We start from the raw sequence: 57,671 nt of genomic DNA on the forward strand, positions 1-57,671 counted from the left end.
GCTGGAATGGCCGCCACCTGATCATCGGCTTCGCCGCCGGCGACATCCCGAAGATTCCCGCCAACCTGACGCTGCTGAAAGGCTGCTCGGTGGTCGGCGTGTTCTGGGGCAGCTTCACCCAACGCGAGCCTGAAACCAGTGCCCAGAACATGATGGAGCTGATGAAGCTCTACAGCGAGGGCAAGATTGATCCGAAGATCAGTGCGGTTTACGAATTTGAGGATTACGCAGAGGCTCTGGGGGCTCTGACTGGGCGCAAGGCGACTGGCAAGGTAGTGTTGAAAGTCGGCTCCTGAGTTTGGTTCTGAACAAAGCCTGCTAGCTCGGGGAGGTTGGCGGTTGGAGCCTCCTCCAAAAACCGCTACGAGCACATCCATGTGCGCTTGGCGTCGGCCATCCATGGCCGCCGACATTTTTGGGAGGAGGCTCCAACCGCCAACTTCTGACTTGATAGATATATCGTTGATATCGACGTCTGTAGGTCGGATTAGACGAAGTCGTAATCCGACAACCGACCCAATCTCAAAAGCTAACTTCCCCGTTATCAATCTCCGAAACCAACTCCGGTGTGAGGAAGGTATACCCGTCAGTCCGGGGCAACCAGGCATAGACCTCCTCGCCATCCCGAAGTGAATACCCAAGCTTCTGGATATCCACCTTGCGGTACTTGAAGGTTCCGGTTTTCTCGATGGCGTGGGTGATGCGCACAAACACCGGTACCGCATAGGCCGGAAGGTTGTCCCGGAGATAACTGAACAGTCGGTTCACGTCGAACGCCTGGCCGTTGCTCTGGGGCACGAGCGTCACCATGCCGGCCTTGCCGTTGGTGCCCGGAATCTCGACGCCGTAGACGATGGCTTCCTCGACCATCCCCGAGCCGTCGATGATGTTTTCCACTTCCGTCGTCGAGACGTTTTCGCCCTTCCAGCGGAAGGTATCGCCCATGCGGTCGACGAACTGCAGGTGGCCGCACCCGATTTCTTTAAGCACATCGCCGGTGTTGAACCAGGCGTCGCCCCTCTTGAACGCATTGCGCAGGATGGATTTTTCCGTGGCGTCTTTCTGGGTGTAACCCTCGAATGACCATTTCTTCGTGATCTCGCCAATTAGTAACCCGGGTTCGCCTTTGGTTACCTCCTGCATGAAGCCTTTGCCATTGCGGATTGGATCCCGGGTGCCCTCGTGGAATTTCACCAGCTTGTAGGGCGCCGTGGAGAAGCCCACGGTGTTGTCCATGTTGAAGAAGTTGCTGAAACCGATGTTGCCTTCGCTTGAGGCATAGAGTTCCGCCACGGTTTCGATGCCGAAGCGTTCCTTGAACTCTTTCCAGATGGAAGGCCTAAGGCCGTTGCCGATCATTTTGGTGAGGCTGTGGTTTCTGTCCTGCTCGCCTGGCGGTTGATTCAACAGGTAGCGGCATAGCTCGCCAACGTAGCCAAAGGTGGTGGCATGGTAGCGGCGAACGTCGTCCCAGAAGGCGCTGGCGGAGAATTTGCGGCGCAGGGCGATGGCGGAGCCGCCGGCCAGCACGGAGCCCCAGCAGACCAATAGCGCTGTGCCGTGGTAGAGCGGCAGGGTGCAGTAGAGGACATCCTCCGGTTTCATGGCCAGCGACATCAGGCCAAACCCGCCGTAGGCCTTGATGAATTTACGGTGTGAACCCGGGGCGGCCTTGGGCAGGCCGGTGGTGCCGGAGGTGAACAGGTAAATGGCGGTGTCGCCCATTCTTGGTGGATTGCTGACCACCGGGCTGTCGCTGTTGAAGGTGCTTACCTTTTCGGCCATGTTGGCGTAGCCGGCTGGTGCTTCGCCAAAGGCATTCAGAGTATTGGTGTCCGCGAGAAACTGAAACGGCTGCGGGTGATCGGGGGCCAGCTCTTCCTTGATACCGTCGAAAGACTCGACCAGTTCCTCACCTACCACTACCATTTTCGGTTCGATGAGTTTGATGCTGTGTGCCAGTACCTTTCCCTTCTGGGAGGTGTTGAGCATGGCGCAGGCAACGCCGAGCTTTGCGGCGCCGGCTACTACGGCCAGAAGTTCCGGGCGATTTTCAAGGAAGACCGCGATCGCATCGCCTTTGGCGAGCCCCTGGTCCTGCAGGTAGCGGGCGATTCGATTAGCCCAGCCATCGAGCTCGCTCCAGGTGATTGAGCGGTCCTCGAACAGGATGGCGGGCCGGTTTCCCATATTCCGGGCGTTGTTCTCGACAAGCGTGCCCAGAGTCAATTCCCGTTGTTCGTTCTTCAGGGAATAGTAGTACAGGCCCCGGGTAATCGACGGCAGGCGCCGAAGTACGCCGGGTAGGCTGCGGGCGATTTCCATTGCGGATACGTTGTCTTGGCTCATGATTCTTCCGTTCGTCCCTTTTAATGAGAGGACTGTGAGCCCGCAACAACGCATGCCCCGGGTTCAGTCCAGAAACAGATCCGGCATCAGGGGCTTGTCGCCTAATTCGTACCGGTAATGCTCGAAATCAGTAATTCCGTCCTGCCTGAGCAGGTCCTCGTCGATCAGGTTCTGGCCGGTCATGGTGTCGGGCGACCGGCCCAGGATGCTGACGGCGGCATCGGCCATAATGTCCGGCTTGCGACCCTGGGCCATCATCTGCGGGCCGCCCACTTCGAACTCGATGGCCGCGGTGGCGATCAGGGTCTTCGGCCAGAGCGTGTTCACCGCAACGCCGTACCGCCTGAATTCCTCCGCCATCCCCAGACTGAGCATGGTCATGGCGTATTTCGTGGTGGTGTAAGGGCCATACTGGGCAAACCACCGCGTGTTCAGGTTCAGAGGCGGCGACAGGCTCAGGATGTGGGCCTGGTCCGACTGCTTGAGCCAGGGCAGGGCGGCCTGGCTGCAGGCCATCACTGCACGGGCATTGACTTGGTGCATCAGGTCGTACCGGCTGACCTTCAGGTTCTCGACGCCGGTCAGCCGGATGGCGCCGGCGTTGTTCACAAGGGCGTCGATGCCACCAAAATGTTCACCTGCTTCATTAATGCGCTGGCGAATCTGCTTCTCATCCCGCACGTCCAGAACCAGGGGTAGTGCCTGGCCGCCGGCGTCGTGCACTTCCTCTGCCACGGTATGAATCGTTCCCGGCAGTTTTGGATGGGGCGTATCCGACTTGGCGGCAATTACCACGTTGGCGCCCTGGCGTGCACAGGCCAGGGCAATGGCACGGCCGATGCCCCGGCTGGCGCCGGTAATGAAAACGGTGCGTTCGCGTAAGCTGCTCATGCGTCGTTCTCCTGTTCGGCGGCCTCGTCGGCGGTGATTTCCACCAGCAACTGGCTGCGCTTCACCTGGTCCCCCTTGCTGGCATGGACTTCTCCGACGACGCCGGCTCGGTCGGCCTTTACCGGATGCTCCATTTTCATGGCTTCCAGTATTACCAGAGTATCGCCCTGACGAACGCTCTGGCCAGCCTCCACCAACACATCAATGATGGCGCCATCCATGGAGGCCTGGATACGACCACTGCCCGTACCCCCGGCGCCCCTTGCCGGCTGGTGGGTGATGTCCCGCACCGACCAGGATTGCCCGAACGCCTGCAAATATAGGCAATCGCCCTGGCGATGATATTGGCAAGTCTGACGAACCCCGTTGTCGATAATGCACAACCGGCCGTCCCGCTGGCTTTCGAGCAGCAGCGTGTGCCGGGTTTCGCCCATGTTGAACGTCAACCGGTTGCCGCTGCGGGTGACCAGTAACTCAACAATGGCGTCGCCGCTTTCCAGCTTGATCGGTGTCATGGTTGCTGGCGCATTGCTCCAGGCGCTCTGGCCCGAACTGCCATGGTCGAGCACACAGGCGGCCAGGGCGAGCTGGCGGATGTCCAGTTCTTGGGGTTGCAGGGATGGATCTTCGCTGAACGCCTGCTGCAGGAAGGCAGTGGTGGCCTCGCCGGCGCCGAAGGTGTCGTCGGCGATAATCCGGCTCAGGAAATGGCGGTTGGTGGTCACACCGAACACGGTGGTGTCCTCCAGGGCCCGGATCAGTCGGCGACGGGCTTCGTCGCGGTTCTGTCCCCAGGCTATGACCTTGGCGAGCATGGGGTCGTAGTGGGGGGTGATGGCATCACCCGAGCGTACGCCGGTATCGAATCGCAATCCTTCGCCCTCGGCCGGTTCAAAGGCGTACAGTGGGCCGGTCTGGGGGGTGAATCCGTGAGCAGGATCCTCCGCATAGAGCCGCACTTCAATGGCATGGCCATTCAGCTGGATTTCATCCTGGGCGAGTGGCAGCTCACGGCCTTCAGCAACGGTGAGCTGCCAGGCGACCAGGTCCTGGCCGGTGATCAACTCGGTGACCGGGTGCTCCACCTGCAGGCGTGTGTTCATCTCCAGGAAATAGAAGTTCCGGTGTTTGTCCACCAGGAACTCGACGGTGCCGGCACCTTCGTAACTGCAGGCCAGAGCGGCTTTGACCGCGGCCTCGCCCATGGCCTGGCGCAGTTCCGGTGTTACAAAGGGCGAAGGCGCTTCTTCAACCACTTTCTGATGCCGGCGCTGGACCGAGCAGTCCCGCTCACCCAGATAAACGGCGTTGCCGTGCCGATCGGCGAACACCTGGATTTCCACGTGCCGGGGCTCAATCACGGCTTTCTCGAGGATCAGTTCGTCGTCGCCGAAGGCCTGTCTGGATTCAGACCGGGCCCGCTTGATGTTGTCGGCCAGCTCGGATTCGCTTTCTACCAATCGCATACCGCGTCCACCGCCGCCGGCAGAGGCTTTGATCATAAGGGGATAGCCAATATCTTTGGCGGCTGCGATAAGTTCTTCGTCGCTGGCGTTGTTGCCTTCATAACCAGGCACCACGGGTACGCCGGCTTCCTGCATGGCGATCTTGGAGCGCCGTTTGCTGCCCATCAGTTCGATGGCCGATGCGGGGGGGCCAACGAACACCAGGCCGGCGTCTTTGCAGGCGTTGGCGAAGGCTGCGTTCTCGGAGAGGAAGCCGTAGCCGGGGTGGATGCAGTCAGCGCCGGTTTTGCGGGCGGCCTCGAGGATGGCGTCGCTGTTCAGGTAGGAAGCAGTTACCTGGGCCGGGCCAATGCAGACGGCTTCGTCGGCCAGTTCCACGTGCATGGCTTTGGCGTCGGCCTCGGAGTAGACGGCCACGGTGCGGTAACCCAGGGCTTTCGCAGTACGAATGACCCGAACTGCGATTTCGCCTCGGTTGGCTACTAATAGTTTCTTTAACATGTTCTTATTCTCTCCTTTGGAGTAGGCCGCGAGGCTGAGTGCCGTCTGGCTTCCAGAAAAACGCTACGAGCACCCCTTGCGGGGTCCGGCCAGCAATCGCAGATTGCTGTCGTTCGGCTGCTCATGAAGCTTCGCTTCATAAACGCTTGCCTCACCCATGTGCGCTTGGCGTCGGCCATCCATGGCCGCCGACATTTTCTGGAAGCCAGACGGCACTCACCCTCGCTCCGCATCAGTCCGATTCGCCTGCCCAGGCTGGCTTCCGTTTTTGCATGAAAGCCATAGTGCCCTCCGTGCCCTCGCTGCCCCGAATGGCTTCCGCGAATTTCTCAGCTGCGCTGTCGAGCAAGCCGCTCATCGGCTCATGACCAACCCGATGCAGCAACGCCTTGGTTTCAGCGGTGGCAACCGGTGCGCAATGGCGAACACGATCCAGAGCGCCAGCCAGCATCTCTTCCAGTTCATCGTCCGAAGCGGCCGTTTGGTGAACGATTCCAAGACGGCATGCCTCGTTTGCATCGATTCTCAAACCGAGTAGGGCCAGGCGCCGGGCCTGGGTGAGGCCGATGCGTTCAACCACGAACGGCGCAATCTGGGCGGGAATGACGCCGAGGGAGGTTTCCGGCATGCCGAATTTCGCGGTTGGCCCGGCGATGGCAACGTCGGAAACACAGGCCAGGCCGAATCCGCCGCCCATAACGGCACCCTCGGTGACTGCAACAACGACTTTCGACGATTCGTTGACCTGCTGGATCATCTGACCAAAGGCCCGGTTCAGCCGGTAGAAGGGATCGGCCTCGCCTTCGGCCGCCTTCTGGCCCCGGGCACCGGCCATGTCTTTGATGTCACCGCCGGCGCAAAAATGCCCACCAGCACCCCGGATGACGACGGCGCGGATGTGCAGGTCGTTTTCGATCTGGGTAAACACCGACGACAGTTCCGCCACCATCTCCAGGCTCATGGCGTTCCGAACGTCGGGCCGGTTGATGGTGATAGATAGAGTAGGGCCCTGTTTCTCCAGAAGGAGGGTTTCGCAATGTGGTAGCTGGTCCATATTTAACTCCACGTTAAAGGTTCGACGCTTCCGGGTTGGCCGGCTTTAAGAATTCGTAGGTCGGATTAGCCAAAGGCGTAATCCGACAGCCCAGCTCCGGGGCCGTCAGGCCGGTCATGCTTCCCAGGACCGTTGAGGGCCATGGATGGCCCGATTCGAGCCCTACACGGACGTACTTGCGGGCGTGTCTTGGGAAGCATGACCGGCCTGACGGCCATGCACCGTTCGTCAGTCGCGCTTCTTACCCGGAAGCGTCCCCATCATCTTGCAGATAATCCCGAGCATGATTTCATCGGCACCACCGCCGATGGACACCAGCCGAACATCCCGATGCGCCCGGGAAATCGGGTTATCCCACATGTAACCGTTCCCGCCCCAGTACTGCAGGCAGCTGTCTGTTACCTCACGGCCCAGACGCCCGGCCTTGAGCTTGGCCATGGACGCCAGCCGCGTCACATCCTTGCCTTCCACATGCAGCTCACAGGCCTGATAGGTGAGAGCCCGCAGGGCCTCGACCTCGGTTTGCAGTTCGGCAAGGCGGAAGTGAATCACTTGGTTATCAATCAACGGCTGTCCGAAGGTCTTGCGCTCGCGGCAATACTCGATCGTCTTGGTGATGCAGTTCTCCAGCGCCTTGATCACGTTGGCGGCACCCCAAAGACGCTCCTCCTGGAACTGCAGCATCTGCATCATGAAACCGGTGCCCTCGGCGCCAATGCGGTAGCGCTGGGGCACGCGTACGTCGTCGAAGAAAATTTGCGCGGTTTCGGATGAGCGCATGCCCAGCTTGTTCAGGTGCGGGCTGAAAGAGATGCCCGGTGTCTTCGTGGGCACCACGATCAGGGACTTGTTCTTGTGGGGCTTGTCGTCCGAGGTGTTAGCGAGCAAACAGATGAAGTCGGACTTGGGGCTGTTAGTGATCCACATCTTGGAGCCGTTGATGATGTAGTCGTCGCCGTCTTTCTTGGCAGTGGTTTTCATCCCCGCTACATCGGAACCGGCGCCAACCTCGCTGACGCCAATACAGCCCACCATGTCACCGGCAATGGCCGGAGCGAGGAAGCTGCGTTTCAGTTCATCGGAACCAAATCGAGCAATAGCCGGGGTACACATATCGGTCTGAACCCCAATGGCCAGCGGCACACCACCACAATGGGCCATGCCCAGTTCTTCCGCAGCCACCAGGTTGTAGCTGTAATCCAGCCCCATGCCGCCGTATTCTTCGGGCTTCTGGATGCCCAGGATTCCGAGGTTGCCGAGTTTTTTGAACAGCTCATGAATCGGGAACTCCCCGGCGGCTTCCCATTCGTCGCAGTGAGGATTGATTTCCTTCTCCACGAAATCGCGGACGGTTTTTCTGAGGGCTTCGTGTTCGGCTGTGAATTTCACGTTCTTGTTCTCCTGCTGGTAGAGAGTTCGTGCCTTCTTTGTTTTGGGGCACGTTCTTTAGCTTGGGTGGCGGCTGTGTGGGTCGGGTTTCAGAAAACCGCTACGAGCACATCCATGTGCGCTTGTTTCGGGCCATCCTTGGCCCTCTACATTTTCTGAAACCCGACCCACACAGCCGCTTACGTCTGCAAACTGGTTGCTGCCTGCTGGCAGTTTTGTTTTTGTAGGTCGGGTTAGCCGGAGGCGTAACCCGACAGATCGGCGGGGTGGCCTGGCTTTTTGTGTCGGATTACGCCTTCGGCTAATCCGACCTACATTTGTTTTCCCGCATACCTCTAAAAAGCTTGCTGTTTGTCAGCGTTAACTCTGAATTCCGAAGAACCGGTTGGGGCACCCTGTCCAAAAATGTCGGCGGCCAAGGATGCCCGACGCCAAGCGCACATGGGCGGAGCAAACGCTTTAGAAGCGAAGCTTCGCGTGCTGCGGAGCGACAGCAATCTATGATTGCTGGCTGGACCCGCTTGCGGGTGCTCGTAGCGGTTTTTGGACAGGGTTCCCCAAGCGGTTCCTCCCGCGAAACAAGCAATCCCAGAGGCGAGCCCCATCCAAGCCAGAAATCAAAGGCGGGCCACACCAAACGTATTAGGCCGCAACTGCCGAGCCTCGGCCTCGCGGCAAACATCGAAAACCAGGGCCAGAACCCGCCGCGTATCCCGCGGGTCGATCAGACCGTCATCCCACAATCTGGCCGTTCCAAACAGCGCTGTTGAGCCTTCCTCCAGTTTCTTAGCCGTCGCCTGCTCCAGAAAATCCAGTGTCTTCGGATCCGGCTCCATGCCGCCGCGGCGCTGCTTGTCTTCGGCCACAATGCGCATCACCTTGCCGGCCTGGGCCGGGCCCATGACTGCCGTTCGGCTGTTGGGCCAGGCGAAGATGAACCTCGGGTCCAGACCACGTCCGCACATGGCGTAGTTACCTGCACCATAGGAACCGCCGATGACAATTGCGACCTTTGGCACCCGACAATTAGCTACCGCCTGGATCATTTTTGAGCCGTGTTTGATGATGCCGTTCTGCTCCGAATGGGTGCCCACCATGAAACCGGTGGTGTTATGCAGGAACAGCAGGGGCGTTCCGGCCTGGTCGCAGAGCTGGATGAACTGGGCGGCCTTGGCAGAGCCGGCCGGGGTGATCGGGCCGTTGTTGCCGATAATGCCGACTGAATGACCTTCGATCCGGATGGTGCCGCAGACGGTCTGGTCGTCGAACTCGTTCTTGAAGTCCATGAACTTCGAGCCGTCGGCGATTCGGGCAAGGATTTCCCGAACGTCGTAGGGTTTTTTCGAATCTGCCGGAATCACGCCCAGAAGTTCATCAGCCGGGTAGAGCGGCTCCTCCCACTGAGGCTCTCCTTTCGGGGGCAGTTGCTCATTCCAGGGCAAGGCTTCGAGGATGTTTCTGGCCTGGCGGATGCCGTCGGCGTCGTCTTCGGCCAGGTACTCGGCCGTTCCTGCTACGGTGGCGTGCATCTCTGCTCCGCCAAGTTCCTCGTCGGTGGCAACTTCGCCGGTCGCCGCTTTCAGAAGCGGTGGGCCGGCCAGGAACATCTTGGCCTGCTCTCGCACCACGATCACGTAGTCGGACAGACCCGGCTGATAGGCGCCGCCGGCGGTCGCGTTGCCGTGGACAACGGTGACCTGAGGAATGCCGGCAGCGGACATCCGCGCCTGATTGGCAAAGCCCCGGGCGCCGAGAACGAAAATATCAGTGGCGTAGTTCAGGTTGGCGCCGCCGCTTTCGGACAGCGATACCACCGGAAGCTTGTTCTCCATAGCGATCTGCTGAAGCCGAAGTGTCTTGTCCAGGCCGGCTGGCGTAATGGTACCGCCCTTGATGGCGCTGTTGCTGGCAACGACGAGGCAGCGAATGCCGCTGACATAGCCAATACCAGCGATGATTCCGCCGCCGGCCATGCTGCCGTCCTTGTCATCGTGCATCTTGTAGCCGGCCAGGGAGCACAGCTCGAGGAAGGGCGTGCCGCGATCCAGCAAACGGTTGATGCGGTCCCGCGGGAGCAGCTTGCCCCGTTTGGTGAACTTCTCCCGGGCCGCTTCCGCCAGATCCAGCACCTTCTGCTCAACGTCCCGGAAGGTGGTGATGTGGGCGTCCATGGCTTCGGCATTGATGCGGAAGTCTTCAGACTGGGAGCTTATGGTGGATTCAAGTACCTGCATGTTGGCTCCTCAGTCGTCGCTCAGAACTTTCGGGGTAACGGCCCGGTGAAAGCCATTGTAGGGCTCGTTATTCTTGGCCTTCGGCAATGGCCAGACCCGGCCACCCTGGGATGCGCCACCATCAATCCGCAGGCAGTCCCCGCTGATAAACGCCGCCCCCGGACTGAGCAGGAAGCAGATGGCCGAGCTGACCTCGGATTCCGTACCCATCCGCTTGATTGGCACATTATCGCCAAGGCTGCGAATCCACTGCTTCATGTGCTCGGGGTAGTTGTCCATGCCGCTGGAGGCAATCCAGCCTGGAGCAACCGCATTCACCCGAACACCGGACGCGCCCCACTCAACGGCCGCGGTCTGGGTAAAGTTCACCATCCCGGCCCTGGCCGCCCCCGAATGCCCCATGCCAGGCATTCCGCCCCACATATCGGCGACGATATTGACGATGGCACCCCCGGTCTTCGAAAGAGCCTGCGTGTAGGCTTCCCGAGCCATCAGGAATCCGCCGGTAAGATTGGTGCGCACCACCGTCTCCCAGCCCTTCTGGTTGATCCCCGTCAGCGGTGCCTGAAACTGCCCGCCGGCATTGTTCACCAGCCCGTTCAGACCGCCGTGTTCGGCAATGATCGCTTTCACCGTGGCTTTGACTGATTCCTCCTCACGGATATCGCAGACATGGGCGGACGCAATGCCGCCGTCCTCAATGATCTCTGCTTTTACAGATTCCACTTTCTCGGCCTTACGGCCAACCAGGGCGACCCGTGCACCCAGGGCAGCAAGCTCATGGGCCGTACACCGGCCAATCCCGGAGCCGCCGCCGGTAACTATAAACACCTGGCCCTTGAACAGGTCCGGGTGAAAAACAGATTGATAGCTCATATCTCGAAAACCTTTCCCAATGTTCGGGCGCTCGGGCCGTTGGTCCCTCCCGGGACTGTGAGCAGCATGGATGCTGCGATCAAGCCTACAGGGACGTATTCACAGCGTGTCCCGGGAGGGGCTAACGGCCCGAGCGCGTGCTCCATTATTGATTAGTTGATGATCTTTGAAGGAACAGGCACCGGAAACTCCAATAGCTGCTGCGCAAACGCCTTCCCCTGGGGATCAATCCGCAGGCTGGCCACGCCGCCGCCACTAAGACTGTGCTCCAGCAGGAAATTTATGGCCTGCAAACCGCGCATGGCCCAGCGGGTGACCCGACCGGTTTCCGGGTTCAGGGTATGGGCCATCCAGTCCGCAACAGCCGCTTCCGTCAGTGCTGCCTCGATAAACGGCAAAAATTCCGGCTTGCGGGCGATCACGCCGATGTTGGTATGGTCCCCCTTGTCGCCACTCCGGGCCCAGGCAAGCTTCACCAGCGGTACCGTGGTATCCGTGGCGCCTGTCTCGTGTGTGAATGATTGGGGCTGGAGGTCGCTGTTATCGAAACCGCCGGTTGTCTCAACCTCAAGGGCCTGCCGCTCGCCACCCAGATCCACGGATACCTCGACTTCTGTTTTCGGCACCAGACAGGAATACAGCCGGATCTTCGGCCACACGGTTGGCCGCCCTCCGACAATCCCGGTAATCCCCGGTGCCATGCCCGTAGCCGCCTGGGCAATTTCCCGGGAGAAGAGCACCAGCGCCTCCTTCTTGGGATGTGCCGTGCTGATCTTGACCACCAGTTCCCTGCAATCCTCACCACGGCCATGGGCGCCATAAGTGGTTTCGGTACCCAAAAGCTCAATACTGGTCTCGCTGTAATCCGGCAGGCCACGCTCGCTGAACATGCGTGAGGTCTTGGCCAGAATGGCCTGGGCTACGGTCTGGGCTTTGGCCCTGGCGTTCATGCCTGCCAGAAGGAAAGTAACCGTGCACTTGAAGCCGTCCGGCCAGGTGCCAGATACCTTGTAGCTATCCGTGGGCGGAAGACCCCGGGCGCCCCGAACCTGTACCTGGTCCTTGCCCGTCTCCTCCAGCTCAACGCCCGTGAAATCGCAGGTAACATCCGGAAGCAGATAGGCTCTGGGATCGCCAATCTCATAGACCAGCTGTTCGGCCACCGTGCCCCGGCTCACCAGACCGCCGGTGTCCTCTGGCTTGGTGATAAAGAAGCTGCCGTCGGCACTGACTTCGGCGATAGGGAAGCCCATGTTGGCATAGCCACCGGCCACTTCTTCCCAGTCGGTGAAGTTGCCTCCCGTGGCCTGGGCACCGCATTCAAGCAGATGTCCGGCCAGGCTGCCCTGGGCGAGTTTGTCGTAATCCTGCCAGCTCCAGCCGAATTCATGGACCAGAGGTGCCAGCACCAGGGCGCTGTCGGCAACCCGGCCGGTAATAACAATGTCGGCGCCCTGTTCCAGAGCGGCAACCAGGCCGGGAGCCCCCAGGTAAGCGTTGAGGCTGACCATCATGGGGGGCATCGGCTGGCCGGAGGTCATCTCCGTGATGCCCATATCGGCCAGCTTTTTCTTTTTCATCAGCAGGTCATCGCCCAGAACCAGGGCGATCTTCATGTCCACGCCGGCCTTTTCGCAGAGAGCCTGGAGGGCGTCGCGACAGGCTACCGGATTCACGCCGCCGGCGTTGGCCAGTACGCGGATGCCTTTGCCCTTGATGTCGCCCAGCAAAGGGCCCATCACCGTTTGCACAAAATCCCGCGCATAGCCCTGGGACGGGTCCTTCATTTTCTGGCCTGCCATGATCGACATGGTGATCTCTGCCAGATAGTCGGCTACCAGATAGTCGATGTTGCCTTGATGAACCAGTTGCGCGGCGGCGGTTTCAGTGTCGCCCCAGAAGGCGGCGGAGCATCCGATGCGAACAGTTTTTGGGGATTCAGCCATGTTCCTGTGCCCTGTTTAAGCCCTGTCTATGGTTGCCGGTTCGATGCCTGCGGCAATCGCGGTTTTGTCCAACATGGAATTGACAATACCAAGCAAGCGCTTGGTTTGTAAACAGGCAAGTTTCAGGTAGAATTAAAGGCCTCTTATGCCAACCGGACAGTTTTAGTGAGCCAGACCAAGATCCTGCAGTCCCTGATCGCCGAAAACCTTGTGTCAGACCCCAATGGAGCCCGGGGCCGCCTGCTCACTGAGGCCGCCCGGCTGTTCCGGGAAAAAGGCTACGAGCGCACCACGGTTCGTGATCTGGCGGCTGCCGTCGGAATTCAGTCTGGCAGCCTGTTCCATCACTTCCGTACCAAAGAAGAGATCCTCAAAGCGGTCATGGTCGAAACCATCCGGCTGAACACCGCTCTCATGCAGGCGGCTCTGGAGGCTGCCGATACCAACAGGGAAAAACTGCGGGGCCTCGTTCGTGCCGAGCTGGAGTCAATCAATGGTCAGACTGGTGAGGCCATGGCGGTTCTGGTCTTCGAATGGCGGAGTCTGTCGGCCGACTCTCAGGTAGAAGTGCTGGAACTAAGGGATATCTACGAGAAACTCTGGCTGGATGTGCTGGAATCGCTGAAACGTGAGGGCGCCCTCCAGGCCGATCCTTTTGTCGTTCGGCGAATGCTGACCGGCGCCCTCAGCTGGACGGTAACCTGGTACAAACCTGAGCGGGGAGGGCTGACACTGGATGGCCTGACCGACCAGGTAATAGCAATGATGGCTCTGTAAACGGATTGGCGTTTTCAAAAGTCATTGTTTTATATCAACAATATCCTTAAAAATTCCCTTCCTTCCGGGCCATTGGCCCGATCGGCATAACAAAATCGGCATTCGAGCCATTTTTGTAGGACAGTTTTCACCGCATTCTTGCACCCGTTGACAAAAACCGAGTTCAGATCGGGCAAACAAAAACAACGTGATGCAGGGTGAAATATGATCTCCTCTCTGGCAAGGCTCAGACCGCGCCTTTTCGCGGCTCGCCTCAAGGCGCTCTCGCTGGCGGCGGTTGCCGCTCTTGCAGGCTGCTCGGCAAATCCCATCTACACCACCACAGGCGTTGTGCTCTCCAATTACTCGGAGGGCGAAGCTACGCCCTACGTATTGCAAATGTCCGACGCCCAAATGGCCTGCGCCCTGGGTGAGGGCATTGATCCGCTACTCTATTCCTTCTCACGGGTGACTGATGCACCTGACAGTACCGGCTCCTTGCTGATGCTCCTGGCAGGAAACTGCGCGGAGTACGAAGCCTGGGAAGCGGAACTCGCATACCTCAGAGCGGACTATGAGGGTGATGTTGAGGCGGCCAAGGATGCCAGGGAGGTGGCAAAACGCCTGAACGCACTCACCGCGAAGCGCCGATATGCATCTTTTCAGCGAGCAATGGCCGCTTATGAATTCGATCCCGGCGCTGAACCCCTTGAATGCCCGTTCCTGTTCACCGAGCAGGATGAAATCACCTTCCTGCTGGGCTTGCTGACCGGCATGCAGGCGATCGTGAACGATGCCAATTCCGGTGCCATGGCCGGGGTGCCGAAGAACATTGCCCCTCAGGCCGAGCGCGCCGCCACCTGCCTGGACAATGAAAAGTGGGGCGGTACGCCCAATGCCATCCGGGCGCTGGTCTGGCTGCTGCTGCCCGATACCCGTCCGGCGCTGGCGCCGGATCCGTGGCAGGTGCTGGAACACAGCAGGGAGCTGGGCGTTGAGAAAGGCATGCGGGTTCCGCATGCGCTTCAGGCAGTTGCCGCGGAAACTTTTGGCCGGCCGGAAAAACTCGAAGAAGCCATCGCCAGTTTCGCCGAGGCCGACGCAACGATGGAGGTCTGGGGCGAGTACCGTCTGGTGGATGAAGTTGCGGCGGGCGTGGTGCGCTTCTCTTCTGACAAGCACTGGACCGCCAACTACGGCTATCGGACCCCGCAATCCTTCTTCGGCAGGATGAGCCCTGAGCGGCAAACCGAAAACGTCGAAACCATGAATCTGGACGACCTGCTGTAAGGCGGGTTGCCGACATCCTCTGAAAACTGACAAACACAAGAATGACCCGGAGGTCGTTATGATCCGCAAATCCCTCACTGCCATGGCCCTTGTGGTTGCCGCTCCTCTGGCCTCGGCGCAGTCCGTTTCCATGTGTGTGTTCGATGTGATCGGCGCTAATGGAGACTTCTACAACTTCGTCAAAGACTATGCCCTGGAGATGAAAGGGCACGGCGTGGATTTCGAGCTGAAACCCTACACCGATGAGGGTGTGGCCATTGGTGATTTCAATGCCGGGCAATGCGATGCCGTGGCCGCCACGGACATCCGGATTCGTCCATTCAACAAATTCACGGGCAGTATAAGCGCCGTGGGAGCCCTTCCGACCTACGACAACCTGAAAACCCTGCTGGCCACTCTGGCGCAGCCCAAGGCAGCGCCGTTGATGAAGGATAACGGCTACGAAGTGCTCGGGATTATTCCGGTCGGTGCCGGTTATCTGTTTGTGAACGATCGCAGTATTGATACCGCCGGTGAGCTGGCGGGCAAGCGGATGGCGACTCTCGATTACCAGAAAGACGCCATTCACATGGTTAACTTCGTCAAGGCCACGGTGGTGCCTTCCGATATCACCAACTTCGCCGGCAAATTCAACAATGGTTCGGTGGATACCGCCTATGCGCCAGCCTTCGCTTATGAGGCCCTGGAACTTTATAAAGGTATCGGCGAGAGCGGCGGTGTGGTGGACTACCCGCTCGCACAGCTGACGCTTCAGATAGTTGCCCGTGATGATGTGCTCGCCGATGAAACCGCCCAGAAAGCCCGGGAAGTGGCCTGGAATATGTTTCCGCAGGCCATGGGCCTGATTGAAGGTCAGGAAGCGGCCATTCCTGAAGAAAAATGGGTGCGCATCCCGGAAAAAGACATCCGCGGCTATCAGGAAATGTTCCGGGAGAATCGCATCGAGATGCGCGATGGCCTGAACGGGGCCCCGGATGTGTATCACCCGAAGATGATGGGGCTGCTCAGCAAGATTCGCTGTGCCAGTAACCCCGCTGCTGCCGAGTGCACTGCGGCCAACCGCGAATAACAGGGCGGAACCATCATGAACTGGCGAGCCATTACCGCTCCGGCCGCACGAACTCTCTACCCCGTACATCGGATGTATGGGGCCGTTCTGCTGCTCTTGCTGTTGTTTACTTTGCTGTTGGGGATGGGCAATTCGCTGCATTCCCGACTGCTCTGGGTCGGCGAACAGACTTGGCCAAACTACTATTTGCTGAATCCGGATGCCACGGAGCCCTCGTGTCAACTGGAGATGGATATCGACGCCGAGGTGGCTCGCCGGGTGGCCAATTACAAGCCGGACCCGGACGACCTGTTCAGCTCGCCGCCCAATCCGGAAGCCATTCGCAAATCCCTCCAGAGCAATCTGGAGCTATGCCAGCAGCAATACGATGTCTATGAGCAGAACCTTGCCCATGCCACGCCGGCTCTCGGTGCCTTCAAGGCGGTAGAGCAGGGGCTGGCCGACTTCCTGCTCGACAACATCGAGCTCACCAAGTACCTGTTTATTGCAATGTTCGCGATGGCTGCGGCGATTGCTGCGCTGGACACCGACCATATAGCGTTGCGCCTGCCCCGAAACCGTGCCGAATGGCGGTTGAGCCAGGGTGTGCAGTTCGTGGTCAATGGCCTGATGTTGCTGTCGCTGAACGCCTACCTTGGGAGGCTGGCAACATCTCCGGGATCGGAGGGCACCATGAACCTCCAGTACGCCTGGGGCGGGGTCTTCGGCCTGTTCATGGTGATTAACGCGGTCCGGTTCCTGAATGTTCCGGAACGGATCCGTCCTGGCGGACTCTCCGCCTCTTCTGGCCTGGTGATTCCGCTCTACTGCGCCATGGGCCTGATCGCCATGAGCTATTTCTTCCTGGTAGACGGTTACGCCTCGGGCCTGGCCATCTATTTCGGGATGATGTCCAACTTGTCGTCGATGTTCATCAATATCGGCCTGTACGTGCTGGTGGGCATGATGCTGAAGCAGACCCGGATACCGGAACTGCTGCTGAACCTGATCAAGCCTTTCAATCTGCCAGCACCCTTGCTGGCTTCGGTGATTATCTTCGCGACCGCGTTTCCGACGGCGTTCACGGGTGCATCGGGCATTTTCATCCTGGCCGTGGGCGGTGTTGTTTATGACGAACTCCGCCGTGCCGGTGCAGGGCGCCAGCTGTCCCTGGCAACGACCGCCATGTCGGGAAGCCTCGGGGTAGTCCTCAACCCGTGCCTGCTGATTGTCGTCGTCGCGGCTCTGAATAAGGAAGTGACGACCACTGAGATGTACAGCTGGGGCTTCTGGGTCTTCATCATGTCGGCGACGCTGTTTTCACTGATTGTCTGCAAGACCCAGGGAAACTGGAAGCCCCGTCCGGCGCCTGGCGCCTTTCGCGCGGCTCTCTCCGAAAGCCGGGCCCTGCTGCCTTATGTGGCGGTGGCGGCTCTGGTTATCCTGTCGATCTGGGTTGTTCTCGGATTGAAGTTCAACGAGTACAGCGCGCCGCTGATCCTTCCGCTGGTTATGCTCGGGCTGGTGTTGCTGGATTCAGGCCGGAGTAGTGGGGAGCAGGCCCAGACCCGTTCCCAGGTGTTCTGGGCACGCAGCTCGGCCGCTGCCAGCGATTCGGCAGTGCACATTGGCGCGCTGCTGGCGTTGATCGGATTTTCCATCTGTCTCGGTGGAATTCTGGAGCGCTCCGATGTCGTTCATGCGCTCTTCCCGGAGGACCTGACCAGTCCCTGGATCGCCATGCTGGTGATTGTGGTAATGCTCACGGTCATCGGCATGGTGATGGATCCATTCGGCGCGGTCATCCTGGTGTCGGCCACCATTGCGCAGCCGGCGATACAGCTGGGTATTGATCCGCTGCATTTCTGGATAGTGTGCCTGGTGGCGTTCGAACTTGGCTATTTGAGTCCGCCAGTGGCACTGAATCACCTGCTCACCCGCCAGGTTGTGGGCGAGACTGAAGTACTGGCGGCCGAGCGTACCGGTTCCTTCTGGCATCGCTATGAGCGCCTGCTGTTGCCTCTGGCCGTGATGGGGCCAACCTTGTTGTTCGTCGCCTTCGTGCCGATGCTGTTCTACGCGCTGTAATGTTGAAATGAGATAAAGAGGCCGTCTGAGGGAAACTTCAGGCGGCTTTTTGCATCTGGAATACAAGAGGAAACGTAGTTTGAACGAAACCCAACACATGATGTAAGCGTGTTTGGTATACCCTAGGTATTAAAATTGATCTGCTGCCGTGGCCTGACCTATGAATTCGTTTGCCCCCTTTAAAGTGCTCCCGCTTTTCCTGGCCCTGTTTTCCCTGGTGGGTTGCGGGGGAGGTGGTGGCGACGCTCTGGATTCCCAGGAGCCGGGGCTGAGCGGCACCATTTCAATCGAAAGTGGAACTCGAGTGGACTCGGACACGGCCGATGACAGTCGTCTGAACGAAGCAGTATCCAATGATTCGTCCAGTACCGCCCAGTTAGTGCCTTCAACAGGCATCGTCGGTGGTTATTTGAGTGCTACTTTGGGCACTTACGATTCCAATGAGTTTATCTTCGAGTATGTCACCGACGAGCAGGATACCTTCCGCGCGGATCTCGCGGCGGGTAGCACCATTGCCGTTCAGGTGTTCAGGGAGTCGGATTTTTTAGCCCCCTCCATTACACTGACGGTTAATCAGGGCGGTGCCTCGAACTCAGATTTCGGTGCCGGTGATATACCTCTTATGGTAACCGCACCCGCTGACGGGCCCGCAGTAATCAGCCTTCGCACAACCGCTGGCGGTCCATTCCGATACGTGCTGTCGGTTTCGACAACCGGCGTCACCAATTTCCAAAGTTCTTATTACACTCAGCCGGAGTTTGTTCCGGACGAGGCCATTGTGATGATGTCGCCGGAAGAACAGGGGCGTCTGGATCCGCAGGGCGTTGCCGGAGTCTTATCGGCCGCCTCAGCGAAGTCACTGGGGCAGGGTGCCTGGTTAGTCCGGCGTGAACCTGCTGCTGTCGTCGCTTCGCAATCGTCCAGCGCTTCGGCTGCCCAGCGGCAAAAAACGCTTCGCTGGATCTCTGACCTGAAGTCGGAGCCCGGGGTTCAGGTTGCCGAGCCGAATTATATCTATCGGGCTCAGGCGGATCGGGATCTCTCGTCTCTGCAATGGAATCTGCCTCTGATCAGTCTGCCTCTTGCCTGGCAGGCTGCGCCAAATTTGGGGAGTAGTGTGGGCGTTGCTGTTATGGATACGGGGTTGTTCAGCTCTTCCCCATCGACGTATGGAGACTGGCATCTGGATATCGATGCCAACGTGATTCCGTATACAAACCAGATTCTTGATTACGTTTCAGGCGATCTCGACATTGATAATGATCCGGGTCGCGACAGAAACCCCGCCGATCCGGGAGACGGAAAAGTGCAGAGCAGCAACTTTCACGGTACGCACGTCGCCGGCATAGTGGCTGCCCTACGGAATAATGCTGGAGTCGACGGTGTGGCACCGGAGGTCACGCTTTGGCCTGTCAGAGTACTCGGGCGCGATGGCTCTGGAACTCTGGATGATCTTGTCGCGGCAATGAACTGGGCTGCCGATAATCCTGAGATCGATATCATCAACCTGAGTCTGGGTGGCGTTGGCCCGAGCACCGTATTGGAAGCAGTTATAAACCGGGCCGATGACAACGGTAAGCTGATCGTTGCTGCTGCAGGTAACCAGGGTACCGATGAGTTGACCTATCCGGCAGCTTTTGGCCGTGTGATTGGCGTTGGCGCAGTCGATGCGGGTAAGGTGCGAGCCTCATACTCAAATTTTGGTGGCTCCGTGGATCTTGTAGCCCCGGGAGGCGATGCAACCAGGGACGCGAATCTGGATGGCAATGCCGATCTGATCATCAGCACCTGGGGCGTTGACGACGGTGGTGAATTTATTCGCTCTTATGCCGGACTGCAGGGCACTTCGATGGCCGCTCCGCACGTAGCGGGTGTTTATGCCCTGATGAAAGGAGTTAACAATGAGACGGTTACTCCTGGCCAGTTTCGGGCCTGGCTGGCCAGCGGTGCGCTGACAGAGAACCTTGGTAACAGTGTCGAATATGGAGCCGGCCTGATAAACGCTCTCAAGTCCGTTGATGTCGCCCTTGATGGTTCAGTCAGTACCATTGTTCTGCCATCGCCTTCAGCCATTGAGTTTGATTTGGCACGCTTCAGTAGTGATGTCGAATTTGCTGTGTATCCCGAAGGCGAATCAGTTGTTGTCGACGGTGTTACCTTTGATACTGATCTGATTTCCCTCGATCCAGCTCTTACGGTCGGGAATTCTCTGCCGGGCTCGGTGACAGTATCGGTGCGGGAGGCAAATGTCGTCGAAGGGCAAACCTATTCCGCGACCATCGCAATTGACTACCGTGTCGGGGCCGATTCGGGAACCATTGAGGTCCCGGTTTCCATAGACCTCAGGGAATTGGTTGATGAGCGAGACGCAGGCCGCCATTACGTTTTGCTCGTAAGCCCTGACGAAAGCCGTGAAACAATAGAACAGCGCGTGGTGACGGCCCGTGATGGAAGCTACAGCTTTTCGTTCGATGATATCGAGCCCGGGGAGTATTTCCTGGTGGCTGGCACGGACATGGACAACAACGGCTTTATCTGCGAGAGCGGTGAGGCTTGCGCCGAGTATCCGGTAAATGGGCTGCCAGAGAAGATCAGTATCGGGGAAGACCGGATTAGTGGAGTCACTCTCAGTACCAGCTTCCGGCGCCCAACCATTGCATCCATGGGTTTGCCCCGGATCGGCTTCGAAGGCTACCGTCTGAAAGACCATGGGAACCAAGCTGCGGAGCCAGTGAGAGAATTGGAGACCAAACGTTGATGCCTATATACATACGCGCTGGTTGTCTGCTGGCGGTAACGCTTCTGGCATCGGGGTGTGCCAGCAGCCGCACGGAAACCACAGAGGGTGGACCGCTGGCACGACAAATTACCCAGTCGGCACATTGTGGGCTTACAGCTCCCGGTCATGTCCACCTGGCAAGTCGTGAGGAGGTTCAGCGGCTGGAAGCACTGCCCGGGCGAAACCTTTCCCTCGAGTCTTTGAAAAAGATCGACTTTGAGAGAGAGCACCTTGTTCTGGCAGCAATTGGCCAGAAGCCGACCGGGGGTTACAGCGTCATCTTGGGCTCATCTGAGATCCGCAGCGGAACTCTCGAGCTGAGGGTCAGAGTGACCGAACCGGCCCCTGGAACCATGGTTACCCAGGCCCTGACCACTCCCTGCGCCGTCATCGCAGTGACCGCTGAAGGCTGGGATGATATCCAGATCACCCGCCCCGAAAACAACCGTTGATCTTTCGTCACGAATCCCTAAGCTATGGCTCAGCTTTTCATATCAATCGCGGAGTCAGTTCCTGCCCATGAGCCAGCAACAATATAACGCCGATGCTATTGAAGTACTGAGCGGCCTGGACCCGGTGCGCAAGCGTCCGGGGATGTATACGGACACCAGTCGGCCCAATCACCTGGCGCAGGAAGTCATTGATAACAGTGTGGATGAGGCGCTGGCCGGGCACGCAAAGCGTATTGACGTGGTGTTGTACAGCGATGGCTCCCTGAGCGTTGAGGATGACGGCCGGGGCATGCCGGTGGACCTTCACAAGGAAGAGGGCCTGCCTGGCGTGGAGCTGATCCTGACCCGCCTCCACGCTGGCGGCAAATTCTCCCAGGGCAACTACAACTTTTCCGGTGGTCTCCACGGTGTTGGTGTTTCCGTTGTAAACGCACTGTCTACCCACCTGGAAGTGACGATCAAGCGGGACGGCCAACTGCACCGGATGACCTTCGCCAACGGTGAGAAGGCGTCTGAGCTCGAGGTGATCGATACCGTCGGCAAGCGCAACACAGGTACCCGCCTGAAATTCACGCCGGACGTAACTTACTTCGACAGCCCCAACTTTTCGATCAGCCGGCTTCGCCACAACCTGAGAGCGAAAGCGGTTCTTTGTCCCGGCCTTACGGTGACTTTCCTGCAGGAAAAAACCGGCGAGAAAGATGAGTGGTTTTATGAGGACGGGCTGCGGGATTACCTGCGTACTGCCCTGGCGGATATCGAAGTGGTGCCTCTGGAACCATTTACCGGCAGCTTTTCCGGCAACAAGGAAGCGGTCGACTGGGCCATTCAATGGCTGCCGGAGGGTGGCGAAGCCATTATGGAGAGCTACGTTAACCTGATTCCCACGGCCCAGGGTGGCACCCATGTGAACGGTCTGCGCACCGGCCTGCTTGAAGCCATGCGGGAATTCTGTGAGTTTCGTAACCTGTTACCCCGTGGAGTGAAGCTCTCTCCGGAGGACATCTGGGAGCGGGCAGCCTATGTTTTGTCTTTCAAAATGCAGGAGCCACAGTTCTCGGGGCAGACCAAGGAGCGTCTGTCTTCGCGGGAAGCTGCGGCCTTCATCTCCGGCGTGGTCAAGGACGCCTTCAGTCTCTGGCTCAACCAGCATACCGATGTCGCTGAGGCGCTGGCGGAACTCTTTATCAGCAATGCCCAGCGTCGGTTGCGGGCCAGCAAAAAAGTGGCCCGGAAGAAAGTTACCTCAGGCCCTGCCCTGCCGGGTAAACTGGCTGACTGTTCCGGCGGCGATACTGCCCGCTCAGAGCTGTTCCTGGTAGAGGGTGACTCTGCAGGTGGTTCTGCCAAGCAGGCCAGGGACCGGGAGTTCCAGGCAGTCATGCCCCTTCGGGGCAAGATTCTCAATACCTGGGAGGTGGACTCAGGTGAGATCCTGGCGTCCCAGGAAGTCCACGACATTGCCGTAGCCATTGGTGTTGATCCCGGTTCCGACAAACTGGAAGGTCTGCGGTACAACAAAATCTGCATCCTCGCGGACGCGGACTCTGATGGCCTGCACATCGCCACGCTGCTGTGCGCGCTGTTCGTAAAACACTTCCGGCCTGTGGTGGCCGCCGGCCATGTGTTCGTGGCCATGCCGCCGCTTTACCGGGTGGATCTGGGCAAGGAAACCTTCTACGCCCTGGATGAGCACGAAAAGCAGGGGATTATCGACCGGCTTGCTGCCGAGAAGCGCAAGGGCAAGATTTCGGTGACCCGCTTCAAGGGTCTGGGTGAAATGAACCCGCTCCAGCTGCGTGAAACCACCATGGCGCCAGACACGCGCCGTCTGGTCATGCTAACGATCGAAGATGGAGACGACACCGACAGCCGCATGGACATGTTGCTGGGTAAAAAGCGTGCATCCGATCGGAGGGCGTGGCTCGAGACCTATGGCAATATGGCCGATATCGAGGTTTGATATTCTATAGGGTGCTATAAACAGCATCCTTTATTCTTTCTCTGTATTCTGCAAACTCGTTATCCTGCCAGTTTTCTGATCGGGAAGAACCGTTGATGGACTGGCAGGGCTGGTTTGCGTTGGGCCTCGCAGGCACGGCGCTGATATTGATGAGTGCAGGGCGATTTGCGCCCCATCTGGTTATGATGGGCGTGCTCGTGGTGCTCAGCGCCAGCGGAATCGTATCCGCGGATCAGGCCCTTGCCGGATTCAGCAACAGTGGCCTGATCACCGTTGTGGCCATGTTCGTGGTGGCAGCGGGCATTCACCACTCCGGCGGTGTCGATTTGCTGGTGCATCACCTGCTTCGCAATCCCAGGACCGTACGGTCTGCCCAGGCTCGGATTGCGCTCCCGGTATCCCTTCTGAGTGGTTTTCTCAACAACACCCCGGTTGTTGCCACCATGATTCCGGCGGTACATGCCTGGTCCCGGAAGATCGGTATCTCACCCTCCAAATTGATGATCCCCCTGAGCTATTCCGCCATTCTAGGGGGCACCCTGACGCTGATTGGCACCAGCACCAACCTGGTTGTGAATGGGCAGTACCAGCAGCTGACCGGTGAACAGGGGTTTTCGATCTTCTCCATTACGGCTGTTGGCCTCCCGGTGGCCATCATCGGTGTCGCGGCTTTGTTGCTGGTTATGCCTCGGGTACTCCCGGACCGCAAGGATCAGCAGAAATTCGGCTCCATGAGAGAGTTTACCCTGGAAGTGGCGGTTTCGTTCGACGGCCCCCTGGTCGGGAAGACTGTCGGTGAGGCCGGGCTCCGGGAGTTGGAACGTCTGTATCTGGTCGAGATTGAGCGGGATGGCAGCGTGGTTACCGCAGTCCCATCGGAGGAGCGGCTCAGGGGAGGCGATCGCCTGGTGTTTGCCGGCGATACCCAGGCGATTTCAGATCTCCTGCGCATCAACGGCATCGTTCCGTCCGTCCATGAGGATGAGCCGAGTCTGAGCAAGGATCGTGCGGAACGCCGTCTTGTAGAGGCGGCCTTGTCCCCCCAGTCTGACGTGCTGGGCCTGACCATTCGCGATGCTCGCTTCCGGGATCGTTACGGTGCTGTTGTCCTGGCCGTTGCCAGGGGAGGCGAGCGTGTCTCCGGCAACCTTGGCAATATCAGGCTCAAACCCGGCGATGTTCTGCTGCTGGAAGCCCGCCCCGCGTTTGTAAGCCGCCAGCGCTACAACAAGGACTTTCTGCTGATCAATGATCTGGAAACCGAAACCCCACGGCATGACCGTGCCTGGCTGTCCTGGGGGATCCTGTTGGTGCTGGTGGGTCTCGCCGCCTGTGGCACCCTGAGCATGCTGAATGCGGCCCTGTTGGGCGCCGCGGGAATGATTCTGACCGGCTGCTGCTCGGTAGGCCAGGCGCAGAAATCGGTGGATGTGCCGGTCATTCTCACGATTGCCGCGTCCTTTGCCATGGGCGCGGCCCTGGAACAGACCGGCGCGGCGGGCTTTGTTGCCGAGGGTATTCTTGACTTCAGTCAGGGCAACGTCTTGTTAACTATCCTGCTGGTTTATCTGGTGGTGTCGGTGCTGACCGAGGTGATTACCAACAACGCCGCCGCAGTGCTGGTCATTCCCATTGTTCTCTCTATGACGGCCAGTATGGGTGTGGCTGCCGAGCCGTTTGTAATCGCCGTGATGATGGCTGCCTCGGCCAGCTTTGCAACGCCGCTGGGGTATCAGACCAACATGATGGTGTTCGGTCCGGGCGGTTACCGGTTCAGTGATTTCGTGCGGGTAGGGCTGCCAATGAACGTGTTTATTGGTGCCGTTACGGTGGGGGTCATTGCCCTTGTGTACGACATAAGCCTGGGCTTATGAAGACTGTTCCGTCGGGTTGGCGAGAATGTCGCAGCACAGCACCTGAAGATTGCCGTCCTGATAGTACCCCAGCGACAGGGTGACGCACATATAAGCCCCGGTAACGCAGAGATACGGGGCGGTGATGTGCAGGCTCTCTGGTTGGGCCAGGGCCTGGCGAAGGTACTGCTGGCGGTACCAATCGGCGCTGCTGGTGCTTTCCAGTGGTTTGAAGCGTGGGTCCATGCTGCGTGTGCCGGCGTCGGAGACCAGGGTGTCATCTATCTGGACGCCCTTGTCATCGACCAGGTAGCAACGGGAGACTGCAGGGTGATTCAGCAGTTCCAGACAGGACTGTTGCATGCTCATCCCGCTGCGAAGCTTTGTGATGGCATGGTCGAAAAAGCCGCTGAAAAAATCTACCAGTTGCCGTGTCGGGTCGAGAGTAACCTGGTTACGGGTCTTGTATTCCTGCAACAGGTGGTCGAAATCGGCAGGCGCATGGGCCAACTGATTCAGGTCGGTGCTTGGTCTGCGGAAATAAAAGCCCTGTACAAAGTCGACGCCGGCATCAATGGCAATCATCGCCTGATCCCGGGTTTCCACCCCTTCCAGTAGAACCAGGCAGCCAGACTGGTGCAGCAATGACACAATGCCGTTGAGGATCTGCCGGGCTTTGTGGTCGTCTGTCGCGCGGGTCAGCAGTTTCCGGTCCAGCTTCACGATGTCTGGTGACAGGTTCCAGATCCGCTCGAAATTGGAGTGGCCGGCACCGAAATCATCAATGGCCGTAAGGCAGCCCAGTTTTTTGTAGTAGGCAACCGTCTCCCGTAGCCTTTCTGCGTCGTCTGTTGGTTGCTCGACGATTTCCATGACTATTCGGTGTGGAGGTAAGCCGGTTTTGGCGAGCAATTGACCGAAGAAGGAATCGGCCTGACTACCGCTGGTAACCACCTGTGGTGATACGTTCAGGAAGAGCCAGTTCAGTTGATCACGGATGCCGCTGTAATTGCGTATGTGCAGGTAGCGGCAGAGACGGTCAAGAAGCAGATTCTCCGCCTCGGAGGCCGGCAGTTGGAAAAGATGGAGCGGGAGGACGGCCGAGTTATCGTTATCAAAGGCTCTTATGAGAGCCTCATAGCCAACAATGCGTTTGTGCGAAATGCTGTAGATGGGTTGCAGTGCTGTCCTGAGAGTCAGCCCGCGAAAATCGGCGGTCCATGTGTCACCTTCCCTGTTAAGCATAGGGGATAGCAGTTCCACTTCCGGATCTGCCAGCTTTTCAGGGAGCCGTTTCGACATAGACGATTCTGGTTGGTTAACGAACGCATCAGCCGCCCCAGTCTGGCGTCTGAACTGTCTTTTATCAGTACAGAATGCGCGTGAAAGCTCGCGAAGTTACTGATAGTTGGAAGGAAGATTGCCAAAAAAACGCGTTTATTACCACTGTTTCATGTAGAAACTGGAAACGGTTTGTATCTTTCGCTGTCAGGAAGAGCGAAAGGGGGAGCTCAGCGATCCAGGCGGACCGCCAGAGAATCAGTTATTGCTGGGTACAACTACGCTTTCGTCAAATTCGAGTTCCATGTCCTGTCCTCTCGGTCAATGAGGCCCCAGACGGGGCATCCAAATATGTGATAAGTCTATCGTTGCTATAATTTTGAGCAATCCGTAAAACCCGTATACGACCAAAGGCAAAAGGCCAGCGATGGTCAGAATTTCTGATGTAGCGCTGCAAAAGATTTCGATTTTCCTCCGAGGTGCGAGTTCCTAAACTTGGCCCCATCATTCGAACCAGGGAAAAGGGCAAATTCTCACCATGCAGATCCGGAACACACCAGCCGACTACGGTTTGGTAACCATTGTTATTCACTGGCTTGTTGCACTGGCCGTCTTTGGGCTGTTCGGGCTCGGCTATTGGATGGTGGATCTGTCCTACTATGACGACTGGTATCGCAGGGCTCCTGATATCCATCGAAGTATCGGTATTCTTCTGTTCATGGTGATGGTTTTCAGAGTGGTCTGGCGAGCCGCGAACGTGTCACCGGAGCCTTTAGCTGGCCACAAAGCCTGGGAGGTTCGAAGCGCCCATTTGGCCCACCTGCTGCTCTACCTGCTGATTTTCGTTGCCATGGTGAGTGGCTATCTGATTTCGACGGCCGATGGCTCTTCGATCAGCGTTTTTGACTGGTTTGAAGTGCCATCAGTCACCGGCCAGATCAAGGGCATGGAAGACACCGCCGGAACCGTCCATTACTGGTCCACATGGGCAATCGTAGGGCTGGGCGTGGTGCATGCGGCTGGTGCCTTCAAGCACCACCTGTTTGATCGTGACCGCACATTACGGCGTATGTTAGGGAAGTGATCGGGTGCTGGTTGTTTATTCATCGTCTAACGCCCGGAAGCCGGGCATCAATTAAATAAGGGAGATAATCATGAAAAAAGTTCTGCTTGCCTCTGCCGTGTCAATGGCGCTTATCGGTACAGCTCATGCTGACGAGCACAGTGGTACCTATGCATTCGATACCAAAGGCGCGCACCAGTTCGTCACCTTCAAGATTTCCCACCTTGGCTACAGCTGGCTTTATGGACGGTTCAACGATTTTGACGGCGAATTCGTCTACGACGCTGAGAATCCGGAGAACAGCTCCGTGAACGTGACGATTGATACCGGTAGTGTGGATTCCAACCATGCCGAGCGCGACAAGCACCTTCGCAGCGAAGACTTCCTGTATGTCGACGAGTTTCCGCAGGCAACGTTCAAGAGCAAGCGAGTCGTTCTGGATGACGAGGGCGAGGCTGACATCATTGGCGACCTGACCCTGCGTGGCGTAACCAAGGAAGTGACTCTTGACGCGGAAATGCTGGGCCACGGGGAAGACCCCTGGGGCGGCTACCGCATGGGTTTTGAAGCTGAAACCGAGCTCCGTCTGAAAGATTTTGGTATCCCGATGGATCTCGGAAAGGCCTCCGAGACCGTTGAAATCATCATTTCTGTCGAAGGTATCCGGCAGTAATACTGGCTGACCCTGCCAATGTCAGATTCCGGGTCTAGACCCGGAATCTGCCTGTCTGACTTTCCAGTTCCTTCGCGTAGCCCTCCAGGGATTCACTGATTGCGTCAATGTCCTTCGACCGGTTTGCGCTCTCTGTGGCCAGGTCGTTGATTTCAGTAATGCTGCGATTGATTTCGTCCACCACCTGAGTCTGCTCTTCTGTGGCTGAAGCAACACTGGTGTTTACATCTGCGATATTGGCCATCGCCTCAAGAATGGCCTTGAGTTCTTTCTCCGCATCGGTGGCCAGCTTCTCGGTTTCGGTTGCCTCTTTGCTGCCGGTCTCCATCACCGAGACGATGTCGGCAACGCCGGTCTGCAGAGTCGTGATCATCGTCTGAATATCTTCAGTCGATTGCCCGGTCCGTTGCGCCAGGGTTCTGACTTCATCGGCAACAACCGCAAAACCCCGCCCCTGCTCTCCGGCACGTGCTGCCTCGATAGCTGCATTCAGTGCCAGAAGATTGGTTTGCTCGGCGATGCCTCTTATCACATCCAGAACGGATGTGATGTTGTCGGAATCGTCAGACAGTTTCCGGATAACTTCCACTGCTTTCGAAATCTGGGCCGCCAACCGATGCACCTGTTCCGAAGAGCTGCGGATAATTCGTGCGCCGTTCCTGCCTTTTTCTTCGGCCTCGCGGGTAATCTCGGCGGCTCTCGACGCATTTCCGGCGACTTCTTCGATCGCGCTCTGCATTTCGTTTATAGCCGTGGCAACCATTGAAATGGAGTCGGTCTGTCGGGTCACACCGTCGTTATTATCTTTCGCGGCCCGGGCGAGGTCCGTCGCCCCGTTGCCGAGCTCCCGGGTAAGCTGTTGGATGGAGGCGATCATCGATTGCAGATTTCCGAGCACCAGGTTGAAGCTGTTCCCGAGCTTGCCGAGGTCATCGTCCAGCTCGACGGGAATCCGCTGGGTAAGGTCGCCTTCGCCCTGGGCGATATTGTCCAGCTGGTCCCGCAGAGCCTTGATTGAGCTGATGATCATCTTGAGGAACACCGAAAACAGAAGAACGCTGACAACGATGGCCACAACTGTAATCAGAAGTATGGTGATCGAGCTGTTCTGGCCCTCGGTGGAGGCTTCGCCGGCACGAACCTGGGCCCGGGCATCGGCGTGGGCGCCAACTTCGTCGAAGTAGTTCCTGAGATTGTCGAAAAGGTCATTGGTTTCACTGGCAGCCAGGGATTTTGCCTGCTCCGGGTCGCCGGCTTCTGCCAGTTCCAGAACCCGTTGGGCGGAGCCTAGCCAGCGCTCATAGGCTGTATCGAATCCGCGGGCAACATCGGATACCCCCGTTCCCTCAAGCCTTTCAACCGCCTGATTGAAGCGGTCCCTGGCCTGGCCGGCATTTTCATCAAAGCTGGCCACGTGCCCCTCACCGGGCTGGTTATTGAGCCTGGCATCCACATAGCTCATCTGGGCTACCAACGCCTGATAAAGATCCCGATCTCCGTTGAGGATTTCGCTTACTGAGGGCAGGTAGGTCTCGGCAATGTTGTCGGTATCCGATACGAGATTGCGGACAGTGCTGACCGAGAACAGCCCGATAACGACCAGAGCGATGGCCGTGATGGCAAAAGGCAAAGCAACTTTTGCCCGAAGTCCCAGGCGCTTACCGAAATCCATGTGTCTCTCCCCGATTGCGCTGATGGTTTACTGGCAAGCATAGCAGCGGGGGAAAGTTTGTCTTGATAAAGAGTGGAGTAATTGCTCCCGGTCAAATAAGTGGTACCTGTACCGGAAGCGAACGGAGTCAGCGGGAGGGGTCGGGTGATTCCCGTGGGGTTTCGCAGGATTTGCAGAGGTGGCGCTGGCGCCAGAACTGCCCTGCAAAGATGACCAGCCAGATCAATACACCCGCCCAGAGGTAGGGCTCGGGAACCTGGAAGCTTCCGCTGATTGCAAACTCCACAAGGAGCATCAGTGCCACCGCCAGAACCGCATTTACCATGGCTGTCACCATGGCTTGCCCGCAGGCTTTGATGTTGGGTTTCATAGTGTTCCGCTTGTCAGAGAAGTAAAACGGTCTTCTATTCACTGATGAGGAGAATACGGCCCACCTTACAGACTCTCCATGCGGGAATTCCGCTATTGGAATCAGTCGTCTGTGGGACAAGTGGCCGGTTTTGGCCAATAAATCCGCAGGTTGTTGGTGTATCGGCGCCTTGCTCCATATAATGTGCGCTCCTGTTAACCGGTGATTAATCCGGGCGCAGGGAGTAGCATCACGGGCATTCTTCAAATCAGGCAATACAGGCAATCAAAGAGGCATCCATGCCAGAGTTTCAGACAACGGACGAAGGCTTCGAGCGGGTTTCGCTCCGGGATTATACGGAAAAGGCCTATCTCGATTATTCCATGTACGTCATTCTTGACCGGGCACTGCCCAATGTCGGCGATGGCCTGAAACCGGTCCAGCGGCGAATTGTCTATGCCATGTCGGAGCTTGGGCTGAAATCTACCTCCAAATACAAGAAGTCCGCTCGTACCGTGGGCGACGTTTTGGGTAAGTTTCATCCCCATGGCGACAGCGCCTGTTATGAAGCCATGGTGCTGATGGCCCAGCCTTTCTCCTACCGCTACCCGCTGGTGGACGGGCAGGGGAACTGGGGCTCGCCTGATGACCCCAAGTCTTTCGCCGCCATGCGTTACACGGAATCTCGCCTGGCGCCTTTCGCGGAGGTGCTTCTGGGCGAACTCGGGCAGGGCACCGTGGACTGGGTGCCCAATTTCGATGGCACCATGGAAGAACCGTCGGTACTGCCTGCCCGGCTGCCCCATGTGCTTCTGAACGGCACCACCGGCATCGCAGTCGGTATGGCCACGGATATTCCGCCACACAACGTACGGGAAGTGACCGCGGCGTGCATACGCCTGCTGGATCAGCCAGAGGCGACGGTTGAAGAGCTCTGTGAGCACATCAAGGGCCCGGATTTTCCGACCCAGGCGGAAATCATTACCCCCCGGAAGGACATCCGGCAGATGTACGAAACCGGCCGCGGATCCCTACGGATGCGCGCCCGCTGGATACGGGAGAGCGGTGAGATTGTAGTCACGGACCTCCCGCACCAGGTCTCCGGTAACCGTGTGCTTGAGCAAATTGCCCACCAGATGCAGACCAAGAAGCTTCCGATGGTGGCCGACCTTCGTGACGAATCCGATCACGAGAACCCGACCCGCCTGGTAATCGTGCCCCGGTCCAACCGGGTGGATCTGGATGGTTTGATGGCGCACCTGTTTGCCAGCACCGATCTTGAGAAAACCTATCGGGTCAATATCAATGTGATCGGTAACGACGGCAGGCCGGGTGTGAAGGGGTTGCAGCAGATTCTTACCGAATGGCTGGCCTTCCGTCGCACCACTGTCATCCGTCGTCTGCAGCATCGCCTGGACAAGGTTCTGGCCCGCCTGCATATCCTGGAAGGCTTGCTGATCGCCTATCTCAATATTGATGAGGTGATTGAGATTATCCGCACCGAAGACAAGCCGAAGGCCGAGTTGATGGCCCGCTTCGGGTTGTCTGCCGATCAGGCTGAAGCGATCCTCGAACTGAAGCTGCGCCATCTGGCCAAGCTTGAGGAAATGAAGATCCGGGGCGAACAGGATGAGCTGTCGGCCGAACGGGATGAGCTCCAGTCAATCCTGGGTTCGGAAGACCGCCTGCGGGAACTGATTAAAAGCGAGCTTCAGGCGGATGCAGAAACCTTCGGCGATGACCGTCGTTCACCGATTGTCGAGCGTGAGGAGGCCCGGGCGTTCAGTGAGGTGGATCTGGTTTCGAACGACCCTGTTACTGTTGTGTTGTCCGAGAAAGGCTGGGTTCGCGCCGCCAAGGGCCATGACATTGAGCCGGAAGGCCTGAGTTATAAAGCCGGCGACCGTTTCTCCCTGGCGGCCCGAGGCCGCAATAACCAGCAGGCCATATTCCTGGATTCAACCGGACGCGCCTATTCCCTGATGGCTCACAGTTTTCCGTCCGCCAGAGGGCAGGGCGAGCCGCTGACCGGGCGGATCAACCCGCCGTCCGGTGCCAGCTTTTCAGGTCTGTTGATGGGAGATCCATCCCGCAAGGCCTTGCTGGTTACCGACGGGGGCTACGGGTTTGTTACATCGCTCAACGATATGATCAGCAAGAACCGCAATGGCAAGGCGGTGGTCAGTGTTCCTAAAGGGGCGAAGATCATGCCTCCGGTAACCATACCGACCACTGAGAAAACGCTGTATCTCGGGGCGGTATCCAACGAGGGCCGTATGTTGGTGTTTCCGCTGAGCGAGTTGCCGGAACTGGCCAAGGGCAAGGGCAACAAGATTATCAGCATTCCCTCTGCCCGGGTCCAGAACCGTGAAGAGTATGTGGTAGCCGTGGCGGTATTTGCCGAGGACGACCAGCTGGAGATACGGGCTGGCAAGCGCAAGATGGGGCTGCAGTTCAGTGATCTTGAACACTATCTCGGCGAGCGGGGCCGTCGTGGCCACAAGCTGCCCAGGGGGCTGCAACGGGTTGACGGCATCGACGTGATTCCTTCGGCTGCCCGGGCGCAGGAAGAGGCTGGCTCTGATAGCGAGGGTACCGACAGTGAGTGAACTGGTACTGATAAACGTCTCCGGGCGCGACAAGCCCGGCCTGACGTCAGAAATCACCGGCATTATGGGGCGCTACGATGTGCGCATTCTGGATATCGGCCAGGCAGTCATCCACGATCATCTCACCTGGGGCATCCTGATCGAGATTCCGGATGAATCCAAATCTTCGCCGGTGATTCGGGATCTGCTGTTCCGGCTCCATGCCCTGGATCTGCAGGTGCGGTTTGCGCCAATCACGGTGGAGGAATACCAGTCCTGGGCCGCGGCCCGGAACCGGGCCTGTTACATCGTGACTCTTCTGGCCCGTGATATCAAAGCCGAGCAGATTGCCCGGGTTTCCGCTATTACCGCCCGCCATGGCCTGAATATCGATAACATTTCGCGGCTGTCCGCCAGACCATCGCTCAACGCCGCCGACAACCGGATTGCCTGTGTGGAGTTTTCGGTCCGTGGCACGCCTTCGGATCTCGAGAAACTGCGTGCGGATTTCCTCCATATTGCCGGCGAAATGAATGTGGATATCGCCTTCCAGGAGGATTCCATTTTCCGGCGCAATCGTCGCCTGGTGGTCTTTGACATGGACTCCACGCTGATCGAAGCCGAAGTGATCGACGAGCTGGCCGCGGAAGCCGGCGTGGGCGAGCAGGTGGCGGAGATTACCGAAAGGGCCATGCAGGGCGAGCTGGATTTCAGCCAGAGTTTTGCCGAGCGTCTCGCGCTTCTGAAGGGGCTGGATGAGTCGGTGCTCGAGGGCATCGCCGCGCGGCTGCGGATGACCGAGGGGGCAGAGCATCTGATCCTCAGCCTGAAGGCTCTGGGTTACCGCACGGCCATCCTGTCAGGCGGGTTCACTTACTTTGCCCGTCATCTGCAGCGCAAACTTGGCATCGACTACATCTACGCCAACGAGCTTGAGATCGAGGATGGCAAGGTCACCGGCCGGGTGTCCGGGCAGATTGTGGACGGTAAGCGGAAGGCAGAACTGCTGCTGGAGATCGCCGAGAAGGAGCACATCTCAAGAGAGCAGGTTATTGCGGTAGGTGATGGTGCCAATGACCTTCCCATGCTGAGCCAGGCCGGCCTGGGCGTGGCTTTCCGCGCCAAGCCGCTGGTGAAGGAATCTGCTCGTCACGCCATCTCGACCCTCGGGCTGGACGCCATCCTCTATCTGATTGGCTTCCGTGAGAGCGAAACCAACCAGAGTCTGGAAAACGCCGACTTCTGAGCCGTTCAGGCTCAGCTGTCGCCGAAGTCGTAGTTCATTTCCGGTACCGGTGCCTGCAGGTAGTAGCCCTGGATATAGTTCACGCCAGCCTGCCAGAGGGTGGCAAGAACACCGGCGTTCTCAACAAGGGGAATGATGGTGAGCTTGCCGTTTGACTGCAGGCTCTTGACCATCTCCTTGACCTGTTCCTTGGCTTCATCGCTCTTCTGGATTTCTTCCGTGAAAGAGCCATCGATTTTCACGTAGTCCGTGTCGATGTGCTTGAGGGTATTGAACGGATTGAGGGCGCAGCCGAACTGGGCGATGGATACCTTGCAGTGGAGTTCGTGGACCGCCTTGGTGAAGTCCTTCGCCTGCTTCATGAAATTGTTGGCATCGCCTTCCCGGATCTGGAAGATCAGGGAATCACCTGGTAGCCGTGCGGCTTTCAGGGCAACGCTCAGCCAGGGCGTGAAGGTTTTATCCTGCAGGGTTTCTGCTGTCACGTTGAGGAACAGGCGGGTATCGTGACCCCGGGAACGATGGCTGGAAAGCTGCTTGATCGTTTGCAGGATCACCCAGCGATCGATCTTGATGGCGGTATCGCTCGGGCCCATAGGGGGCAGGAAGTCATAGGGTGAGACTTCCTCATCGTCCTTGTCGAGCATGCGCACGAAGGCTTCGTAATGTTCCTCGCCTTCGCCGCGCAGGTTGATGATCGGTTGGAACAGCAGCCGGAAGCGATTTTCCTCCAGGGCCTTCTGTATCGCTTCCACCGAATTGCTCTGGTCCAGTGATTCGAAGTCGGCGGGGTTATAAACCACCACACCGTTGCCCTGGGCATGACCCTCAAGCTTGCGCACTTCCGCCGAAGCCGTGTGCGCCCGCGCCATGAGCTCCTCGGCCTTCGGAGAGTTTTCGGTAATTGCCGCAACACCGATACTCACAGTCAGCTGCACCGTTCGGTCATTAATGTCGAACAGATGGTCTTCCACTGCCTTGCGGATACGCTCGGCGTGTTCCTTCATCGTGCTTTCGTCGCATGGCTGGCACAGCAGGCTGAAGGCATCGTCGCTCAATCGTGCCAGGGTGAGCTCCTCGCCGGCCTGTTCCTTGAGAAGGTTGGCGAGATCGCCCAGAAGCAGGTCGGCGCCGGCAATGCCCACCTGGCCCTTCATGCTCATGAAGTTATCCAGGGCGATGTACGCCAGGGCGCCGGTCTCATTGTTCTTGCCCGCATTGGCAATTGCTTCCGCGAGCGCATCCATCAGGTACTGACGGTTGTAAAGGCCGGTCAGAAGGTCCTGGCTGCTGATCTGGCGAAGTTTTTCTTCGAGTTCCGCATCACTGTGCTCAGGCTGCAGCACGATCTGTGTGCAGGCTTCACCATCGTAGGTGGCAGCCGATACCGACATGGTGACGTTCAGTTCGTGGTCGTCACTGCGCCGTGCTGTGCAGTTCAGGGTCATGCCGTCTTCGCCTTTTTCGGCAAACGACTTCATGAACTCCTTGTACTTCTCCTGACTTTCCGGGGTGAGGGTGTCCAGTACCGGAACGCAGATAAGGTCGTCGATATCGTCGTACCCAAGGAATTCCATGTACGACTGGTTGGCATAGATATGCATGCCATCATTGATGTAGGCAATCGCGTCTTTGGAGCTCTCGAGAAGCAACTGGCAACGCTGTTCGGCCTCCCGGAGATGGGATTCGAGAACGCGCCGCCGCCGCCGTTCGTCGAGGGCTGCCAGCTCTCGATTGACCTTGAGCACGATGAGATCGGTGTGTTCGAACGACACCGTGTCCTGGGCGCCAGCCTTCATTATTCCGACCGTGCGCTCCCGGCTTTCTTCTTCCGTCAGCAGGATGAAAGGAATGTCCTTGTCCATTCGACGGACCATGGCGAGAGCATCGTCGGCTGAGAATTCCTGGTCCAGGTCGCGGGCCAGAAGGAGATCCCAGTTACCGGCCTTCAGTGTCTCTTCCAGATCTTCTTCCGAGGTGATTCGGTGAGCCCGGGTGGCCTTGCCGGAGTTGCGGAGCAGGCTGACCAGCGATTCGGCATCGTTCTGGGATGGATCAAGAATCAGCAGGTGTACGGTCGCGTTCTTTTTCTGCATTCGAAGGGCGTCTCGTGATACACGGTTCATTCACTAACGCTGAATGATGCAGGGGTTGTCGATCAATAACAACCCTCTGCGACGTTCCGGTGTCTCAGTTTGGCGGCCTTATAGAGATGGCCACAGCGAGTCAAATTCATCCTCGCTGGCTCCGGATGATGCCGGCGGTGCGCCAGCGTTCAGCGTCGCAGCATTCTGCAACTTGAGTTCAAACTGGCTGATGCTGCCCGTGGAGGAGACCTTGCGAGACAGTTGCCCCTGGTCTTCCCGGCCATCGTGAAGCAGGGATATCCGGCTTCCCGACTGGAACGGCAGGCGGGGAGTGATAAGCGTGGCGGACTGGTTTACTACGCTGATTTCAGGTAACAGCAAGCCGCGCAAATACTCGCTGCTGTTGCCCACTTTCTGGATCAGGCGCACGCCGCAGGGTGAAGCGCTGGGGGCAAGCAGCTCAATACCGACCTGGGTGCCCTGATTCTTGATCTGTCGAATCCAGCGGACAACAGCCACACTCCAGGGGTGAGTGCTCTGTTCGCGAACGCCCAGCACCTCGCCGGCCTGCAGCGAGGGCGGTACATTGCTCTCCCACGCAACACAATAGCCGCCGGGGCTGGTATTGATCAGCAGGGATTGGTGAGATCTTGGCCGGTTCCTGTCCGTTGATGGCGCTTGCGAGTTGCCATAGGAACCCTTGAAGTTGATCGGTGTATCGGCAGCATGGAGTCGTTCGTCGCTGGGGCCTGCATCATGGGCGCCCGACCAGGCATCCTGGTTTTGGCGCGAAGACCTAATGAACAGGTTCTCTTGCTCATGATGGCCGTTTTCATTGCCATTCACGAATTCGGTAAAGGTTTTCTCGCCGGCGATGAAGTAGTGGGCCGCGGTCAGCCCTACGCATACTTCGAGTGACCCCTGGCTGGCGATGCGGTTGAAGTTTCGTTTGGCGAGAATGCCCAGGGCCTGGCTCAGGTGGGTGAGCAGGGTATCGCTGACCTTGGCCGGCACCCTCAGATCGTGATCGGTCTCTTTGTGCTCGCGCCGGGCGTGAAGCGTTTCCGAGAGCATGGCGGAAAGATCCCGGGTGTCGAAGCCGAAGCTCTCATCACCGGGCTTCTGTTCCAGCAGACTTCGGTAAAACGGTGGATTGTCCCGTTCCATGTTGATAACGAAAAGACTGTCGTCATCGATATCCGGCCCACATCGGGTGTGGTCAGTCCAGGATTCGAACAGTTCGTAGACATGCAGGAGCTCGGCCTGACGCAGCTGATTGGGGCGAGCGCAGCCGAGCAGGAGAATTCGTTTGTAGGCGTCGGCCACCGAGCTGCTGCGACGATGCTGGAGCGTGTCGTCTTCCACCTGCACCACAGAGAGCTTGTTGCGATGGGCGAACCGGTACAGACGGTGGCACTCGAGCCAGCTCTGGGCTGGGCTGGGGCAATAAAGCTGATGCGATCTCAGAATGGTTGCTGAAAGCTCGGAAATGGCTCTATGGACAGCGGTGGCAATCTGACGGCGATTCTTGTCCAGGCCGCCGTTATCGATGAATTCCAGCACGCACAGCTTGTAACCACCGGCCAGGTGTAATTGAAGCGCCTGGGACAGGTTGGCGATTTTCCGCTGCTTTTCAGGCAGTGCCACAGCCAGGCCGAGGTAGTGCCGGGAAAGCTCGTTGCAGACGAAATGTATCTTTTCCCGGATAAGTTCCAGGAACTGCATGCGTTGCTGGGGTGCCAGGAAAAGGTGATTCAACTCGATAATGGCATGGTAGAGCTGCCGTGATACCTCGCCGATATTGGCCATGGGTAGCTGGTCGATCCAGACCCGGAATGCCTTGGGCGTCGTGTCACAGAACGACAGACTGGCCGTTTTCTGTTCGGGAACGCGGAGATCGGGTTTCAGGGTCTTACCTTCCATGAATTCATGCCAATGTCTGGACAACAGGTGGTATTCCGGGGCTGGCCCTGTCCGGCTGGAGGCGACTCTATGTCCACCTGCCTTTCAGGAAAACGCCGTAAATACATGTTTTTATCTTCAACGTTACTGGACTTTAAAGTAGCAAACCAGCTGTAAAAAGCGAGAAGATCATGAGTTGACAATCTTTGACAAGTGAAATTGGGCCCTTTTTTGCGACTCCGGTCACGGGAACAGGTTGATCGGGGTCTTGCTTTCCTTGCCTGGCTCCTCTCTCACCAGCTTCGGCACCAGGAAACCCGGCAATCGCGTTAGCAGCTCACGTACAAGGTTGCGCGCCTCTTCATCCGGTACATCGTAGTGGTGGGCGCCCGCCACAGGGTCAAACGCATGCATGTAGTAGGGCAGTACGCCTGCTTCAAACAGCCTTTCACTCAATTCTTCCAGCACCGAAACCCGATCATTCACACCCCTGAGAATAACGCTCTGGTTCAGCAGCGTTGCGCCTGCCGCCCGCAGGTGCCCGAGAGCACGGCGAGTGGGCGTATCCAATTCTGCCGGATGATTGACATGCAGAACGATAACGACCTGAAGCGGCGTTGTGGAGAGCCATTTCAAGAGCTCGTCGCAAACCCTTTGTGGAATAACCACGGGCAGGCGTGTGTGCAGGCGCAGGCGACGGATATGGGGGATGCTGCTGATTGCAGTCGCCCACTGGGCCAGCAGTCGGTCATTGACTGCCAGCGGATCGCCACCGCTGAAAATCACCTCATTGATTTCCGGGCTGGCGTCAAGGGTGTCGATCACCTGCTGCCGGTCGTCCGGTTTCAGGCGCTGCTCTTCATAGGGAAAGTGCCGGCGAAAACAGTAACGGCAGTTGATCGCACATTGTCCCGTCACCATGAGCAAGGCCCTGCTGCGGTATTTCCGGATAAGCCCGGTGGTTGCTATGGCGCCAGACTCTTCCAGGGGGTCGCTGATAAATCCGGGTGCGTGGCCGGTTTCTTCCGCGAGGGGAAGCACCTGCCTCAACAGGGGATCGGCCGGGTTGCCCTTTTCCATTCGAGCAAGAAACGGCTCCGGCACCCGGATCTGGAAGAGCCGGTGGCCCTGTTCCGCCCCTGAAAGCCAGGGTTCCTCCGGTAATTCCAGCCTGCGGAGCAACTCTTCAGGTGAGGTCACAGACTCCGACAGCAATTGCTGCCAGCTGCGATGCTCATGGTCGGAAAGGTGGGCTTCTATACGGGCGGGGGTTCGCTGTATCATAACGCCCTTCGAATTCTAAACAGCATTTTGTCAGGTGGACATTTCATGGCTTCATATTCTACCAACGAATTTCGCGGCGGTCTTAAGGTTTTGCTGGATGGCGACCCGTGTATCATTCTCGAGAACGAGTTTGTCAAACCCGGTAAAGGGCAGGCCTTCAACCGCGTAAAGCTGCGTAACCTCATGACCAACCGGGTCTGGGAGCGCACTTTCAAGTCCGGCGAAAGTCTGGAAGCCGCAGATGTCATTGATCAGGACATGGAATACCTCTATACCGACGGTGAGTTCTGGCACTTCATGCTTACTGATGGCTCCTTCGAGCAGTACCCGGCGGATGCCAAGGCGGTTGGCGATGCCCTGAAGTGGCTGAAAGAGCAGGACGTCTACACGGTAACGCTCTATAACGGCTCCCCGCTATCGGTAACGCCCCCCAATTTTGTTGAGCTGGAAGTAGTTGATACCGATCCGGGCATGAAGGGCGACACTGCCCAAGGTGGCTCCAAGCCCGCGACTCTCTCAACCGGTGCCGTAGTTAACGTACCCTTGTTCATCACCATCGGCGAAGTGCTCAAGGTTGATACCCGCTCCGGCGAATACGTCAGCCGGGTGAAGAGCAGTTGATCCAGCCATGACCCGCGAACCTGTCTGGCAGCCTTCTGCCTCGCAGGCTGCACTGAAAAGCCGCGCACAACAACTGGCATTTGTGCGCGGCTTTTTTGCGCAAAGAGGTGTGTTGGAAGTCGAGACGCCGGTGCTGGGCCGGTGCGGTGTCACCGACGTCAATCTCGACGGCATCCATGCCCAGGTCACTGCCGGTTCCCGGACCGGGGGCTGGCTCCAGACGTCTCCCGAATACCACATGAAGCGCCTGCTTGCGGCAGGCTTTGGGTCCATCTATCAGGTCTCCAGGGTGTTTCGCAATGGCGAACGGGGGCGTCGCCACAACCCTGAATTCTCCATGCTGGAATGGTATCGAACAGGGTTCGATGACGTGGCGCTTATGGACGAGGTGTCGGACCTTGTCTGTGGCTGGCTGGGGTGTCAGCGGCCCGTCGTTATTCAGTATCGGGACGCACTGGCGCGCTGGGCAGGTATCGACCCATTTGCCGCAACGGATCGCGAACTGATGCGCCGCTGTGAGCAATGGCTGGAGCCTGAGCAGTTGTCGGATCTTGGGCGTGATGGCTGCCTGGATCTGCTGATGAGTTTTGCGGTGGAGCCGCATCTTGGGCGGGATAAGCCTGTTTTCATTACCGGCTATCCGGCATCGCAGGCCTCTTTGGCAAGGGTCTCACTTTCGCAGGGTTACGAAACGGCGCACCGTTTCGAGCTCTATATCGATGGCCTTGAACTGTGTAACGGCTACTGGGAGTTGACCGATCCAGAGGAGCAGAAGTTGAGGTTCGAGGCCGATAACCAGCAGCGCAGGCGATCGGGAAAACCCGAAATGGCGCTGGATGACGCCTTTCTCGCGGCGCTTGAACGGGGGCTGCCCGAGTGCTCCGGTGTGGCGCTCGGGCTGGACCGGCTACTCATGCTAAAGCTCGGGGTCCGGGATATCAGCGAGGTATTGGCGTTTCCGTTCGAAAGGGCGTGAGTGTGCCAGATGTGCTCAGGCGAGGGCGCCGAAGGCTTCGCCCATGCGAACGGTTTTTCCTGCCACCTGATCGCTGTTCCAGGTAACGGCTCCCTTTGGCATCACCATAATAACCGTGGAGCCAAGGCGGAACCGACCCATTTCCTCGCCCTTTGCGAAGCGGATGGCCTGCTCACCTTCATACCGGGTTGAAGTAACCTGCCTGCTGCCGGGCACAACAACGCCGGCCCAGCGGGTTTCCACGCTGCCAACGATCATAGCGCCAACCAGCACCATTGCCATGGGGCCGGAATCAGTATCGAAGATGCAGACCACCCGCTCATTGCGGGCGAACAGGTTGGGGACGTTCTCGGCAGTGACCGGATTCACCGAAAACAGTTTGCCGGGAACATGGATCATCTGCCTGAGCGTACCTGCCATCGGCATATGAATTCGGTGATAGTCTTTCGGTGACAGATAGATTGTCGAGAACTCGCCGTTGGCAAACGGTGCCGTGGTTGCTTCTTCGCCGCCCAGCAACTCGCTCAGGCTGAAAGACTGGCCCTTGGCCTGGAAAACCCGGTCTCCGGTTACCTGTCCCAGTTGGCTGATAGCGCCGTCCACAGGGCTGATGAGGGTTTTCTCGCCGTCTGCCAGGGGGCGGATACCCGGTTTCAGTGCTCGGGTGAAGAACGCATTGAAGGTAGGATAGGCTTCCGGATCCGTCTCGGCGGCTTCGCTCATGTCAACGCCGTAGCGGCCGATAAACCATTTGATGACCCGGTTCTTGAGCGCAGGGGAGGTGTCACTGTCGGCCAGGCGGCCGGCCAGGTTGGAAACCCCCAGTTGCGGCGTGATGTACTGGCTCAGAACAAAAAGCTTGTCGAACATTAAATGTAATCCTTTGCGCTCAAAGGCGCGAAGTTTACCAAAGACTGCCACCTGTATAGAAATTGTTTCACGGCTTCGCGGTTCGGGCGTGGCCTTGCTATTATCAGGTCACCTTTTACGTGACAGCTTCCGGCTCCGGCCGATAACCAAGAATATAAGGCGTGCTTAGTTACCATGTTACTGATCATCGGCGGGATTATTGTTCTGGCCAGCGTACTGACTGGCTATGTTCTCCACGGCGGCAATTTGATGGTGCTCTGGCAGCCAACCGAAGTGCTGATCATTTTCGGGGCGGCTCTGGGGTCGTTCATCATTGCCAACCCCATGCACACGCTCAAAGAGGTTTTCGGTAGAGGTCTTCAGCTGCTTACCGGATCACCCTACAATAAATCCTTCTACATGGATTTGCTCAGCCTGATGTACGAGATCTTCGACAAGTCCCGTAAACAGGGTGTGATGGCAATCGAGGAAGATATCGACAACCCCGAGTCCAGCCAGATTTTCAGTCGCTATCCGGCCATCATGAAATCGAAGGAATTGCTGGCCTTTATCACCGATTACCTGCGCATCATCAGCTCCGGCAATATGGCTACCCATGAGCTGGAAGGCATGATGGAGAACGAAATCGACAGCCGTCAGCACGAGCTTGAGGAGCCAGCCCACGCGGTCAACAAGATTGCCGATGCGCTGCCCGGGCTCGGCATCGTCGCTGCCGTGCTCGGTATCGTGATCACCATGAACTTCCTCACCGAAGGGCCGGAAAAGATCGGTCTCAGTGTGGCTGCTGCCTTGGTGGGTACGTTTCTGGGCATTTTCATGGGCTACGGCTTTGTTGGCCCCACGTCCATTGCCATGGAGCATGCGGCAAAGTACGAGCTCAAGGCATACGAGTGCGTCAAATCGTCAATTGTCGCGACCGTTTCCGGGCAGGCGCCCCAGATGGCCATCGAGTTCGGCCGAAAGGCCTTGCCGACGGATAAACGACCCGGTTTCCAGGAACTGAACGATCACGTTCGCTCCAAGTAATACCGCCAGAACCTGACCCCGGAGCCGATTCGTGGAAGAACAGCCGATCATCATCAAACGCAAGAAGAAAATTGTCGGGGGCCACCACGGTGGTTCCTGGAAGGTTGCGTTTGCCGATTTCGCCACCGCCATGATGGCGTTCTTCCTGGTGCTCTGGTTAACCGCCACGGCCTCGCCGGAGCAGAAAAGAGCGGTTGAGGGTTACTTCCGGGATCCCGTTGGCTTTACCGAGGGGGGATCTCCAAACCCAGTGGACCTTGAGGGCAGTGCGTCGGTGGTCAACGAGGCAAGTCCGGACATCGAGTCCAGCCAGATCCAGATCGAAGACCAGGTGGTGGATGAGCTCTCCGAAACGCTCGAACAACGGCGTATGGAAGAGCTGTTCCAGGAGTTGAAAGAGCGCATTGAACAGAACGAAACCCTGCAGGAGTTCAAGGATCAACTGCTGATCGATATCACCGACGAGGGCTTGCGAATCCAGATCGTCGACCGCTCGGGGCGCCCGATGTTCGACAGTGGCCGGGCTGAGCTGAAGTATTACTCCCAGGATATTCTGTTTGAGCTCGCCAAAACGCTGGGCTCCGTGAACAACAAGCTCAGCATTACCGGACATACTGACTCCACACCCTTCAGCGGTCGGCCCGGCTATACCAATTGGGAGCTGTCAGCAGACCGGGCAAATACCGCCAGAAGAGCTCTCGTCGCCGGCGGTGTTCGCCAGCAGCAGATTGCCCGCGTAGTGGGCCTGAGTGATTCCGTGCTGTTCGACAAGGAAGACCCGACTGCGCCGGTGAATCGCCGGATCTCCATCATCGTCCTCAACAAGAAAACCGTCGATAACATCCAGAGCAGCGCCGGCCAGTCTGATGAGCCCCTGATTGATCTGACTCAGCCAACCGAGGCGGAGCAGGAAGCGGCACGGGAACGTCTGGAAAGCGGTGAATGGTTGCAGGAGAAAGAAGAACCGGCGCCGGGTGAGTTGAACTGGTAAAGCCGGGTACGTCAGTCCAGCTTCAGCCCCCGGGCCTGTTGCTCCGCCATATCCTGAAGAATCCGGTGGAAGCTTTTGAGCCGCTCCGGGCTGATTTTCCCCTCCTCCGCGGCCCTGTCGATGGCGCAGCCGGGATCCCCCATGTGTCGGCAGTTGCGAAACTTACAGGTGCCAATCACCTCTCGGATTTCCCGGAAGCCATACTCGATTTCCTGCGCCGTCATATGCCATAGGCCGAACTCCCGAATGCCCGGAGAGTCAATCAATTCACCGCCCAGTGGCAAGTGGAACAGCTTGGCCGTGGTCGTGGTGTGAATCCCCTTGCCGGTACTCTCTGACACAGCTCCAACACGAATGGCCTCGTCAGGCATCAGGGTCTGGATGATCGAAGACTTGCCCACGCCTGATTGACCAACGAACACACTGGTCTGATCCTTCACCAGCGCCTCAACCTCCGGCGACGGCTTATCTCCAGACTCCGCGGCAGACGTTCGCACCACCTCATAGCCCAGAGCCTCATACCGGCCGAGAAGCGAGTCAATGTTCTCCCGGTTGCTGTCGGTGATCAGATCCGTCTTGTTCAGCAAAATCACCGCCGGAATGTCCGTGATCTCAGACGCCACCAGATACCGATCGATCAGATTGTCGTGTGGCTCCGGCTCTGGTGCGATGACAAGAATAATATGATCGATATTGGCGGCCACCGGCTTCAGGGCACCAAAATTATCCGGCCGCTGCAGAATATTGCGACGATCACCGCGTGCAACGATAACTCCGGTCTCATTCTTCCCCGGCCGCCAGACAACCTTGTCACCGGTCACCAGACTATCGATGTTGGCCCGAACAAAGCACCGCACCACGTTACCAACCTGATCACCCTCCAGGGCTTCGACATCCAGCTGTTGCCCGTAGTGAGCAATGACTAACCCTTCCTGCTCCGGACCAAGCTCCCCGGCATCGGCCTGCTCCTGAACCTTCTTCTCCTTGCGCGCCGCTCGGGCCGCACGCTCCTCCTGGACTTTCTTGATGCGGAATTGCTGCTGTTTGTTCAGTCGCCGTTTTGCCATGTAGATAGCTGATGCCAGATTTGGTGTGCGTGAGGTGTTACATCATACGTTAATCGTCCACAATACAAAGACAAATGAGACCGGTGTAATCTCAATAAAATGGACCGGCAGTGACGTTCTTCTTGTATATCTCTCAACTTTACTGCGGGCGTGGGGTTGTTGATCCGGGAATGTCGTCGGCCATGGATGGCCGACGCCAAGCGCACATGGATGTGCTCGTAGCGTTTCCCGGATCAACAACCCCGCGTCCGCGAACTCAAATCTAGAAGGCTAGTAACAAAATGGCAGAAACCAATCGCCTAGTATGGATCGATCTGGAAATGACAGGCCTCGATCCGGAAAAAGAGCGGATCATCGAAATGGCAACTATTATCACCGATTCAGAACTCAATATTGTTGCAGAAGGACCCGTTATCGCCGTCCATCAGCCTCAATCGTTCCTGGACTCCATGGATGAATGGTGCACCCGAACCCATGGTGAAAGCGGCCTCACCAAGCGGGTTCAGGAAAGCGATATCTCCGAGTCCGAAGCCGAACAGCAGACCATCGAATTCCTGAAAAAACACGTCGAAAAGGGTCAGTCACCCCTGTGCGGCAACAGCATCGGCCAGGATCGCCGGTTCCTGGTCAAATACATGCCGGAACTGGAAGACTTCTTCCATTACCGGAACCTTGATGTATCCACAGTGAAAGAGCTCGCCCGCCGCTGGCGCCCCGATGTCCTGGCCGGGGTTAAAAAGAAAGGCAGTCACCTTGCCCTCGACGACATCCGGGATTCCATCAACGAACTGCGCCACTACCGGGAACAATTCTTCAAACTATAAACCGTGGCGCTTCAGTGCCCACTGGACATGCTCGCGGACCATCTCTGATGGGTGGTCCGCCCGTTGTTTCAGGGCTTCGATCACCGGAATGGTTGAGGGCGCATTGCCCAGGCCAACCGCCAGGTTTCGCAGCCAGCCCTCATAGCCCGTTCGCCGAATCGCCGAGCCCTCGGTGCGTTTCAGGAACTGCTCCTCCGTCCAGAGAAACAATTCCGCCAGCGAACTGTTGTCCAGCCCATGCCTGGGCTGAAAATCCTGCTCGCCGGTTGGTTTGCTGAACTTCTGCCAGGGACACACCAACTGACAGTCGTCGCAGCCGAAGACCCGGTTTCCCATTAATGGTCGCAGCTCCTCGGGAATGCTCCCCTTGAGCTCAATGGTCAGATAGCTGATGCAGCGTCGGGCATCAAGCTTGTGGGGACCGACGAAGGCGTCGGTCGGGCAGAGATCGAGGCAGGCGGAACAACTACCGCAATGATCGGTTTCAAAGGGCTCATCAATGGGCAGCGGTGCGCTGGTGAAGATTTCCCCCAGGAAAAAGAACGAACCGGCCCTCGGGTGAATCAGCATGTTGTTCTTGCCAATCCAGCCCAGGCCAGCCCTCTGCGCGAGTGCTCGTTCCAGTACCGGCGCGCTGTCCACGAACGCCCGGTAGTCGTATCCGCGCACGGCTTCATCAATCCTGGCTGCCAGCTGCGCAAGCCGCTTGCGAATCAGTTTGTGGTAATCCCGCCCCAGTGCATAGCGGGTTACATAGGCGCCTTCACGGTTAGTAAGCGCTTCTTTCGGGCTGTCCGGTGAGGGCAGATAGTCCATTCTGACCGAAATTACCCGGGTGGTGCCCGGTACCAGGGAGGTGGGCGTGTAGCGCTTGTCACCATGGTGGGCCATATAGTCCATCTCGCCCTGATAACCCGCTGCCAGCCAGTCCTGCAGATGGTTCGCATGCTTGCCGGTGTCCGCAGTGGTAATACCCAGATCTGCGAACCCCAGGTCGGCCGCCCACTGGCGGATAAGCGCTGGCAGATCAGCGAGTTCCGGGTGTGGTTTGGTGCTCAATGATGTGGCGCTCATAGTCACTGCCGGTGGCGGAGTTCGGTCGCGACCCCGGATACGGATATTTAATCTGATTAAGTTATGACCTTTTTCACTGTTTTGCTATGCTTTACAGGTATCTGGCCAATTTTCTTAAACCGGTTTCTGTAACGGGAGCAAAGGTTCATGCCACCGTCTGCTGGGCACAGTTTACCAGACGCACTGTTTTCCGCCGATGCTGTGCGGGAAATTGATCGCTATGTGATTGATCAACAAGGTGTTGATGGTTTTGAGCTGATGCAGTCTGCTGCCCATGCCGCCTTTCGTTGTCTGGTGCGCCGCTGGCGTAACTGTGGCTCGGTGCTGGTGTTATGCGGTGCGGGTAACAACGGCGGTGACGGCTATCTGGTTGCAGCCAGCGCGAAGAGGCATGGACTGGATGTCCAGTGTGTCGCTGTTGCGCCAACCGACAAACTGTCCGGCGACGCCCGAAAAGCCTGGCAGAAAGCCCTGGCGGACGGCGTTGGAGTCCTGGAGCTGGCAGCGCTCAACGAATCATTTCTGGATGATCTGTTTGCGAGTGCCGGGCTGATTGTAGACGCGATGCTCGGTACCGGTGTGTCCGGCGCCCCCCGGGAGCCGTTTGCGGCGATGATAGGCCGGTGTAACAGTGCGCCGGCTCCTGTCCTGGCTGTGGATCTGCCCTCCGGGCTGAATGCCACCACCGGAGCGGCGGAAGGGGATGTGGTCAGTGCGGCCATGACCGTGACTTTTATCGGGCTCAAAGCCGGCCTCTTTACGGGGCAGGGTGCAGCGGTCTGCGGCGAAGTGGTCTTCGAATCTCTGGATACCGCGGGATCAATCGCTGGTAGTGGCCAGGTGCCGATAGCCGCTCGTCGTGACTGGGATTCTGTGATGTCCTGGCTGCCGCCCCGGCCAGCCAACGCCCACAAGGGTCGTTTCGGGCATGTCCTGGTAGTCGCCGGTGATCGCGGCTTTGGCGGCGCTGGACTGCTTGCGGCAGAAGCTGCTGCGCGCTCCGGGGCAGGGCTTGTCTCGCTGGCAACACGGCCCGAGCATGTGACGGCGGCGCTGGCCCGGTGTCCGTCGGTGATGGTTCACGGACTGATTCACGGTTCGGAATTGCCGTCACTGTTGGACGCCGCTTCGGTTGTCGTATGCGGTCCTGGCATCGGGCGAAGCGCCTGGGGCCAGCAGATGCTGGAACAGGTGATTGCCAGCGGCAAGCCAAGAGTGCTGGATGCGGATGCCCTGAATCTGTTGTCCGGTCGGGTTGCTGTACCTGCGGATAATCATGTGTTGACTCCACACCCGGGCGAGGCGGCCAGGCTACTGAATTGTCTGGTGCCGGAGGTGGAAGCGGACAGGATGGCCGCCGCCCGAAAGTTACAGGCGCTGTATGGCGGAACGGTTCTGTTAAAAGGCGCTGGAACCATTGTCGCTTCGGAAGGCGGCTTCCTTGATGTCATCAGCGGCAGCAACCCGGGTATGGCTACCGGTGGTATGGGTGACGTACTTTCGGGGATTATTGGCGCGGTTCTGGGGCAGATTGGTGATGGACAAAAGGCTGCGGTGATCGGAGCGTCGGCGCACCTGGCTGCAGCTGACACTGCTTCAGAAAGCAGTGGGTTCATCGGGTTGATACCAACTGATGTAATTGATGCGCTGCCGTTGGTGTTTCGGAAAGCGGAAATAAGCCCCGGAGCGGGAGAAGCATGGGCATAATGGGCAACGAACGTCGCGTTTTCCTGCAAGGCGAGGCCGAAACCGAGCATCTCGGTCGGGAACTGGCCAGAAGCGTCGCCAAGTCTGGCCGTGGTCTGGTGGTGTATCTGGATGGCGACCTGGGTATGGGGAAAACCACCCTTAGTCGGGGGGTCATGCGCGAGTTGGGGCACAAAGGTGCGGTAAAGAGCCCGACCTACACCTTGGTGGAGCCCTACGAAACCCTGAATCCACCGACTTATCACTTTGACCTGTACCGTCTGGGTGATGCGGAAGAACTCGAATATATGGGCATCCGGGATTATTTCTCCGGTGAAAACCTTTGTCTGATCGAGTGGCCTGAGCGCGGAAAAGGTATTTTGCCCGAGCCGGATCTGGAGATTCATCTCGAAACTCAGGCGGAGGGCCGCTCTGTGGTCCTCAGGGCGCGCTCAGATTACGGCGCCAGGGTGCTGAACGAACTGGAGTTGATTGGTCCGGCTCAATAGCTAGCCCGGAACCGGGAATAAACTGGCAGGTAAGCTTTATGAATTGTGCAAAGCTGAGTAAACAACTGATCTGGCCGATGGCGCTGGTTTTCGCGACATTGGCGTTTCACGGGTCGGCTGCGACCAAGGTCGAGAGCGCCCGTATCTGGCCCGCGCCAGATCACACCCGGCTGGTCCTGGATACCGGCGGGCAGGTAGAGCACAACATTTTCTCCCTGAGCAGCCCGGCCCGGCTGGTTATCGATCTGAAAAATGCCAACCTGAACACCGACTTCTCGGGTCTGGACCTTTCCGGCAGCCCGATCAAGCGAATCCGCAGCGCGCCGAGGAACGGCACCGATTTGCGGGTTGTCCTGGATCTCAAAGCCGACATCAAGCCCAGGAGCTTTCAGCTTGAGCCGAACCAGCAGTACGGCCACAGGCTTGTTGTCGATCTGATTGACGAAAGTGGCAGTCGGCTGGAAAAGGCCACCACGCCTACTGTGACCCAGGATGCATCCGGAAAGCGGGATATCATTGTGGTCATCGATGCCGGGCACGGTGGGGAAGATCCGGGTGCCATTGGGCCCAGGGGAACCCGTGAGAAAGATGTGGTTCTGAGAATGGCGAAAACCCTGGCCAGCCTGATCAATGATCGGCCGGGGTATACCGCCAAACTGACCAGGACCGGGGACTACTACATTGGCCTTCGCAATCGCACGATTCTGGCCAGGAAATACAACGCCGACCTGTTCGTCTCGGTACACGCCGATGCCTTCCGAACGCCGCAGCCCAAGGGGGCCTCGGTATTTGCCCTGTCCCAGCGAGGAGCCACCAGTGAGACCGCCCGTTGGCTGGCCAATAGCGAGAACCGGTCTGATCTGATCGGCGGGGCCGGCGGATTGTCGCTGGATGGCCGTGACGACATGCTCGCCGGTGTTTTGCTGGATCTGTCCATGACGGCAAGTATCAACGCCAGCCTGGGTGTTGGCAGCTCGGTGCTCGGTAAACTGGGTGGCGTGGCCAAGTTGCACAAGCCGGGTGTTGAGCAGGCCGCTTTTGCGGTCCTCAAATCGCCGGATATTCCTTCCATTCTCGTGGAAGCCGGGTTTATCTCGAATCCCCAGGAAGAGAAAAACCTGGCAACCGAGTGGTATCGCAACAAACTGGCCGGCGCCATCATGAAAGGCATCGATGATTACTTCCAGAAGACGCCGCCTCCGGGAACTCTGCTGGCCTGGCAGAAACAGAATCGCCAGGGTGGAGACAGCATCAGCCACTACCGTATACAGCGGGGCGATACGCTTTCCGGCGTCGCCCGGAAAAACCAGACCACCGTCAGCGAGCTGATGCAGTTTAACGACCTTCGGGACGACCGTGTTATGGTAGGGCAAACCATTCGTATTCCCGCGTCCTGATCAAGAGGTTTTTCTGTAACATGCCCCCCATTCGATTGCTGTCACCACGGCTCGCGAACCAGATTGCCGCGGGTGAGGTGGTGGAGCGCCCTGCGTCTGTCGTCAAGGAACTGGTCGAAAATGCCCTGGACGCCGGTGCCAACCGGGTAGATGTTGAAGTGGAGCAGGGCGGCGTCAAGCTGATCCGCGTTCGGGATGACGGCAGCGGCATTGACGAAAACGATCTGCCCCTTGCCCTCAGTCGCCATGCAACCAGCAAGATCGCCAGTCTCGATGACCTGGAGGCAGTGGCGTCTCTCGGCTTTCGCGGGGAAGCGCTCGCCAGTATCAGTTCTGTCTCCCGCCTTACCCTGACTTCCAGAACCGAGTCGCAGGAAGCTGCTTCCCGGGTGGAAGTCGAAGGCCGGGAAATGGACGCGAGAATTTCGCCTGCCGCGCATCCGGTCGGAACGACCGTTGAAGTGCGCGACCTGTTTTTTAATACCCCGGCTCGCCGCAAATTCCTGCGTACTGAAAAGACAGAATTCAATCACGTTGAGGAGTGCGTGCGACGTCAGGCGCTGAGCCGCTTCGATGCTGGTTTCACGTTGCGCCATAACCAGCGGGTCGTGCAGAGCTTGAGGCCGGCCGAATCGGCCCTTGATCGCGAGCGTCGTATTGGTTCCCTGTGTGGCCAGCAGTTTATAGATAACGCCGTGGTCATTGATGCGGAGGCCACCGGGCTCCGGCTCTGGGGGTGGGTAGCCCTGCCCACGTTCTCGCGCAGCCAGGCCGATCTCCAGTATTTCTTCGTCAACGGTCGCGTGATCCGGGATCGCCTGGTGGCCCACGCCGTGCGTCAGGCATACCGGGACGTGCTCTACAATAACCGGCATCCGGCGTTTGTGCTGTATCTGGAGGTGGATCCCGCCACCGTCGACGTCAACGTTCACCCGACCAAGCACGAAGTGCGGTTCCGTGATGGCCGCCTGGTGCACGATTTCATTTTCAGAACCCTGCACAAGGCGTTGGCTGACGTTCGGCCGGACGATCACTTTCGCGGTGCGGTGGCGCAATCCTTCGGTCGCGAAGCCTCGGCCCCAGCCCAGGAAGGAGTCCCGGCTAACAGTGTTCCTGTAGAGGGGGGCTGGAACGGCCAACCGTCGGTACCCAATTACGGTTATCCTGGTGGCTCAAGTACCGGATTTGGCGGGCAGCCCCAGCCTCAGCAGGAGTGGCGGGCCAGCGATCAAATGGCCTTTTATCAGTCCCTGAATGCCGGAGGGGGCAGCGAGGGGCCGCAGTCCCTGCCCACCGCAGACAGCGTTGCCGCGCCAATGCCCACGCCGCCCGTCGACAGTGATCAGGAGCCACCCCTGGGCTATGCCATTGCCCAGTTGCATGGAATCTACATCCTTGCCCAGGGGCGCGCAGGGCTGATCGTGGTGGATATGCACGCCGCTCATGAGCGAATTACCTATGAGCGAATGAAACGTGCACTCGCCGAACAGGATCTGAAAAGCCAGCCACTGCTGGTGCCTTTGTCGCTGGCGGTCAGCCAGAAAGAGGCAGCTCTCACCGAGAGCCACGGTGAGGAGTTACAGAAACTGGGATTGCAGATCGAGCGCATTGGCCCGGAAACACTGGCGGTAAGGCAGGTGCCCGCACTCCTGCGCGGTGCCGACACAGAGCAGCTGGTGCGTGACGTACTGGCGGATCTGATCGAGCATGGCCAGAGTGATCGCGTCGAAGCAGTAACCCACGAATTGCTGGGAACCATGGCGTGCCATGGGTCTGTTCGTGCCAACCGGCAGTTGACGATTCCGGAAATGAACTCCTTGCTCAGGGATATGGAGGCTACCGAACGTAGCGGTCAATGTAACCACGGCCGCCCCACATGGACTCTGGTGACCATGTCCGAACTGGACAAGCTGTTTTTACGGGGGCGCTGAGGTGTCGCTGCCCCCGGCCATTTTCCTGATGGGCCCCACCGCTTCAGGTAAGACAGACCTGGCCATGGCGCTCTGTGATCTCCTGCCCTGCGAAATCATCAGTGTGGACTCCGCCATGATTTACCGCGGTATGGATATCGGCACGGCCAAGCCGACGGCTGCAGAGCTGGCGCGGGCGCCCCATCGACTCATTGATATCTGCGATCCCGCTGAAACCTATTCCGCTGCAGATTTTCGTCGTGATGCCATGGCGGCGATGGCCGAAATAACGGCGGCGGGCAAGATTCCGCTGTTGGTTGGCGGCACCATGATGTATTTCAAAGCACTGCTTCACGGTATGTCAGGTCTGCCATCGGCTAGCCCGGCGGTGCGGCGTGACCTTGAGCAAGAGGCTGGAGAGCGTGGCTGGGAGGCCCTGCACGAGGAGCTTCGAAGCAGTGACCCGGTGGCAGCGGAGCGTATCCATCCCAATAACCGGCAGCGTCTGATGCGGGCCCTGGAAGTTCTGCGGCTCACCGGCAAGCCGATTTCCGAGTTCTGGAAGGCTGAATCCGACACGGGCGGGCAACCAACGGCCGCGGCGCAAGACGGTGATATTGAGGATTACACCTATTTCACTCGCTGGCAGGCAGACGAAACATCTTTGCTTCCGTATACTGTTGTCCAGCTTGCCATTATGCCGCCGGAGCGGCGGGTGCTTCATGAGCGAATTCGCCTGCGTTTCCTGAAAATGCTGGATTCAGGCTTTCTCGACGAAGTGCGGGCACTGATGCTCAGGGATGACTTGCACCCTGATCTCCCTTCCATGCGTTGTGTCGGATATCGCCAGGCCTGGAGTTATTTGTCCGGGGAAGACGATTACGAGACATTTGTCGGCAAGGGAGTGGCAGCAACACGACAGCTGGCCAAGCGGCAGTTGACCTGGTTGCGCAAGTGGTCCGATGTGGACTGGCTGGACAGCGACGACAAACATATCGCCGAGGCGGCCTTGAAAAAAATCCGACTTCGCACCACATTTAATTTTGACAAATGACGATCTGCATTTACTAAAAACAGGAGAAAACACATGTCAAAAGGGCATTCGTTACAAGACCCTTACCTCAATGCATTGCGCAAGGAACGCATTCCGGTTTCCATCTTTCTGGTCAACGGTATCAAACTTCAGGGCCAGATCGAATCTTTCGACCAGTTCGTGATTTTGCTGAAAAACACTGTCAGCCAGATGGTCTACAAGCACGCAATTTCCACTGTGGTACCTGCACGTAATGTTCGCATTCCGCAGCAGGCTCCGGGAGGAGAGGGCGAGTCTGAAGACTGATTCATCCGTTCCCCGATATTGCCACCCGCGTTCCAGAAGATTCCGCTCAGGAGTCTTGTGGTCGCGGGTGTTTGTTTTTATGAATCTCATCCTGTGTATACCCCGGAGTTGATGCCAATTGTTTGAACGTCCTGATGTCGGTGAGCGCGCAGTCCTCGTCCACATCGATTTTACCGCCCACGATGGCACCGAAGACCCTGGTGAGTTCAGGGAACTGGTAACCTCTGCCGGCGTTGAGCCGGTCTCTACTGTTACCGGGTCCCGCAAGCAGCCCAGCCCGAGATTTTTCGTCGGCGAGGGCAAGCTCGAAGAGATTCGTGACGCAGTAGCGGCCAGTGACGCTGATGTTGTGTTGTTCAACCATGCCCTGAGTCCACGCCAGGAGCGCAACATTGAGCATGAGCTCAAATGCCGTGTGCTGGACCGGACCGGTGTGATTCTCGATATCTTTGCCCAGCGGGCGCGGACTCACGAGGGCAAGCTCCAGGTAGAGCTGGCCCAGCTCGAGCATATGTCCACGCGCCTGGTTCGGGGGTGGACCCACCTTGAAAGGCAAAAAGGCGGTATCGGGCTTCGCGGGCCCGGTGAGACCCAGCTGGAAACAGACCGCCGTCTCCTGCGGGAGCGGATCAAGTCCATCCACAAACGCCTGGAAAAGGTGCGTCGCCAGCGGAACCAGGGGCGAAGGGCCCGTCAGCGGGCTGACATTCCCACGGTATCGCTGGTGGGCTACACCAACGCCGGTAAATCCACGTTGTTCAACCGTATTACCACTTCCTCCGTATATGCTGCAGACCAGTTGTTTGCCACGCTGGATCCGACGTTGCGGCGGCTGGAACTTCCGGATATCGGTCCGGTCGTAATGGCGGATACCGTAGGGTTCATCCGGCACCTGCCGCACAAGTTGGTCGAGGCGTTCCGGGCCACGCTGGAGGAAACCACTGAGGCAACGTTGCTGCTGCATATCATCGACAGCCATGACCCGCGCCGGGACGAGAATATTGAACAGGTTGAAGAGGTTCTGGCCGAGATCGGGGCAGATGAAATTCCCGTTCTGCAGGTGTTCAACAAGATTGATCTGCTGGAAAACTTCACACCAAGAGTTGAGCGGAATGAAGAAGGGATTCCGGTACGGGCCTGGGTGTCTGCGGTAACCGGGGAGGGGCTCGACGGCCTGTTCGATGCGATCGTTGAACGGGTGGCGGAAGACGTTGTTCACCACTTTGTTCTGCTCGGTCCGGCGGATGGCAAATTGCGCGCGCTGCTGCACGAAGCCGGATCGGTTATCAGTGAGGAGTACCGTGATTCCGGCGATACGGTTGTCGAAGTGCGATTACAGAATCGGGACTGGCAGCAACTGCTCAGCCGGGCCGGAGTTAACGAGAGGTCAGTCAGGCTGGACGCTGGCCACGCATGAAACCGCCTCGGCTATTGCCGGGGCGGAGATAAATCCCTAGTATTTGCAGCCATTCTATCTATAAGTCAGTAACGGAGAGCACTATGGCCTGGAACGAACCGGGTGGAAACCGTAACGACAATGACCCCTGGGGTACCGGTGGTGGTCGACGCGGCAATGATCAGGGGCCGCCAGACCTCGACGAGGCGCTGAAAAAAGGCCTCGACAAGCTTAACAAGATGCTGGGCGGCAAGGGAGGCAAGTCCGGCGGAAGCGGTGGCAGTAGCGGCGGAAGCGCCGGTGGCTTCGGGGCGATACTCGCCTTGGCAGCTATCCTGGTGGTTGGCTACGTCATCTTCCAGTCTTTCTACACCGTGGACGAACAGGAACGGGCGGTTGTACTTCGATTCGGTGAATACCATCAGACCGCGAATCCGGGTCTGAGGTTCAAGGTGCCATTGATCGACAGTGTGACCAAGGTGCGTGTCACCAGTGTTCGTACTGCCGAGTCCAGTGGACAGATGCTGACACAGGACGAAAACCTGGTAACCGTGGATCTGCAGGTGCAGTACCGCGTGGGCGACGCTGAAGCCTACGTACTGAACGTGCGTGACTCCAACCAGGCGCTGGCATTCGCGACAGACAGTGCCATCCGTCACGAGGTAGGCAGTTCTACCCTGGATGACGTGCTGACCGAGGGCCGTGCGGAACTTGCAGTTCGGGTTGAGCAAAGGCTGCAGACCTTCCTGAGGGACTATGGCACCGGCCTGGAATTGGTGCGGGTGAACGTAGAAAGTACCCAGCCTCCCGCCCCGGTTCAGGACGCGTTCCGTGAGGTTCAGCGTGCCCGGGAGGACGAGCAGAGGGTCAAGGAAGAAGCCGAAACCTATCGCAACAGAATCGTACCTGAGGCCCGCGGTGAAGCTCAGCGTATGATTGAAGAGGCCAATGCCTACAAGGAAGAAGTGATCGAGCGGGCCCGCGGTGAAACGGCGCGATTCAACGAACTGCTGGCGGTTTACCAGATGGCTCCGACTGTTACTCGAGACAGGATGTACCTCCAAACCCTCGAAACCGTTCTGGCTAACAGCAGCAAGATCCTGGTGGACACAGAAAGCAGTGGCAACATGATGTACCTGCCCCTTGATCGTCTGACCCAGGGCTCGTTGCCACGTTCCGGCGGATCGTCCTCCGGTAGCAACCAGAGCAATGTGGACATCCAGACCCTGACTGATCAGGTTCTGCAGGAACTGCGAACCAGGCAGGATACGACCGTTCGGAGGAGCAGATAATTATGGGACCTAAAGGTGTAGTGGGCCTTGCAGGCGCCCTTATCGTTGTCCTGCTGGTACTGTCCAGCGTGTACATCATTCCGGAAACCCACCGGGGAGTTCTGCTCCGGTTCGGTGAGTTGGTAGAGACGGACATTCAGGCGGGTATCCATTTCAAGGTTCCGGTGATTGACCAGGTCCGGGAATTCGATATCCGGGTTCTTACCATGGATCTGCCCTCCCGGCAGTACCTGACCGTGGAGAAGAAGCCCCTGGATGTGGACTCCTACATCGCCTGGAAAATCCGGGACGTGGACCAGTTCTACCGGGCGACCGGTGGTGATGAGTTCCGCGCCCAGTCGCTGCTTGCCTCCCGTGTCGACAACGGGCTGCGGGACGAGTTCGGTATCCGGACCATGGTTGAAGTGGTCTCCGGTCAGCGTGATGAGCTGATGCACACCCTGAGGGATCGTGTAAACCAGACCGCACAGAGCGAATTCGGTATCGAGGTTCTGGATATCCGGGTCAAGGCAATCGAATTCCCGGGACAGGTGAGTGAAAACGTCTATCGTCGGATGGCGACGGAGCGTGAAAAGCTGGCCCAGGAATTTCGTTCCCGGGGTCGCGAGTTGGCCGAGGGTATTCGAGCCGACGCGGATCGCCAGAGAACCGTCATTCTTGCGGAGGCGTTTGCCCAGTCAGAAGAAACCCGGGGTGAGGGCGATGGCGAAGCGGCCAGAATCTACGCTGAAGCCTATGGCTCGAATGCGGAATTCTACAGTTTCTACCGGAGCCTTCAGGCTTATCGCAATACCTTCATGAGCAAGGATGACATCATGGTGATCGACTCCAATAGCGCGTTCATGAAGTTCCTGAACGACCCCCAGGGCGCCCAGTAAACCGGAGCCCGACAGCAAAAACCGGAATACCTCCGTATTCCGGTTTTTTTGTGCCCGCCAACCGTGTAAAATTCTGCCGGTTTTGTGTCGGGCTTTTCACCGAGTGCCGCCTTAAATCCTGTGTGATCCCCCAGCCCACTGTGCCGGAGCGGATATAACGGACAACGGAATCTCATGACAGTATCTGATCGCTGGTTACTGCCAGACGGGGTCGAGGATATTCTTCCCCCATTGGCCGGACGGATCGAATCCCTGCGTCGGGATGTAATGGATACCTGCCAGCGCTGGGGTTATCAGCTGGTAATCCCACCGCTTATCGAATACCTCGAATCCCTGTTTACCGGAACCGGAAACGATCTGGAGCTTCAGACCTTCAAGCTCACAGATCAGTTGACCGGTCGCATGATGGGTGTTCGCGCCGATATGACACCCCAGGCCGCCCGCATAGATGCCCATACCCTGGGCCAGGAAGGGATCACACGGCTGTGCTATGCCGGGCATGTGCTTCACACCCGGCCAAGGCACATGCTGACAGGGCGTACCCCCATCCAGGCGGGCTGCGAACTGTTTGGCAGTGGCTCCGAAGCGGCGGATATGGAAGTGATCAGCCTGATGCTGGAAACCCTCCGGGTGGCGGGATTGCCCCATATCCATCTGGATCTGGCCCACGTGGCCATCTACGAGAGCCTGATCGGCGAAGCGGGTTTTGACAGGGATACCGAGAGCGCCATTTTT

Annotated in this window: 45 protein-coding genes (2 of these 45 cut by a window edge); 28 read left to right on the top strand and 17 right to left on the bottom strand. The window is 58.1% G+C overall.

Features of this window, described 5'->3' with window-relative positions; genetic code table 11:
• Positions 1–296: the 3' portion of an NADPH:quinone oxidoreductase family protein gene (locus tag QZ534_RS01415; RefSeq protein WP_296930537.1), read on the top strand. It extends 685 nt beyond the left edge of the window; only the last 296 of its 981 coding nucleotides appear in the window; its start codon lies beyond the left edge, outside the window; its stop codon occupies positions 294–296.
• Positions 297–522: 226 nt separating this feature from the next.
• On the opposite strand, the gene QZ534_RS01420 is transcribed toward QZ534_RS01415, so the two are convergent.
• The 8 genes from QZ534_RS01420 to QZ534_RS01455 form a co-directional block, all read right to left on the bottom strand.
• A complete protein-coding gene (locus tag QZ534_RS01420) occupies positions 523–2,349 on the bottom strand; it encodes a long-chain-acyl-CoA synthetase (RefSeq protein ID WP_296930540.1) in 1,827 nt (608 codons plus the stop codon).
• Positions 2,350–2,412: 63 nt separating this feature from the next.
• Positions 2,413–3,240, bottom strand: coding sequence for an NAD(P)-dependent oxidoreductase (locus tag QZ534_RS01425; RefSeq protein ID WP_296930543.1), 828 nt, complete (start codon positions 3,238–3,240; stop codon positions 2,413–2,415).
• Complete coding sequence (locus QZ534_RS01430) at positions 3,237–5,207, bottom strand: acetyl/propionyl/methylcrotonyl-CoA carboxylase subunit alpha (RefSeq protein ID WP_296930545.1); 1,971 nt, start codon at positions 5,205–5,207, stop codon at positions 3,237–3,239. The genes QZ534_RS01425 and QZ534_RS01430 overlap by 4 nt, the downstream gene beginning before the upstream one ends.
• A 232-nt stretch (positions 5,208–5,439) precedes the next feature.
• Positions 5,440–6,261 carry an enoyl-CoA hydratase-related protein gene (locus tag QZ534_RS01435; protein ID WP_296930548.1) on the bottom strand — a complete coding sequence of 274 codons (822 nt, stop codon included), beginning with the start codon at positions 6,259–6,261 and terminating at the stop codon, positions 5,440–5,442.
• Positions 6,262–6,489: 228 nt separating this feature from the next.
• A complete protein-coding gene (atuD, locus tag QZ534_RS01440; protein ID WP_296930550.1) occupies positions 6,490–7,650 on the bottom strand; it encodes a citronellyl-CoA dehydrogenase in 1,161 nt (386 codons plus the stop codon).
• A gap of 617 nt (positions 7,651–8,267) precedes the next feature.
• A complete protein-coding gene (locus QZ534_RS01445) occupies positions 8,268–9,884 on the bottom strand; it encodes an acyl-CoA carboxylase subunit beta (RefSeq protein ID WP_296930553.1) in 1,617 nt (538 codons plus the stop codon).
• A gap of 9 nt (positions 9,885–9,893) precedes the next feature.
• Positions 9,894–10,760 carry an SDR family oxidoreductase gene (locus QZ534_RS01450; protein ID WP_296930556.1) on the bottom strand — a complete coding sequence of 289 codons (867 nt, stop codon included), beginning with the start codon at positions 10,758–10,760 and terminating at the stop codon, positions 9,894–9,896.
• A gap of 152 nt (positions 10,761–10,912) precedes the next feature.
• The gene (locus QZ534_RS01455; protein ID WP_296930559.1) at positions 10,913–12,706 is read right to left on the bottom strand and encodes an acyclic terpene utilization AtuA family protein; all 1,794 of its coding nucleotides are present in this window, start codon (positions 12,704–12,706) and stop codon (positions 10,913–10,915) included.
• 165 nt (positions 12,707–12,871) lie between these two features.
• Here QZ534_RS01455 and QZ534_RS01460 point away from each other — a divergent pair, with 165 nt between their 5' ends.
• From QZ534_RS01460 to QZ534_RS01495, 8 genes are all read left to right on the top strand, one after another.
• A complete protein-coding gene (locus QZ534_RS01460) occupies positions 12,872–13,483 on the top strand; it encodes a TetR/AcrR family transcriptional regulator (protein ID WP_296930561.1) in 612 nt (203 codons plus the stop codon).
• 204 nt (positions 13,484–13,687) lie between these two features.
• A complete protein-coding gene (locus tag QZ534_RS01465) occupies positions 13,688–14,752 on the top strand; it encodes a hypothetical protein (RefSeq protein WP_296930564.1) in 1,065 nt (354 codons plus the stop codon).
• Positions 14,753–14,810: 58 nt separating this feature from the next.
• Positions 14,811–15,821 carry a putative solute-binding protein gene (locus tag QZ534_RS01470; protein WP_296930567.1) on the top strand — a complete coding sequence of 337 codons (1,011 nt, stop codon included), beginning with the start codon at positions 14,811–14,813 and terminating at the stop codon, positions 15,819–15,821.
• 15 nt (positions 15,822–15,836) lie between these two features.
• Positions 15,837–17,888 (top strand): TRAP transporter large permease subunit, encoded by a 2,052-nt coding sequence (locus tag QZ534_RS01475; RefSeq protein ID WP_296930569.1) that lies wholly within the window; start codon positions 15,837–15,839, stop codon positions 17,886–17,888.
• Between the two features lie 160 nt (positions 17,889–18,048).
• Positions 18,049–20,646, top strand: a complete 2,598-nt coding sequence (locus tag QZ534_RS01480) for a S8 family serine peptidase (RefSeq protein WP_296930572.1) — start codon at positions 18,049–18,051, stop codon at positions 20,644–20,646.
• A complete protein-coding gene (locus QZ534_RS01485; RefSeq protein ID WP_296930575.1) occupies positions 20,646–21,119 on the top strand; it encodes a protease complex subunit PrcB family protein in 474 nt (157 codons plus the stop codon). Before QZ534_RS01480 ends, QZ534_RS01485 begins: the two co-directional genes overlap by 1 nt.
• A 67-nt stretch (positions 21,120–21,186) precedes the next feature.
• Positions 21,187–23,082, top strand: a complete 1,896-nt coding sequence (gene parE, locus QZ534_RS01490; RefSeq protein WP_296930578.1) for a DNA topoisomerase IV subunit B — start codon at positions 21,187–21,189, stop codon at positions 23,080–23,082.
• A 95-nt stretch (positions 23,083–23,177) separates the two neighbouring features.
• Entirely contained in the window at positions 23,178–24,956 is a 1,779-nt protein-coding gene (locus QZ534_RS01495) for an SLC13 family permease (protein ID WP_296930580.1), read from the top strand.
• Here the strand turns inward: QZ534_RS01495 and QZ534_RS01500 are convergent.
• On the bottom strand, positions 24,951–26,237 hold the full coding sequence (locus QZ534_RS01500; RefSeq protein ID WP_296930583.1) for an EAL domain-containing protein: 1,287 nt from the start codon (positions 26,235–26,237) through the stop codon (positions 24,951–24,953). The genes QZ534_RS01495 and QZ534_RS01500 overlap by 6 nt on opposite strands.
• A 517-nt stretch (positions 26,238–26,754) precedes the next feature.
• Between QZ534_RS01500 and QZ534_RS01505 the strand changes: the two genes are divergently transcribed.
• A complete protein-coding gene (locus QZ534_RS01505; RefSeq protein WP_296930586.1) occupies positions 26,755–27,300 on the top strand; it encodes a cytochrome b in 546 nt (181 codons plus the stop codon).
• Positions 27,301–27,370: 70 nt separating this feature from the next.
• A complete protein-coding gene (locus QZ534_RS01510; RefSeq protein ID WP_296930590.1) occupies positions 27,371–27,952 on the top strand; it encodes a YceI family protein in 582 nt (193 codons plus the stop codon).
• 34 nt (positions 27,953–27,986) lie between these two features.
• Here QZ534_RS01510 and QZ534_RS01515 read toward each other — a convergent pair whose 3' ends face one another.
• Both QZ534_RS01515 and QZ534_RS01520 read right to left on the bottom strand, forming a co-directional pair.
• On the bottom strand, positions 27,987–29,624 hold the full coding sequence (locus QZ534_RS01515) for a methyl-accepting chemotaxis protein (RefSeq protein ID WP_296930593.1): 1,638 nt from the start codon (positions 29,622–29,624) through the stop codon (positions 27,987–27,989).
• 127 nt (positions 29,625–29,751) lie between these two features.
• Positions 29,752–29,994, bottom strand: a complete 243-nt coding sequence (locus tag QZ534_RS01520) for a hypothetical protein (RefSeq protein WP_296930595.1) — start codon at positions 29,992–29,994, stop codon at positions 29,752–29,754.
• Between the two features lie 278 nt (positions 29,995–30,272).
• Between QZ534_RS01520 and parC the strand changes: the two genes are divergently transcribed.
• Both parC and serB read left to right on the top strand, forming a co-directional pair.
• A complete protein-coding gene (gene parC / locus QZ534_RS01525) occupies positions 30,273–32,582 on the top strand; it encodes a DNA topoisomerase IV subunit A (protein ID WP_296930597.1) in 2,310 nt (769 codons plus the stop codon).
• A complete protein-coding gene (gene serB, locus QZ534_RS01530; RefSeq protein ID WP_296930599.1) occupies positions 32,575–33,807 on the top strand; it encodes a phosphoserine phosphatase SerB in 1,233 nt (410 codons plus the stop codon). Before parC ends, serB begins: the two co-directional genes overlap by 8 nt.
• 11 nt (positions 33,808–33,818) lie before the next feature.
• On the opposite strand, the gene QZ534_RS01535 is transcribed toward serB, so the two are convergent.
• The 3 genes from QZ534_RS01535 to epmB form a co-directional block, all read right to left on the bottom strand.
• On the bottom strand, positions 33,819–35,903 hold the full coding sequence (locus QZ534_RS01535) for an EAL domain-containing protein (RefSeq protein ID WP_296930602.1): 2,085 nt from the start codon (positions 35,901–35,903) through the stop codon (positions 33,819–33,821).
• 108 nt (positions 35,904–36,011) lie between these two features.
• Positions 36,012–37,817, bottom strand: coding sequence for a GTPase (locus QZ534_RS01540; RefSeq protein WP_296930669.1), 1,806 nt, complete (start codon positions 37,815–37,817; stop codon positions 36,012–36,014).
• A gap of 222 nt (positions 37,818–38,039) precedes the next feature.
• Positions 38,040–39,080, bottom strand: coding sequence for an EF-P beta-lysylation protein EpmB (gene epmB, locus QZ534_RS01545; RefSeq protein WP_296930605.1), 1,041 nt, complete (start codon positions 39,078–39,080; stop codon positions 38,040–38,042).
• Between the two features lie 45 nt (positions 39,081–39,125).
• Between epmB and efp the strand changes: the two genes are divergently transcribed.
• Positions 39,126–39,701: an elongation factor P gene (gene efp, locus QZ534_RS01550; protein WP_041645387.1), complete on the top strand. Its 576-nt coding sequence runs from the start codon at positions 39,126–39,128 to the stop codon at positions 39,699–39,701.
• 7 nt (positions 39,702–39,708) lie between these two features.
• Positions 39,709–40,677, top strand: coding sequence for an EF-P lysine aminoacylase EpmA (epmA, locus tag QZ534_RS01555; protein WP_296930608.1), 969 nt, complete (start codon positions 39,709–39,711; stop codon positions 40,675–40,677).
• Positions 40,678–40,692: 15 nt separating this feature from the next.
• Here epmA and asd read toward each other — a convergent pair whose 3' ends face one another.
• A complete protein-coding gene (asd, locus tag QZ534_RS01560; protein WP_296930611.1) occupies positions 40,693–41,547 on the bottom strand; it encodes an archaetidylserine decarboxylase in 855 nt (284 codons plus the stop codon).
• Positions 41,548–41,721: 174 nt separating this feature from the next.
• On the opposite strand from asd, the gene motA reads away from it, so the two are divergent.
• Positions 41,722–42,573, top strand: coding sequence for a flagellar motor stator protein MotA (gene motA, locus QZ534_RS01565; protein WP_064228636.1), 852 nt, complete (start codon positions 41,722–41,724; stop codon positions 42,571–42,573).
• A 31-nt stretch (positions 42,574–42,604) separates the two neighbouring features.
• A complete protein-coding gene (motB, locus tag QZ534_RS01570; RefSeq protein WP_296930614.1) occupies positions 42,605–43,564 on the top strand; it encodes a flagellar motor protein MotB in 960 nt (319 codons plus the stop codon).
• Between the two features lie 11 nt (positions 43,565–43,575).
• On the opposite strand, the gene rsgA is transcribed toward motB, so the two are convergent.
• Positions 43,576–44,631 (bottom strand): small ribosomal subunit biogenesis GTPase RsgA, encoded by a 1,056-nt coding sequence (rsgA, locus tag QZ534_RS01575; protein WP_296930617.1) that lies wholly within the window; start codon positions 44,629–44,631, stop codon positions 43,576–43,578.
• A gap of 281 nt (positions 44,632–44,912) precedes the next feature.
• Here rsgA and orn point away from each other — a divergent pair, with 281 nt between their 5' ends.
• Positions 44,913–45,455 carry an oligoribonuclease gene (orn, locus tag QZ534_RS01580; protein WP_296930619.1) on the top strand — a complete coding sequence of 181 codons (543 nt, stop codon included), beginning with the start codon at positions 44,913–44,915 and terminating at the stop codon, positions 45,453–45,455.
• On the opposite strand, the gene queG is transcribed toward orn, so the two are convergent.
• Positions 45,450–46,529: a tRNA epoxyqueuosine(34) reductase QueG gene (queG, locus tag QZ534_RS01585; RefSeq protein WP_296930622.1), complete on the bottom strand. Its 1,080-nt coding sequence runs from the start codon at positions 46,527–46,529 to the stop codon at positions 45,450–45,452. The two genes, orn and queG, sit on opposite strands and share 6 nt — an antisense overlap.
• Positions 46,530–46,676: 147 nt before the next feature.
• On the opposite strand from queG, the gene QZ534_RS01590 reads away from it, so the two are divergent.
• The 10 genes from QZ534_RS01590 to QZ534_RS01635 all read left to right on the top strand — a co-directional run.
• Positions 46,677–48,236: an NAD(P)H-hydrate dehydratase gene (locus tag QZ534_RS01590; RefSeq protein ID WP_296930624.1), complete on the top strand. Its 1,560-nt coding sequence runs from the start codon at positions 46,677–46,679 to the stop codon at positions 48,234–48,236.
• Positions 48,227–48,724, top strand: a complete 498-nt coding sequence (gene tsaE / locus QZ534_RS01595; RefSeq protein WP_296930627.1) for a tRNA (adenosine(37)-N6)-threonylcarbamoyltransferase complex ATPase subunit type 1 TsaE — start codon at positions 48,227–48,229, stop codon at positions 48,722–48,724. Before QZ534_RS01590 ends, tsaE begins: the two co-directional genes overlap by 10 nt.
• 38 nt (positions 48,725–48,762) lie before the next feature.
• On the top strand, positions 48,763–50,121 hold the full coding sequence (locus tag QZ534_RS01600; RefSeq protein ID WP_296930631.1) for an N-acetylmuramoyl-L-alanine amidase: 1,359 nt from the start codon (positions 48,763–48,765) through the stop codon (positions 50,119–50,121).
• Between the two features lie 20 nt (positions 50,122–50,141).
• Complete coding sequence (mutL, locus tag QZ534_RS01605; protein WP_296930633.1) at positions 50,142–52,052, top strand: DNA mismatch repair endonuclease MutL; 1,911 nt, start codon at positions 50,142–50,144, stop codon at positions 52,050–52,052.
• Positions 52,053–52,116: 64 nt separating this feature from the next.
• On the top strand, positions 52,117–53,085 hold the full coding sequence (miaA, locus tag QZ534_RS01610; protein ID WP_296930672.1) for a tRNA (adenosine(37)-N6)-dimethylallyltransferase MiaA: 969 nt from the start codon (positions 52,117–52,119) through the stop codon (positions 53,083–53,085).
• A 33-nt stretch (positions 53,086–53,118) separates the two neighbouring features.
• On the top strand, positions 53,119–53,370 hold the full coding sequence (gene hfq / locus QZ534_RS01615) for an RNA chaperone Hfq (protein ID WP_008170056.1): 252 nt from the start codon (positions 53,119–53,121) through the stop codon (positions 53,368–53,370).
• Positions 53,371–53,488: 118 nt separating this feature from the next.
• Positions 53,489–54,787: a ribosome rescue GTPase HflX gene (hflX, locus tag QZ534_RS01620; RefSeq protein ID WP_296930636.1), complete on the top strand. Its 1,299-nt coding sequence runs from the start codon at positions 53,489–53,491 to the stop codon at positions 54,785–54,787.
• Positions 54,788–54,870: 83 nt separating this feature from the next.
• Positions 54,871–56,058: an FtsH protease activity modulator HflK gene (gene hflK / locus QZ534_RS01625; RefSeq protein ID WP_296930639.1), complete on the top strand. Its 1,188-nt coding sequence runs from the start codon at positions 54,871–54,873 to the stop codon at positions 56,056–56,058.
• 2 nt (positions 56,059–56,060) lie between these two features.
• Positions 56,061–56,936: a protease modulator HflC gene (hflC, locus tag QZ534_RS01630; protein WP_296930643.1), complete on the top strand. Its 876-nt coding sequence runs from the start codon at positions 56,061–56,063 to the stop codon at positions 56,934–56,936.
• Positions 56,937–57,110: 174 nt separating this feature from the next.
• Positions 57,111–57,671 carry the beginning of an ATP phosphoribosyltransferase regulatory subunit gene (locus QZ534_RS01635; RefSeq protein ID WP_296930646.1) on the top strand. 621 nt of this gene lie beyond the right edge of the window, so the window shows 561 of its 1,182 coding nt (coding positions 1–561); it begins with the start codon at positions 57,111–57,113; its stop codon lies beyond the right edge, outside the window.

It is taken from the genome of uncultured Marinobacter sp. (assembly GCF_913055835.1).
Lineage (GTDB): Bacteria > Pseudomonadota > Gammaproteobacteria > Pseudomonadales > Oleiphilaceae > Marinobacter.

Excerpts from the sequence above, each read along its gene's own strand:
- asd (WP_296930611.1), bottom strand. The coding sequence starts at position 41,547 with ATGTTCGACAAGCTTTTTGTTCTGAGCCAGTACATCACGCCGCAACTG.
- QZ534_RS01470 (WP_296930567.1), top strand. The coding sequence starts at position 14,811 with ATGATCCGCAAATCCCTCACTGCCATGGCCCTTGTGGTTGCCGCTCCT.
- QZ534_RS01425 (WP_296930543.1), bottom strand. The coding sequence starts at position 3,240 with ATGAGCAGCTTACGCGAACGCACCGTTTTCATTACCGGCGCCAGCCGG.
- QZ534_RS01485 (WP_296930575.1), top strand. The coding sequence starts at position 20,646 with ATGCCTATATACATACGCGCTGGTTGTCTGCTGGCGGTAACGCTTCTG.
- QZ534_RS01420 (WP_296930540.1), bottom strand. The coding sequence starts at position 2,349 with ATGAGCCAAGACAACGTATCCGCAATGGAAATCGCCCGCAGCCTACCC.
- QZ534_RS01500 (WP_296930583.1), bottom strand. The coding sequence starts at position 26,237 with ATGTCGAAACGGCTCCCTGAAAAGCTGGCAGATCCGGAAGTGGAACTG.
- QZ534_RS01430 (WP_296930545.1), bottom strand. The coding sequence starts at position 5,207 with ATGTTAAAGAAACTATTAGTAGCCAACCGAGGCGAAATCGCAGTTCGG.
- hflK (WP_296930639.1), top strand. The coding sequence starts at position 54,871 with ATGGCCTGGAACGAACCGGGTGGAAACCGTAACGACAATGACCCCTGG.
- QZ534_RS01475 (WP_296930569.1), top strand. The coding sequence starts at position 15,837 with ATGAACTGGCGAGCCATTACCGCTCCGGCCGCACGAACTCTCTACCCC.
- efp (WP_041645387.1), top strand. The coding sequence starts at position 39,126 with ATGGCTTCATATTCTACCAACGAATTTCGCGGCGGTCTTAAGGTTTTG.
- epmA (WP_296930608.1), top strand. The coding sequence starts at position 39,709 with ATGACCCGCGAACCTGTCTGGCAGCCTTCTGCCTCGCAGGCTGCACTG.
- QZ534_RS01535 (WP_296930602.1), bottom strand. The coding sequence starts at position 35,903 with ATGCAGAAAAAGAACGCGACCGTACACCTGCTGATTCTTGATCCATCC.
- epmB (WP_296930605.1), bottom strand. The coding sequence starts at position 39,080 with ATGATACAGCGAACCCCCGCCCGTATAGAAGCCCACCTTTCCGACCAT.
- parC (WP_296930597.1), top strand. The coding sequence starts at position 30,273 with ATGCCAGAGTTTCAGACAACGGACGAAGGCTTCGAGCGGGTTTCGCTC.
- QZ534_RS01600 (WP_296930631.1), top strand. The coding sequence starts at position 48,763 with ATGAATTGTGCAAAGCTGAGTAAACAACTGATCTGGCCGATGGCGCTG.
- QZ534_RS01520 (WP_296930595.1), bottom strand. The coding sequence starts at position 29,994 with ATGAAACCCAACATCAAAGCCTGCGGGCAAGCCATGGTGACAGCCATG.
- QZ534_RS01435 (WP_296930548.1), bottom strand. The coding sequence starts at position 6,261 with ATGGACCAGCTACCACATTGCGAAACCCTCCTTCTGGAGAAACAGGGC.
- parE (WP_296930578.1), top strand. The coding sequence starts at position 21,187 with ATGAGCCAGCAACAATATAACGCCGATGCTATTGAAGTACTGAGCGGC.
- motA (WP_064228636.1), top strand. The coding sequence starts at position 41,722 with ATGTTACTGATCATCGGCGGGATTATTGTTCTGGCCAGCGTACTGACT.
- rsgA (WP_296930617.1), bottom strand. The coding sequence starts at position 44,631 with ATGGCAAAACGGCGACTGAACAAACAGCAGCAATTCCGCATCAAGAAA.
- QZ534_RS01590 (WP_296930624.1), top strand. The coding sequence starts at position 46,677 with ATGCCACCGTCTGCTGGGCACAGTTTACCAGACGCACTGTTTTCCGCC.
- QZ534_RS01445 (WP_296930553.1), bottom strand. The coding sequence starts at position 9,884 with ATGCAGGTACTTGAATCCACCATAAGCTCCCAGTCTGAAGACTTCCGC.
- QZ534_RS01465 (WP_296930564.1), top strand. The coding sequence starts at position 13,688 with ATGATCTCCTCTCTGGCAAGGCTCAGACCGCGCCTTTTCGCGGCTCGC.
- miaA (WP_296930672.1), top strand. The coding sequence starts at position 52,117 with ATGGCGCTCTGTGATCTCCTGCCCTGCGAAATCATCAGTGTGGACTCC.
- mutL (WP_296930633.1), top strand. The coding sequence starts at position 50,142 with ATGCCCCCCATTCGATTGCTGTCACCACGGCTCGCGAACCAGATTGCC.
- QZ534_RS01540 (WP_296930669.1), bottom strand. The coding sequence starts at position 37,817 with ATGGAAGGTAAGACCCTGAAACCCGATCTCCGCGTTCCCGAACAGAAA.
- QZ534_RS01455 (WP_296930559.1), bottom strand. The coding sequence starts at position 12,706 with ATGGCTGAATCCCCAAAAACTGTTCGCATCGGATGCTCCGCCGCCTTC.
- QZ534_RS01515 (WP_296930593.1), bottom strand. The coding sequence starts at position 29,624 with ATGGATTTCGGTAAGCGCCTGGGACTTCGGGCAAAAGTTGCTTTGCCT.
- hflC (WP_296930643.1), top strand. The coding sequence starts at position 56,061 with ATGGGACCTAAAGGTGTAGTGGGCCTTGCAGGCGCCCTTATCGTTGTC.
- QZ534_RS01495 (WP_296930580.1), top strand. The coding sequence starts at position 23,178 with ATGGACTGGCAGGGCTGGTTTGCGTTGGGCCTCGCAGGCACGGCGCTG.
- orn (WP_296930619.1), top strand. The coding sequence starts at position 44,913 with ATGGCAGAAACCAATCGCCTAGTATGGATCGATCTGGAAATGACAGGC.
- QZ534_RS01505 (WP_296930586.1), top strand. The coding sequence starts at position 26,755 with ATGCAGATCCGGAACACACCAGCCGACTACGGTTTGGTAACCATTGTT.
- QZ534_RS01510 (WP_296930590.1), top strand. The coding sequence starts at position 27,371 with ATGAAAAAAGTTCTGCTTGCCTCTGCCGTGTCAATGGCGCTTATCGGT.
- hfq (WP_008170056.1), top strand. The coding sequence starts at position 53,119 with ATGTCAAAAGGGCATTCGTTACAAGACCCTTACCTCAATGCATTGCGC.
- QZ534_RS01480 (WP_296930572.1), top strand. The coding sequence starts at position 18,049 with ATGAATTCGTTTGCCCCCTTTAAAGTGCTCCCGCTTTTCCTGGCCCTG.
- queG (WP_296930622.1), bottom strand. The coding sequence starts at position 46,529 with ATGAGCGCCACATCATTGAGCACCAAACCACACCCGGAACTCGCTGAT.
- QZ534_RS01450 (WP_296930556.1), bottom strand. The coding sequence starts at position 10,760 with ATGAGCTATCAATCTGTTTTTCACCCGGACCTGTTCAAGGGCCAGGTG.
- tsaE (WP_296930627.1), top strand. The coding sequence starts at position 48,227 with ATGGGCATAATGGGCAACGAACGTCGCGTTTTCCTGCAAGGCGAGGCC.